Source organism: Curtobacterium luteum (assembly GCF_014646995.1).
GTDB lineage: Bacteria > Actinomycetota > Actinomycetes > Actinomycetales > Microbacteriaceae > Curtobacterium > Curtobacterium luteum.
The window spans coordinates 170252-227256 of the sequence record NZ_BMOI01000005.1; the positions used below are offsets into that span (position 1 = coordinate 170252).

Consider the following 57005-nt stretch of genomic DNA (forward strand, 5'->3'; position numbering starts at 1 on the left):
CCGACCGCGCACCGGTTCGCGACCCGGACGAGTGTCGAGGGTCCCGAACTCGTCGACGACCCGTTCGTGTTCTTCCCGGCGGAGGCGGGGGCGCTGGCGACGGAGCGCAACCTCGCGCCGGTGACCTCCGGCGGACGGCGGCCCCGGGTCGTGCAGGAGGCGACCACCTGGGCGACCGTGCTGCACCTCGTCGGCGCCGGGCTCGGCGTGACGGTGGTGCCGGAGAGCGCGGCCCTCGCGGCACCGGACACCGTGGCGCTCCTCCCGCTGGACGGGAGCGACCACCGCAGCGAGCTGTTCTGGGCCGCCCGGGCCGACGACGACCGGGAGATCCTGCGGAACTTCGTCGCGGCGACCGAGCGGTCGACGGCGCGGCCCACGGCGCGGCCGACGGATCGGTCGACGGAAGCGGGGCCGGAGCGGTCGCCCCAGGAGGGGTGGAGCGGCCACCGGGAGGGATGACGGAGCCCGGCACCTCGGCGCGGGAGCGCGGAGTCGGCGGCAGCACCGGTGCCCGCCGGTGCGCTGAGACGAGCCGCAGCACCGGTGCCCACCGGTGCGCTCAGGCGAGCGGCAGCACCGGTGCCCGGTGGTGGCCGAGCTCGTCGTCGTGCCAGGGGTGGGCTCCGGCGAGCTCCAGCCCGAGCTGCACGAGGACGAAGCGCACGTGCGGTTCGACGTCGGGTTCCCACGAGCCCTCGACCCCGAGCCCGATGGTGCCGAGCTCGTCGTCGGCCTCGTCGTGGACACCGAGTCGCCAGCGCCCGTCGCCCTGCTCGGAGACGACGGCCCAGCGGGCGGCAGCGAAGCGCGACGACATGCCCTCACGGTACCGACGACCACCGACGGTGCGCGGAGCGGGGTTCCGACGATCGGGGTCGCGCGACCTGCCCCGGAACACGAGAATCGCTCCGTGGAGATCGTCCGACCGCCCGAACGCAGTGCCCTGGCGAGCTTCCTCCGCGCCCGCCGCGCAGCACTGCGCCCGGAGGAGGTCGGTCTGCCCGTCGACCCACGGCGACGCGTCACCGGGCTCCGGCGTGAGGAGGTGGCTCGGCTCGCGGGGATCAGCGTCGAGTACTACCGGCGGGTGGAACAGGGGAGCGGGCACCGGATGTCGCTCCAGGTGTGTGCGTCGATCGCTCGGGCACTCCGGCTCGACCGTGCCGGTGCGGCGTACCTGCACCGGCTGGCGACGGCAGGGTCGGAGGTCACGTACGAGCTGCACCAGGACGAGGGGCCGTCACCGGAGCTGGTCGAGCTGATCACCCTCTGGGACCACACCGCCGCGTACATCATCGACCGCAACCAGGACGTCCTGGTCAGCAACGACCTGATGCGCGCGGTCGCCCCGGGGTACGTGGAGGTCGGGAACAACGTCGGCCTCATGCAGTTCGAAGCACCGCCCGAGCTCCGCGCGGCACCGTCCTGGCAGGAGGGAGCGCGCACCACGGTCTCGCGGCTCCGCTACCACGGCAGCCCGGCCGACGCACGGTGGCAGGAGGTCGTGGCGCTGCTCCTCGAGGACGAGGACTTCGCGGACCTGTGGCAGCGGCACGAGGCGCACCCGTTGACGTCGGGCCGGGCGCCGAACCACTTCGACGGGTACGGCTGGGTCGACCTCCGGTGGCAGGTGCTCGAGGCGCACCCCGGGCTGTACACGCTCATCTGCTACGGCACCCCCGGCAGCGTGGGGGAGCGTGCGCTCGCCGAGCTCGCGGCCGGCCTGCGGGAGGGACGGGTCAGCGTCCCGGACGGCGCCGTGGCGACACCGACGAGCGGGAGCCGGCTGTCCCGGTACCGGGGAACCGGACCCGGCGGACCGCGATCCGTGTACTCGCAGGGTCACGACAGCCCGGCGGCCGGGTCCTAGCGTGACGCTCGACCCCACCGTCGAGAGGAAGCGCCATGACATCGCCCACCATCGTGCTCGTCCACGGAGCGTTCGCCGACTCCGCCAGCTTCGCCCCGGTCACCCGGCTCCTGCTGGACCGGGGCTTCACCGTCCGGGTCCCCGCCGTGCCGAACCGGAGCCTGTCCGGTGACGCCGCGGTCATCCGTGCGCTCGTCGAACAGATCGACGGCCCCGTGCTCCTCGTCGGCCACAGCTACGGCGGCGCGGTGATCACCGTCGCCGGCGTGGCCGAGAACGTCGTCGGCCTCGTCTACGTCGCGGGCTACGCGCTCGAGGAGGGCGAGAGCCTGGCGCAGTTGCAGGGCGGCTTCCCCGACTCCGACCTCGCGCAGAACCTCGTGTACGCGCCGTACCCGGTCCCCGGCGCCGAGGACGGGACCGACGTGTCGGTCGTGGTGGAGTCCTTCCCGGACGTGTTCGCGGCCGGTGTCGACATGTCGACCGCCGAGGTCCTCGCCGTGTCGCAGCGACCGCTCTCCGCGGTGGCCTTCGGCGAGCCGGCATCGGTGGCGGCCTGGCGGACGAAGCCCGGCTGGGGGATCGTCTCCGCCGCGGACCACACCATCAACCCGGACGTCGAGCGGTTCGGGTACGAGCGCGCCGGCCTCCGCTCGGTGACCGAGCTCGACGCGCCGCACCTCGTGATGCACTCCCACCCCGCCGAGGTCACCGAGGTCATCACCGACGCGATCGCGCAGCTCGGCTGACCCCCTCGACGACCCCGAGACCACCACCGACCGACCGAACAGAGAGCGGAGACGCACATGCCCTTCATCACCACCGACGACGGCGCGGAGATCTACTACAAGGACTGGGGCGGCCACGACGCCCAGCCGATCGTGTTCCACCACGGATGGCCGCTGTCGTCCGACGACTGGGACGCGCAGATGCTGTTCTTCCTCGCCCAGGGTTTCCGCGTGGTGGCCAGCGACCGCCGCGGGCACGGTCGTTCCTCCCAGATCGACACCGGCCACGACATGGACCACTACGCCAGCGACGTCTCCGCGGTCGTCGAGCACCTCGACCTGCACGACGCGGTCCACGTCGGTCACTCCACGGGTGGCGGGCAGGTCGCGCGGTACGTCGCGCGGTACGGCGAGCCCCAGGGACGCGTGGCGAAGGCAGTGCTGGTCGCCGCGGTGCCGCCGCTCATGCTCAAGACCGACGAGAACCCCGAGGGCACGGACATCTCGGTCTTCGACGGCTTCCGCGAGGCCCTCGCCGCGAACCGGGCGGAGTTCTTCCAGGCCGTGGCGTCCGGCCCCTTCTACGGCTACAACCGCCCCGGCGCCACCCTGTCCGAGCCGGTCGTGGCCAACTGGTGGCGACAGGGCATGACGGGCAGCGCGCTCGCACACCTCGAGGGCATCACGGCGTTCTCGGAGACCGACCAGACCGAGGACCTCCGCGCGATCACCGTGCCCGTCCTCGTCCTGCAGGGCGACGACGACCAGGTCGTGCCGTACCGGGGTGCTTCGATCAAGCAGGCCGAGCTGCTGCAGGACGCGACGCTGAAGATCTACGAGGGGTACCCGCACGGCCTGCTCACCACGCACGCCGACGTCCTGAACCAGGACATCCTGGAGTTCATCCAGCAATGAGTCCGCCGCGTGGTCGGCGCAGCCCAGCGCTGTGCCGGCTACGCGGTCTTCGACACGTCCTCCGTGAAGCTGCGGACGCGTCGGAGCAGCGCCTCACCGCGCATCGCGATCGTCGCCGGCGGGTTGAGGTGCGGCGGTGCGGTGCGGATGAGCATCGAGCACCCGAGGTCTTCGCAGATGTAGGAGCCGATCGTGTTGCCGTTGCGGCCCGACTCGCCGGCGCGCGCGGCCGAGAAGAGGCGCACCTGCGTCGCGGGCTGCGGCGAGTGGCAGAAGGAGCACATCGCGGCGATGCCGGGCCGGAGCGACCCACCGGCCGAGCGGACGACGATGCCGACGGGCCGGTCGTCGATCCACGAGACGATGTAGCCCCGTCGTGCGGCCTGCGGGTCGCGCCAGCCGAGGAACTCGCGCTCGTCCCACAGCATCTCGTGCAGCCCCGGGATCGGGAGCTGCTCGAGTTCCTCGGGGGTGGCGTTGACGAACGACGAGCGGATGTCTGCTTCGGTCAGTGGCTTCACGGTCCGCCCACCCTAACGCTCCAGCCTGGAGGCCCGGATCACCCCGAGCGCGCTCGTCCCGTCCGCCACGAGCACGGCTCGACGGACCGCGTCGCGGCCGAGCCGCCTGGCGGCGGCGTCGTCCGCCGCGAACTCGACGAGCACGCGCGTCGAGCGCGCCATGGCACGCGCGCCGGGCACCCACGGGACCGCGCGTTCGATGGACTCGGCGATGCCGACCGCGACCGCGTGGTGCTGGGACAGGTGTGCGCGCTCGTGGGCGACCACGGCCTCCAGTTCGTCCGTCCGGAGCTGGTCCGCGAGCCCGGTGCTCACGAGCACGCCGCCGGAGCGACCGGGGACCGCGCACGCCAGTGCGTGGTCGGCCTCGACCACCGCGACCGGGACGCCCGCGATCTCGCGGTGGGGCGCCGCCCCGGACCGCATCGCCTCGCGCACGGCGTCGTGCTCCGGCCCGGGACGGACCCGGACCGCGACGGCGAAGGCGAGGACGGCGACGACCGCGACGCCGACGTTCAGCCCGTGCGACGCGGAGGTCCCGATGCCGAAGGGATCGGTCAGCGGGCGGTTCGCCAGGACGACGAGCGCGATGCCCGCGACGAGCCCGGCGACCCCGAGCAGGACGGCGACCGACCACGACACGAGTGCCGTGCGGGGACGGTCGATGGTCCACGCGGAGCGGGTCAGCACGCGCGGGGCGAGGACGACGACCGCGAGGGCGAGCACGATCAGGACCACTCCGGCGACGACCACGGGCGCTCCCGGTCAGCCCCGGGAGCGAGCGTCGAGGGCGCGGCGGAGGACGTCGAGGTCGTCCGAGGCGAGGGAGCCGGTGAACTGCAGGAGCGCGGCTTCGCGGTCGGCCGCGGCGGCGAGCGCGTTCGACATCAGCGACGCGGTCTGCTCCTCGCGGCTGTTCGTCGCGCGGAACGTCAGCGGTGCGTCGTCGTGCTGCTCGCGTTCGACCTGGCCCTTGCGACCGAGCCGGTCGAGGACCGTGAGGACCGTGGTGAGCGCCGGCCGCGGCTCGGGGAACGCGTCGAGCACCTGCCGGGCGCTGAGCCCGTCGGACGCGGACCAGAGCGCGTCGAGCACCGCCTGCTCGAGCTGCCCGCGGGGGCGCGATCGCTGTCCTGCCACCCGAGGATGTTACGACGGCGCTTCTCCGAGATGTCGAACGGGCGGCGACACCCGCCCGAAACACGGCGGCGGTATGCTCGTCCGCGACAACTGAAGCACGGCCGATCACCCGTCGCGGGAGACGTCGGACCCCGGGACACCGGCGTCCGGCACCGAAGGAGCAACGTCCCCGCCAATCTCTCAGGTCCAACACCGCGACGGACAGGCCACTCTGAAAAGCAGGCGCTCCCGGCCACCGGTCGGACCAGCGGCTCGCCCACGGTGAAAGCCGCCGGACCTCACGGGCCGCGGTGAAACTCTCAGGCCCATGACAGAGGGGGAGTTCCCACCCGACGACGGTCGTCGGGTGTCGTCGAGGACGAGAGAACTCCGCCATGCGTTCATCACCGCTCGAGGCCGCGCACGAGGCCGCCGGCGCCACCTTCACCGACTTCGCCGGGTACCGCATGCCCGTCCGGTACTCGTCCGACCTCGCCGAGCACCACGCGGTCCGCAGCGCGGCCGGCGTCTTCGACCTGTCGCACATGGCCGAGGTCGGCGTGACCGGGCCCGACGCGGTCGCGTTCCTCGACCACGCGCTCGCCGGGTCCTTCGGGGCGATGACCGTCGGCCGGGCCAAGTACTCCCTGCTCCTCGGCGAGGACGGCGGCATCCTCGACGACCTCGTCGTCTACCGGACCGAGGAGCACGTCTTCCTGGTGGTGGCGAACGCGTCGAACCGACAGGTGGCGGTCGACGCCCTGACCGCGCGCGCCGCGGGCTTCGACGTCGTGGTCTCGGACGACTCGGACACGACCGCGCTGGTCGCGATCCAGGGGCCGGCCGCTGCCGGCACGCTCGACGCGCTCGTCGTCGCGGACCGGCTGCAGCCCGAGACCCCCCTCGACGAGCTCCGCTACTACCGCGTCCTCCACGCGCTCTTCGACGGTGCCGAGGTGCTCGTCGCCCGCACCGGTTACACGGGCGAGGACGGCTTCGAGATCTACAGCGACCCGTCCGTCGCCGGGACGATCTGGGACGCACTCCTCGAGACCGGCGCCGACCGTGGCGTCGTCCCCGCCGGCCTGGCCGCCCGGGACACGCTCCGACTCGAGGCCGGCATGCCCCTGTACGGGCACGAGCTCGGCACCGACGTCCGTCCCGCGCAGGCCGGGCTCGGTCGGGTCGTCGCGACCTCCGGGTCGTTCGTGGGGGACTCCGGGGTGGAGCCCGCACCGGGCGCCCGCGTGCTGATCGGACTCGTCACCGAGGGCCGTCGGGCTCCCCGCGCGGGCTACGACGTCGTGCACGAGGGCCGGGTCGTCGGCACGGTGACCTCCGGTGCGCTCTCGCCCACCCTCGGGCACCCGGTCGCGATGGCGTTCGTCGACCCGGACCTCGCCACCGAGGGGCAACTCCTGCACATCGACGTCCGCGGCACGGCCATCCCCAGCACCGTGACCCCGTTCCCCTTCTACCGTCGCCCCGCACTGCGTCAATCAGAATCGAGCTAGGACCGTGACCGACCAGACCGCACTCCAGTACACCGCCGACCACGAGTGGCTGCTCGTCGAGGGCGACACCGTGACCGTCGGCATCACCGACCACGCCGCCGAACAGCTCGGTGACGTCGTCTTCGTCGAACTCCCGGCCGTCGGCACCGCGACCACCGCGGGCGAGCAGATCGGCGAGATCGAGTCGACCAAGAGCGTCGGCGAGCTCTTCGCCCCGATCGAGGGCGAGGTCGTCGAGGTCAACGACGCCGTCGTCGACGCCCCCGACACCGTCAACCACGACCCCTTCGGCGCCGGCTGGCTCGTCAAGATCAAGGTCGACGGCACCTCCTTCCCCGAGGACCTCATGGACCACGACGCGTACCGGGCGTCCCTCGCATGAGCGACGCGCAGCAGGACCCCCGGACGTCGCAGAACCTGCAGACGTCCTTCGCCGACCGCCACATCGGCACGACGAGCGCCGACCAGCAGGTCATGCTCGACGTCGTCGGCCAGCCGACGCTCGACGCCCTCGTCCGGACGGCGATCCCGGAGTCGATCCACGCCGCCCCCGTCACCGACTCCGTCATCCCGGCCGCGGTCGGCGAGACCGAGGCGCTCGCCGAGCTCCGCGCGAAGGCCGCGCGCAACACGGTCCGCCGCGCCATGATCGGTCTCGGCTACCACGGCACCCACACACCCGCGGTGATCCAGCGGAACGTGCTCGAGAACCCGAGCTGGTACACGGCCTACACGCCGTACCAGCCGGAGATCTCGCAGGGCCGCCTCGAGGCGCTCATCAACTTCCAGACGATGGTGTCCGACCTCACCGGCATGGCCACCGCCGGCGCGTCCATGCTCGACGAGGGCACCGCCGTGGTCGAGGGCATGCTGCTCGCCCGCCGCGCCTCGAAGGTGAAGGGCGACGCCTTCCTCGTCGACGCCGACCTCCTGCCTCAGACCCGTGCCCTGCTCGACCACCGTGCGGACGCGGTCGGCATCGCCCTGCGCGAGTTCGACGCCGCCGAGGGCCCGACCGACGACCAGCTCGACGGCGCCTTCGGGGTCATCGTCCAGTACCCGGGCGCCTCCGGCCGTGTCGTCGACCCCTCGTCGACGATCGAGCGCGTCCACGCAGGCGGTGGCATCGCGGTCGTGGCGGCCGACCTGCTCGCGATGACGCTCCTCGCTGCGCCCGGCGACCTCGGCGCGGACGTCGCCGTCGGCACGAGCCAGCGCTTCGGCGTCCCGCTCGGCTTCGGCGGCCCGCACGCCGGCTACCTCGCCGTCCGCGCCGGACTCGAACGGCAGCTGCCCGGTCGTCTCGTCGGGGTGTCCTTCGACGCCGACGGCCAGATGGCCTACCGGCTCAGCCTCCAGACCCGCGAGCAGCACATCCGCCGCGAGAAGGCCACGAGCAACATCTGCACCGCGCAGGTGCTCCTCGCCGTGATGGCGTCGATGTACGCCGTCTACCACGGGCCCGAGGGGCTCCGCTTCATCGCCGACCGGGTCGCCCGCACCACCTCCGCACTTGCCGACGCCGCACGCGGTGCCGGCCTCGAGGTCGTGTACGAGTCGTACTTCGACACCCTGACCCTCCGGGCGCCAGGCCGTGCCGAGGCGCTCGTCGACGCAGCGCGCGAGCGCGGGTACCTCCTGCACCTCGTCGACGCCGACGCCCTCCAGGTGTCGGTCGACGAGACGACCACGCCGGACGACGTGACGGCGCTCGCCGTCGTGTTCGGGGCGGTGGACCAGGCCGTCCCCGCGACGGAGACCGCCGTGCGGGACGCAGCCACGGGCCTTCCGGCCGGTCTGCTGCGCAGCAGCGAGTACCTCACCCACCCGGTCTTCAGCGCGCACCGCAGCGAGACCCGGATGATGCGGTACCTCAAGCACCTCTCCGACAAGGACTACGCGCTCGACCGCGGCATGATCCCGCTCGGCAGCTGCACGATGAAGCTCAACGCGGCGACCGAGATGGCGGCGGTGACCTGGCCGGAGTTCGCGAACGTGCACCCCTTCGCCCCCGCCGAGGACGTCGCCGGGTACCTCGACATGATCGGTGACCTCGAGTCGTGGCTCGCGGAGGTCACCGGGTACGACACCGTCTCCCTGCAGCCGAACGCCGGCAGCCAGGGCGAGCTCGCGGGCCTCCTCGCGATCCGCGGCTACCACCTCGCGAACGGCGACACCGACCGCACGGTCTGCCTCATCCCGTCGAGCGCGCACGGCACGAACGCCGCGTCCGCGGTCCTCGCGGGCATGCGGGTCGTCGTCGTGGCGTGCGACGAGGACGGCAACGTCGACCTCGACGACCTCCGCGCGAAGACCGCGCAGCACGGGGACCAGCTCGCGGCGCTGATGATCACGTACCCGTCGACCCACGGTGTCTACGAGCACGACATCACCGACATCACCGCCGCGGTGCACGACGCCGGCGGCCAGGTCTACGTCGACGGCGCGAACCTCAACGCGCTGCTCGGGCACGCCCGGTTCGGCGACTTCGGCGGCGACGTCTCGCACCTCAACCTGCACAAGACGTTCTGCATCCCGCACGGCGGCGGCGGCCCGGGCGTGGGGCCGGTCGCGGCGAAGGCGCACCTCGCGCCGTACCTGCCCGGTCACCCGATGGCGCAGCAGGCCGACCGACGGACGGGCGCCACCGCGGCGGACGCCGACGACCGGCTCGCGCACGCCGGCGGTCCCGTCTCGGCCGCACCGTACGGCAGCCCGAGCATCCTGCCGATCACGTGGACCTACGTCCGCATGATGGGGCTCGAGGGGCTCACCCGAGCGACCGAGACCGCCGTGCTCGGCGCGAACTACATCGCCGCACGCCTCCGTGACGCCTACCCGGTCCTCTACACGGGCCAGGACGGCCTCGTCGCGCACGAGTGCATCCTCGACCTGCGGCCGCTGCGGGACACCACGGGCATCACGGTCGACGACGTCGCCAAGCGCCTGGTCGACTACGGCTTCCACGCCCCGACGATGTCGTTCCCGGTCGCGGGGACGCTCATGGTCGAGCCGACCGAGAGCGAGGACCTCGCCGAGCTCGACCGGTTCGTCGACGCGATGCTCGCGATCCGTGCCGAGGCCGCCGCCGTCGAGCGCGGTGAGTGGCCGGCGGAGGACAACCCGCTCGTGCACGCGCCGCACACCGCCGCGTCGGTGATCTCGGGGGAGTGGGCGCACGCCTACACCCGCGAGCAGGCCGTCTACCCGCTGCCCGGCATCAGCGCGCGGAAGTACTGGCCGCCGGTGCGCCGCATCGACCAGGCCTACGGCGACCGCAACCTCGTGTGCGCCTGCCCGCCGGTGGAGGCGTTCGCGTAGCGAGCTACGTCGTCCGCGACACGCCAGTGAACACACGGGAGGCCCGTGGCGGATCCGCCACGGGCCTCCCGTCCGTCGTCAGGAGCGTCAGGCGACCGGCGCGACGGGCAGGTGCTGCGCCCACCAGGCCAGCACGTGCTCGAAGCGCTGCAGCCGGTGCCGCGGACGCCCCGAGCGAGAGAGCTCGTGGCCCTCACCCGGGAAGACCAGCAGCGACGCGTCGACCCCTGCGCGCTTCAGCGCGACGAACTGCCGGTGGCCCTGCTCGATCGGGCAGCGCCAGTCCTCCTCGGAGTGCGCGACCATGAACGGGATCGTCACCTGCGCGGCGTACGTCAGGGGGCTGCGGCGACGCTGCTCCTCCGGGTCGGCGCCGACGTAGGCGTCCGCGAAGAACCAGCCGATGTCCGAGCTGCCCGCGAACGAGTCCCAGGCGTTGACCGCGCGCTCGCTCCACGCCGCGACGAACCGCTCGCCGTGGTGCGCCGCGACCCAGCTCGTCATGAAGCCGCCGTACGAGCCGCCCATGATGCCGACGCGGGAGCCGTCGAGGTCCGGCCGCTCGAGCGCCGCGTCGAGCAGGGCGAGCACGTCGTCGACGTCGACGGTCCCCATCGCGCCGATCACCGCGCGCCCGTGGTCGAGCCCGTACCCGCCGGAGCCGCGTGGGTTCCCGATGACGACGGCGTAGCCAGCGCTCGCGTACACCTGCGCCTCGTCGAAGAACGCCCAGGTGTCCTGGCCGAACGGGCCGCCGTGCACGACACGGAGCACCGGGTGGGGGCCGTCGCCCTCGGGCAGCACCACCCAGCCGTGCACGGGCGTGCCGTCGGGGGAGGTGCCGGTGACCTCCTCGATGCGGCGGACGCCCGGGGCGGCCGCGTCGTCGCGGAGGGGAGCGGCGTAGTCCGTCAGGATGCTCGGCTCCGTGCTCGCACCGGTGGCGAGGTCGACGACGAGGACCTCGCCGGGGGAGTCCGTCGTGGCGGCAGTGGCGACGAGCACGTCGTCCGCGACGTCGAACCCGGACACGACCAGGCGTCCGCCGAGGACCACCGCGAGGTCCTCGAGCCCGATCGGCGCCGTGGTGTCCCCCGGGACCCGGCGGACGCCGACGGTCCCGCGGTCGAGCACGGTGACGAGGACGTCGTCGCCGTGCAGCACCGGCGTGCCGGTGACGTCCACCGTTTCCCGGGCGGTGAGCCGCACCGGGTCGGACCCGTGGTCGGCGCGCCACAACCCCTGCGGCTCCGCGACGAGCGTCCCGTCCGCGTGCGACGCCCCCGTGTAGAAGACGGTGCCACGGGGCGTGACGACGGTCTGGTCGACCGACCCCTCCGTGCGGATCGCGAGTGCGAGCGAACCGTCGGTCGCGTCGACGCGGTACAGGTCGTCGTCGTGCGTCTCCCGGTCTCCGAGGTCCCGCGGGGCGACGACGAGCAGCGCGCTGCCGTCCGGGTACCAGCGCGGCGCGGCGAGCGAGCACGGCGCGCTCGTCAGGGCGTGCTGCACCGGGGCGGCATCGCGGTCGGTGACGTCGACGACCACGACCTGCTGGAGCTTGTCGAGCAGGTACCCGGCGCCGTCGACGTGGAAGTCGAGCCGGGTCACGAGCCGCGGCGCCTCGGCGGACGGGGCCGGTCGGCGGTCGTCGTCGCCCGGGACGGCCGAGCCGTAGCGGCCGGGCTCCGGGAAGCGGGCGGTCACGGCGATGCGCGTCGAATCGGGCGACCAGACGGGGCGCCGGCGCCGAGCGGCAGCGTCGTGACGACCCGGGCCTCGCCGCCGTCGACCGGTGCGACGGCGACCTGGGGCCGCTCGGCGCCGTGCTCGTCCGCCACGACGCGGAGGAACGCGAGGGTCCGGCCGTCGGGGGAGAGGACGGGCGCCGAGTCCCGGTCACCGGCGGTCCAGCGGGTGGGCCCCGACCCGGTCACCTGCTCGACGGTGGTGCGGTAGCGGTCGGCGTCGAGGTCCGGGCGGGACACCGAGACGAAGGCCGAGCCACCGTTCCGCGGGTCACCGGAGACGGTCGGGGAGGAGGGGACGTGGAGGTGGTGGATGTCGTTGGCGAGCACCCTGCCACGCTACGACCCGGACGCCGGAGCATGCGGGCAACTGGCCGCCGAGCGTTCCCCGAGCGTTCATCGCTTCCGTGGCTGTTCGCAAGACTGTTCGGTAACGCGTGCGACGTCAAGCCTCCCTGTTGCGCATCGGGCCCGCAGGGCGCAAGTATCCGCAGTCTCACGCAACGATCCACTGCACACGTTTCCGGTGTGTAACAAGTTCTCCCGAGATTTTGAGGGGTCTCCGACGGCCACCTAGGGTTCTTGCGAACGCGGCGTGGAGCCTGCCTCCCTCGTGTTCGGTCACATTCCATCAGGAGGATCACAGAGTGAACATCACCAAGAAGCGAGGGCGCCAGCTGCTCGGCGCCGTCGCCCTGGCCGGGGCGGCTGCGATCGCCCTCGCCGGTTGCACCACTTCTCCCAGTGCCAATGAGTCGGGTTCGGCGTCGAACAAGACCATCACCGTCGCGCAGGTCAACGAAGTCACGTCGTTCAACTACAACACCCCCCAGGGCAACCTGGACATGAACGGCATGATCAACTACATGACCCAGCCGCAGTTCGTGACGCTGGGCTCGGACTACAAGATCACGCCGAACACCGACCTCGGCACCGTCGAGAAGCTCAGCGACGACCCCCTGACGGTCAAGTACACGCTGAACAAGGACGCGAAGTGGTCCGACGGCAAGTCCATCACCTCTGACGACCTCCTCCTGGGCTGGGCACAGGCGTCCGGCTACTACGACTCGGCCACGCAGGACGAGTCGACCGGCAAGGTCACGAGCGGGACGCAGTACTTCTCGCTCGCGTCGGCGTCCCCGTTCAAGACGGACTACCCGACGGACATCACCAAGGACTCCATCACCATCAAGTACAAGGAGCCCTACGTCGACTGGCAGCTGGTGAACCCCATCCAGTTCCCGGCGCACGTCGTGACGGAAGAGGCCGGCACCACGGTCGACGACCTCCTCACGGCGCTCAAGGACACCCCCGCCGGTGACCCCGCCAAGCCCGCCGCGGCGAACTCGGTCCTCAAGAAGGTCGCCGACTTCGTCAACACCGGCTACGACAAGACCAGCCTGCCGAGCGACAAGAAGCTCCTCGTCTCGGGTGGCCCGCTCATGGTCTCCGCCTGGACCCCGAAGCAGTCGATGACCCTCGTGCCGAACCCGGAGTACACCGGCGAGCACAAGGTCAAGTTCGGCAAGCTCGTCGTCCGCTTCATCGGTGACGCGAACGCTCAGGTGACCGCGCTCCAGAACGGCGAGGTCGACGCGATCCAGCCGCAGGCCTCGGCCGACACGGTGAAGGCGCTCGACGCCGCCTCCGGTGTGAAGACCATCGAGGGCTCGCAGGTCGCCTACGACCACCTCGACCTGAACTTCGGTTCGTCGGTCTTCAAGGACGAGAACGTCCGCAAGGCGTTCCTCCTCACCATCCCGCGTGAGCAGATCCTGAACTCGATCGTCACCCCGATCAACAAGGACGCCAAGGTCCTCGACTCGCAGCTCTACCTGCCGGGCCAGGACGGCTACGACGACACGGTCAAGAACAACGACTCGTCCGACTACAGCAAGGTCGACATCGCCGAGGCGAAGAAGCTCCTGAACGGCGCCACCCCGTCGATCAAGATCCTCTACAACACCGAGAACCCGAACCGCGTGGACACGTTCCAGGCGATCCAGGCCTCGGCCGCCAAGGCCGGCATCAAGGTCGTCGACGGCGGCTCGCCCGACTGGTCCTCGCTTCTCGCAGGTGGCGACTACGACGCCTCGATCTTCGGTTGGGTGAACCCGGGTGCCGGCAACGCCGCGATCCCGCAGCTCTTCCAGACGAACAACTCGGGCAACTACAACAAGTTCAACGACGCCACGGCCTCGAAGCTCGCTGTCGAGACCCAGAGCACGCTGGACGAGTCCAAGCTGAACGACATGAAGATGGAGATCGACAAGATCGCCTTCGACAAGGCGTACGGTCTGCCGCTGTTCCAGAGCCCCGGCCTCTTCGCCACCGGCTCGAACATCAAGGGCATCGAGTACTTCGGTGGCCAGACGGGCATCTTCTGGAACGTCTGGGACTGGACCAAGTGATCCTGACCGGTCGCTGATCAGCACCACGCACGAGGGGGCGCCGGACTCGACGAGTCCGGCGCCCTCCCGTGAGCCGGGACACCGACCGGCCTACACCCCCACGGCCGAGACCCGGCCCCACGCCGCTGAGCATGGTCGAAGACGACCCTGCCCGCGGGACCCAGTACCCTTGCTGCTCGGGCCGCCCGATCGGACGACCAGCAGCACGAACCACCACACCGGAGAGGCACCCATCGCCCATGGTGAGTTTCATCGCGAGACGGATCCTCGTCTCGGTCCTCATCCTCATCGCCGCGTCGTTCATCATGTACAACCTGGCGGCGATCGCGGGGAACCCCCCTGCAGGACCTCCAACAGAGCAACTCGCCGAACCGTGAGCAGCTCATCGCCGCACGAGTCGCAGCGCAGCACCTCGACCTGATCCCGCCGCTGCGCTGGGGTCTGTGGATCAGCGGCGTCGGCAAGTGCGTCATCGGTCAGTGCGACCTCGGCGTGACGTTCCAGAACCAGCCGGTCGCCCAGCTGCTCCCGCAGGCCGTCGGTTCGACGATCCAGCTGGTGACGTTCTCGTTCGTCCTGGCGATCATCTTCGGCATCGGTCTCGGCGTCGTGACCGCGCTGCGCGTCTACTCGGGCTTCGACTACTCGATCACCCTGGTCAGCTTCTTCCTCTACTCGCTGCCGTCCTTCCTGATGGCCGTGCTCCTGAAGTCGTTCATCGCGCTCGACTACAACAACTTCCTCGTCGACCCGAGGATCCCGCCGGTCAACCTCGTCGTGATCGCCGTCGTCGTCGGTCTCGTCATCCAGTTGATCGTCGGCGGCATCCTGAAGCGTCGCCTGATCGTCTTCGCGGTCAGCGCGGTCGTGACCGCTGGCATGCTCCTGCTCATGCAGGCCACCGGCTGGTTCACCGACCCGTCGCTCGGCCCGGTCTTCGTGATCCTCTTCACCGCCGGCATCGGCCTCGCGATGGTGACGCTCCTCGCCGGTACGAAGAACCGTCGTGCATGGCTCACCGCGGGCATCAACGTGCTCGCCGCGATCATCGCGTACTTCGCGATCCAGGGCCTGCTGAACGTGTCGTCCGTCGGCACGATCGTCATCCTCGCGATCGTCACCGTGCTCGTCGGCCTCGCGTCGGGCTACTTCGTCGGCGGACACGACCGCGGGCTGATGATGCGCATCGGTGCGCTGACGGCGTTCCTCAGCGCCGGGGTCATCCTGCTCGACCGCTTCATGCGCTCGTGGATCGACTACACGCAGAACTACGTGTCGCGTCCGATCGCGACGGTGGGCTCGCAGACCCCCGGCCTGACCGGCGACATCTGGATCACCGGCATCGACACGTACACGCACCTGCTGCTGCCGACGATCTCGCTCCTGCTCATCAGCTTCGCGAGCTACACGCGGTACTCGCGGTCGGGCATGCTCGAGGTCCTCGACCAGGACTACGTCCGCACCGCTCGGGCGAAGGGCCTGCCGGAGCGCACCGTCATCGTGCGCCACGCGCTGCGCAACATGCTCATCCCGATCGCGACGCTCGTGGCGACCGACATCGGCGCGCTGCTCGGTGGCGCGATCATCACGGAGCGCGTCTTCGCGATCTCCGGCATGGGCAGCTTGTTCAACAGCGGTCTGTCGATCACGGACGTGAACCCGGTGATGGGGTACTTCCTCGTCATCGCGATCACCGCGATCGCCTTCAACTTCCTCGCCGACCTGGCCTACTCGGCCCTCGACCCGCGGGTGCGCGTCCGATGACCGCCGCCACGACGACGACCGTCGCCACGACCGCGGTCACGGGACCCACCGACCAGGCGGACCTGCACCTCCAGGAGGACAACCGATGAGCACGATCCAGGGCGGCGCCCCGCTCGAACCCAACATCGGCGACGGCACGGACGTCGGCGAGACCCCCGGCTCGCACGAGAAGCGCGTCGGCGAGAGCCAGGGACGGATCATCCTCCGTCGCTTCCTCGCCAACAAGCTGGCCGTCATCGCACTGATCGTCTACCTGCTCGTGCTGGTGTTCGCCGTGTCAGCGGTCGGCCTCGGCCCGATCCCCGGCTGGTGGCACTACTCGTACAAGGCGCTCGAGGACCTGCAGAACGGCGGCGCGCCGACGGCGGACCACCCGTTCGGGCAGGACCGCATCGGCAAGGACTACTTCGCGCTGACCATGCGCGGCATCCAGAACTCCGTGCTCGTCATGATCGTGATCGGCCTGTTCGCCACGTTCATCGGCGTCGTGATCGGCGCCATCGCGGGCTACTTCCGCGGCACCGTGGACGCCGTCCTCATGCGCATCACCGACATCTTCATCGTCATCCCCGCGATCGTCATCGGCGCCGTGGTCGGCAAGACGGCGAACGGTCTCGGCGCGTGGGGCCTCGCGCTCCTGCTCGGCCTGGTCTCGTGGATGGTCATCGCCCGTCTCGTGCGTGCGGAGTTCCTCTCGCTCCGCGAGCGCGAGTTCGTCGAGGCGGCCCGGGTCGCCGGCGCGTCGGACGCCCGGATCATCTTCCGGCACATCCTCCCGAACGCCATCGGCGTCATCATCGTCTCCGCGACGCTGCTCATCGCCTCGGCGATCCTGCTCGAGACGGCGCTGAGCTACCTCGGCTACGGCATCAAGGCGCCGGACTCGTCGCTGGGTCTGCTCATCAGCCAGAACCAGTCCGCGTTCCAGACCCGCCCGTACCTGTTCTGGTGGCCCGCGACCTTCATCGTGCTGCTCGCGCTCTGCGTGAACTTCATCGGTGACGGCCTGCGCGACGCCTTCGACCCGCGCTCCAAGCGGTTCAGCCTCCGCAAGACGCGCGAGCCGCAGAACACCTCCGGCTCGGAGATGATCAGCGCGTGACGTCCGCCGCCCTCCTAGCGCGCCGCGATCGCGAACCAGCCGCCGACGGCGGTCGCCGCGAGCAGCACGATCGACGCCCAGTGCAGTGTGACCGGCACGCGCACGGCGTCGGCCGTGCCGAGCTCGATGGCGCCGCGTTCGCGCAGCTGGTCCCAGCGGTGGCGGACGAGGTAGGCGGCGTCGCCCGACGCGGTGGACAGCAGGTCCCCGGCCCGGCGTCCGCCGTCGCCGGTGTCCGGGACGCTGCGGCCGTGTCGCTGCTCCTGACGCCTCGCGAGTGCCACTCCGGCACGACCGGGCGCCGGGGCGGCCCAGACCGACACGCGCCGGCTCGGGGTGACCAGGCTCAGGGCGAAGCGCGTGTCGACGTGCACGAGCGCCGCCCAGGGCACGCGCACGGTGTGGAACACGTTGACGACCTCGACGCCGTCGTCGTCGACCGTCATGCGCGGACGCCAGAGCGCGACCCAGCCGAGCGCGACGCCGAACAGCGTCGGCACGACCGCCAATGCCCGGGCCGTCCAGGTCCGGTCGGTCAGGACGGTCGTGACGAACAGCAGGGCCACGATCAGCCAGAGCGCGACCGCGAGTCCGCGGTTGGACCTGGACACGAACACATCGCGCGTCGACGGGGAGGCAGGCATGCCTCCATCGTCGCAGGTCCGGGCCGTGCGGCCCGACGCCTGTCGCCCCGTCGTCGCCTCACCAACACCACCCACGCGGCCGCCACGAGCGGTCGGGAAAGGACCGGACGTCGTTGAGCACGCCCGCCTCCGCGGCCACCACCCCGGCCGCCACCAGCACCCCCGTCGTCAAGGTCTCCGGACTCGACGTCGACTTCGCGGTCGACGACGTCTGGACCCCCGCGGTCAAGCACCTCTCGTACGAGATCCACTCCGGTGAGGTCCTCGCGCTCGTGGGCGAGTCCGGCTCGGGCAAGTCCGTGAGCTCGATGTCGATCCTCGGCCTCCTGCCCCGCAACGCCCGCGTGAACGGCTCGATCGAGTTCAACGGCAAGGAGCTCCTCGGGCTCCGGTCGGCGCAGCTCCGGGAGTACCGCGGCAAGGAGATCGCGGTGATCTTCCAGGAGCCGATGACGGCCCTGAACCCGGTCTTCACCGTCGGGTCCCAGATCGTCGAGACGCTCCGCATCCACTACGGCATCTCGCCGAACGAGGCCAAGGACCGCGCCATCGAGCTGCTCACGCTCGTGGAGATGCCGGACCCGCAGAAGGCGTTCAACTCGTACCCGCACCAGCTCTCGGGCGGTCAGCGGCAGCGCGCGATGATCGCGCAGTCGATCTCCTGCGACCCGAAGCTCCTCATCGCGGACGAGCCGACCACCGCCCTCGACGTCACCGTCCAGGCGGAGATCCTCGACCTCATCCGCGACCTCGCCGGCAAGCTCGGCAGCGCGGTCCTCCTGATCACGCACGACATGGGCGTCGTCGCCGACCTCGCGGACCGCATCGTCGTCATGCAGCAGGGCGTGGCGGTCGAGACCGGCACGGTCCGCGACGTCTTCGCGGCGCCGCAGGACGAGTACACGCGCACGCTGCTCGACGCCGTGCCTCGCCTCGGTCAGGCCGGCGACACCGTGATCGACCTCACCGAGACCCTCGAGTCGGTGGTCGAGAGCGACGCACCCGTGCACGTGGGGGAGACCCTCACCCACACGGACGTCGTGCAGACGCTCGGGCCGGCGGTGCTCGAGTTCTCGAACGTCGTGATCGAGTACCCGGGCCGCGGCCGCGTCAAGGCGTTCCGGGCCATCGACGGCGTCGACCTGTCCGTGCACGAGGGTGAGGTCGTCGGCCTCGTGGGCGAGTCCGGTTCCGGCAAGTCCACGCTCGGACGTGCCGCGATCGGCCTGCTGCCGATCACGTCGGGCGGGCTCGAGGTCACCGGCATCGACCTCTCGAAGCCGACCCGATCGCTCGTCCGCCAGGTGCACCAGAACGCCGGCATCGTCTTCCAGGACCCGTCGTCGTCGCTGAACCCGCGCATGACGATCGGACAGTCGATCGGGGAGCCGCTGCTCCTCGGCAAGGGGATGAAGGGACGCGAGCTCGAGCGGGAGGTCGAGTCGCTGCTCGAGGCGGTCCGGCTCCCCACGTCGTACTCGACGCGCTTCCCGCACGAGCTCTCCGGCGGCCAGAAGCAGCGCATCGGCATCGCCCGCGCGCTCGCCCTCCGGCCGAAGCTGCTCATCGCGGACGAGCCGACCTCGGCGCTCGACGTCTCGGTGCAGGCGACGGTGCTCGAGCTGCTCAAGGACCTGCAGCGCGAGTTCCGGTTCGCGTGCCTCTTCGTCACGCACGACCTCGCGGTCATCGACGTGCTGGCCGACCGCATCGCGGTGCTCCACCACGGCCACCTGGCCGAGGTCGGCACGCGTGACCAGATCCTCCGCGACCCGCAGGATCCGTACACGCAGCGCCTCATCGCCGCCGTGCCGCTGCCGGACCCCGACGTCCAGCGCGAGCGTCGCGAGCTGCGGCGGCAGATCCTCGCCGCCGGCTCGGACGAGTAGGCCTGCAGGGCGACACGACCGACCGCGCCCCTCGACACCCTCCGGTGTCGAGGGGCGCGGTCCGTCCGGGCCCCGGCACCGGTCGCACTCGGTGCGTGCCGGGTCGGCCTGGAGGCACGGTGTGCGCCCGCCTCGCCGGGCCCGCCCGGCTCGGGGACGCGCCGAGCGCTGCGTCGCCGCGAGCGCTGCGTGGCCGCGAGCGCTGCGTGGCCGCGAGCGCTGCGCGACCGCTAGAGCTGCGCGGCCGCCATCGCCCCGACGAACCCGAGCACGACCAGCGCGAGGACGGACCAGCCGTGCGCCCGGTGCACGATCGGCGCAGCGGTGACGCTCGCCGGGGGCGGGCCGTCCTGCTCGGCGACCGCGGGGACCATCGCGCGCACCTCGTCGGCCGCAGCCTCGACGCTGAGCCGGACCGTGCCTCCAGGCCGGAGGGAACCGAGCCGGGCCGTCGGCCGCGTCGCGATCCAGGTGCGGCGCACGCCCTCGCTCGAGACGACCTCGAGCCCGTACTTGGTCCGGACGTCGGTGACGCGCCGCCAGGCGTAGGTGCTCTCGCGACGGACGTCGACGATGCGGAGCGCCTCATGGGTGAGCACGATGCGCGGGCGCCAGAGCACGGCCCAAGCGAAGAACATGATGAAGAGGCTCGGGAGGGGCGCCAGCCAGGGGGAGCCGTCGCCGACGACCGCGAGGGGGACGAGCGCGACGGACACGGCCCACAGCGCGACGGCGAGGACGCGCATCCCGGGCGCGACGATGATGGTCACGCACACAGCGTAGGAGAGTGTTCCGAGAGCGCCTCCCCGGAGACATCCGGGGAGCGGGTGTGACACACCGGCGCGTATCTCCGGATGACCCGATTCTCCGGGGAGGCAAGTCCAACGTGGACCTCTCGTTGCGCCAATCGTCCCCGCACCCCCGTTCGGGTGTCAATACCCCAAGCTGGGAGATTCCGGAGACCGACACGCCGTCAGCCGACGAGTTGCTCGATCTGCTCGCGGATGACCTGCGCCTTCGGGAAGCGCAGGCCGACCATGCCGACGTGCCGCCAGCGCACGATCCCGTCGGGTCCGATGACGAACACCGAGCGCCGGAGGCCGATGCCCGGTGCACGGACCCCGTAGGATCGGACGACCGCGCCGGACGGGTCACTCAGGAGCGGGAAGGTCAGCGACGAGCCCCGCGCGAAGGACTCGTGGGAGTCGAGCGCCTGGGGGCTGATCCCCCACACGACGGCGCCGAGTTCGTCGAAGTCGTCGAGCTCCTCCTGGTAGCTGCACAGCTGTGCGCTGCACACGGGGGTCGCGTCGCCCGGGTAGAAGGCGAGCACGACGGTGCGGCCGATCTGCGCGGACAGGTCGTAGACGCCGTCGGTCCGACTGCCGTCGCGCACGACGGTGCCGGCCAGGCTGAAGACCGGCGCTGGTTCGCCGACCTCGGGGATGCTCATGTGCTCACGGTACGGCCGTGGATCGGCGACCTGGCCGCGGATCGCTGTGGATCCGCTGTGTGCGCCCAGAAGTGGGGTGCACGTGGTCGGTGAGGACGCTGACGCTCGAACGGGGGAGTCCGCGCCCGGGAACGGTTCCGAGGACGAGCGTCGACGGTCCGGTCGTCAGCGGAAGAGCTGCGGGAACGCCGCTGCCACCCACGGGTAGCCGACGAACACCACTGCGTCGAGCAGGCAGTGTGTGATGACGAGGGGGAGGAGCCGACCCCACTTCGTGTAGATCCACCCGAACACGATGCCCATGACGGCGTTCCCGACGAACGCGCCGAAGCCCTGGTAGAGGTGGTAGCTGCCGCGCAGCACCGCGGTGGACAGGATGACCTGCCACCGCCCCCAGCCGAGCCCGCCGAGCCGTTCGTAGAGGTACCCGATGACGATGACCTCCTCCTGCAGGCCCGACCGCACCGCCGAGAGCAGCAGGACCGGGATCGTCCACCAGTACGAGTCGAGTGCCGCCGGGTCGACGTTCACCGTGAAGCCGAGTGCGCGTCCGGTGAAGTAGAGCGCGAGCCCGGGGATGCCGATGCACAGCGCGATGAGGGCCGCGCCGCCGAGGTCCGGCCGCACCCGGAACCGGTCGATGCCGAGCCGGCCCAGGTGCGGGCGGGTCGTGCTCCACAGGAGGTAGCAGACGAGCGCCACCGGGGCGAGGTCGACCGCGATGCCGACGAGCTGTCGGGCGAGGTCGACGTACTGGACGGTCGTTGTCGACTGGTTGAGGGCCGTGGACTGCTGTCCGAGGGGTGTGGTCTGCGACAGGTCGTCGATGATCTGCAGGATCGAGTACAGCGCGCTGCCGCCGAGCGACAGCAGCAGGACGATCGTGATCTCGGTCCACGTTCGCCGTCGGCTCATGGTCTGTACTCCTGCTGGTTGCGAACTACCGGTAGACTGGCGTGTCGGGCGTTCTGCCCACCTCCGGGCAGTGCCACCACGGCGCACGCGCCGCCGTCGGCCGCCCGATCTTCTTCCGAACACCAAAGGATGTTCTGTATGGCGCTCGCCACCCGGTCCGACCTGCGCAACGTCGCCATCGTGGCACACGTCGACCACGGCAAGACCACCCTCGTCGACGCGATGCTCACGCAGACCAACTCGTTCGACGCCCACTTCGAGGGCGAAGACCGGATGATGGACTCGAACGACCTCGAGCGCGAGAAGGGCATCACCATCCTCGCGAAGAACACCTCGGTGCTCTACAACGGGAAGCACGCCGAGGAGTTCAACCCGGGCGGCCGCATCACGATCAACGTGATCGACACCCCCGGCCACGCCGACTTCGGTGGTGAGGTCGAGCGCGGCCTCTCCATGGTCGACGGCGTCGTGCTGCTCGTCGACGCGTCCGAGGGCCCGCTGCCCCAGACCCGCTTCGTGCTGCGCAAGGCCCTCGCCGCGAAGCTCCCGGTGATCCTGCTCGTCAACAAGACGGACCGCCCGGACTCCCGCATCGACGAGGTCGTCTCCGAGTCGCAGGACCTCCTGCTCGGCCTGGCCTCCGACCTGTCGGACGAGGTCGACGACCTCGACCTCGACGCCATCCTCGACGTCCCGGTGGTCTACGCCTCCGGTCGCGCCGGTGCCGCGTCGCGCACCAAGCCCGCCGACGGCAGCCTGCCGGACAACGAGGACCTCGAGCCGCTGTTCGAGGCGATCCTCCAGCACGTGCCGGCCCCGACGTACGACGACGAGCACCCGCTCCAGGCACACGTCACGAACCTCGACGCCTCGCCGTTCCTCGGCCGCCTCGCGCTGCTGCGCATCTTCCACGGCACGATGAAGAAGGGGCAGACGGTCGCGTGGGTCAAGCACGACGGCTCCGTCCAGAACGCCCGCATCACCGAGCTGCTCATCACGAAGGCCCTCGACCGCTACCCGGCCGAGTCCGCGGGCCCCGGTGACATCGTCGCCGTCGCCGGCTTCGAGGACATCACCATCGGCGAGACGCTGACCGACCCCGAGGACGTCCGCCCGCTGCCGACCATCACGGTCGACGACCCGGCGATCTCGATGACGATCGGCACGAACACCAGCCCGCTCGTCGGCAAGGTCAAGGGCCACAAGCTCACCGCGCGCATGGTGAAGGACCGCCTCGACCGCGAGCTCGTCGGCAACGTCTCGCTCAAGGTCCAGGACATCGGCCGCCCGGATGCGTGGGAGGTCCAGGGCCGCGGTGAGCTGGCGCTCGCCATCCTCGTCGAGCAGATGCGTCGTGAGGGCTACGAGCTCACGGTCGGCAAGCCGCAGGTCGTCACCAAGCGCGACGAGAACGGCAAGCTCCTCGAGCCGTACGAGCACATGACGATCGACACGCCGGAAGAGCACCTCGGTGCCATCACCCAGCTCATGGCCGCCCGCAAGGGCCGCATGGAGAACATGGTGAACCACGGCACCGGGTGGATCCGCATGGAGTTCATCGTGCCGTCGCGCGGCCTCATCGGCTTCCGCACCTCGTTCCTCACCGAGACCCGCGGCACCGGCATCGCGAACGCGATCTCGCACGGCTACGGCGAGTGGGCCGGCCCGATCCAGACCCGTATCAACGGCTCCATCGTGTCCGACCGTTCCGGTGTCGTCACGCCGTTCGCCATCACGAACCTCCAGGAGCGGATGACGTTCTTCGTCAACCCGACGGAGGAGGTCTACGAGGGCATGGTCATCGGCGAGAACTCGCGCGCCGACGACATGGACGTGAACATCACGAAGGAGAAGAAGCTGACGAACATGCGTTCGTCGACGGCCGACACCTTCGAGTCCATGACCCCGTCGCGGCAGCTGTCGCTCGAGGAGTGCCTCGAGTTCGCCCGCGAGGACGAGTGCGTCGAGGTCACGCCGGACGCCGTCCGCATCCGCAAGGTCGAGCTGGACGCGCAGGCCCGCCAGCGCGCGTACGCCCGCCTCAAGCGCCAGGATGCGTAGGCACGTCGCGTAGGAGCGTCGCGTCAGCATCAGCCTGGAGGCCCGTCCTCCGTCCGTCGGCCCGGTCACCTCGTCGAGGTGGCCGGGCCGTCGGCGTCCCACGGCTCGGTTGTACGGTGGACGGGTGACGTTCGATCTGCTTGCCATCTACCAGGACCTGCACGCACACCCGGAGCTCGGCTTCCAGGAGACCCGGACGGCGGGGGTGATCGCCGAGCGGCTCGCGGAGCTGTCCGGTGTCGAGGTCACGACGGGCGTCGGCGGCACGGGCGTCGTCGCGGTCCTGACGAACGGCGAGGGACCGACCATCTGGCTCCGCGCCGACATGGACGGGCTGCCCGTGCAGGAGCGCACCGGGCTGCCGTACGCGAGCGAGCACACCGGCCAGGACGAGTCGGGCGCCACCGTGGCGACGATGCACGCCTGCGGCCACGACATCCACGTCACGTGGCTGCTCGGCACGCTCGAACGCCTCGTCGCGACGACCGACGAGTGGCACGGCACGGTCGTCGCGGTGTTCCAGCCGGCGGAGGAGGTCATCTCCGGAGCCCGCGCGATGATCGACGACGGGCTCGTCGAGCGCTTCCCGCAGCCCGACGTCGTCCTCGGTCAGCACTCCGCACCCGCACCGGTCGGCACCGTCGCGGTCGGCTCCGGGCCGGTCATGGCGTCGAGCGACCGGCTGACCGTGACGTTCACCGGCCGCGGGGCGCACGGCTCGGCACCGCAGGCGTCCCTCGACCCGATCGTCACCGCCGCATCCGCGGTGGTGCGGCTGCAGACGGTCGTCGCGCGCGAGGTCGCACCGAGCGACGCCGGCGTCGTCACCGTGGGCTCGTTCCACTCCGGGACCCGCGCCAACATCATCCCGGACCAGGCGGTCATCGAGATCTCGACGCGCGCCCGGAACGAGGAGACCCGCGCCCGGATCATCAGCTCGATCGAGCGGATCGTCCGCGCCGAGAGCGAGGCGGGCGGCCTCCCGGCGCCGACCATCGAGCGCTCGCCGGGAGCGGACGTGCTCGTGAACGACCCGGAGCAGGCGGCGAAGGTCCTCGCGGCCGTCGGTGCCGCGGTGCCGAACGCGATCGACCTCGAGTCCGGCCTCGCCATGGCGTCCGAGGACGTCGGCCAGCTGGCCACCGCTGCGGGCGTGCCGATCGTCTACTGGTTCACCGGCATCACCGACCCGGAGCTGTTCCGCACCGGCCGGGACATCCCGAGCAACCACTCGCCGTTCTACGCACCCCAGGCCGAGACGGCGATCCCGGTCGGCGTCGACGCGGCGGTGGCCGCGGCGCGCGCGTACCTGGCCTGACCGCCGCCGGACGGGAGGTTCACAGCGAACACGCGCCGGGCCTCCCGTCGGACCATCTATGGTGCTGCGCATGCGTACCCCGACCCGCACCCTGATCGCCGCCGTCGCCGCCGGCATCGCCCTCGCCGGGCTGAGCGGCTGCTCGTCCGAGTCCGTCAAGCAGGCCACCGACTTCGGGTCGAGCGTCGCGTCGGGCGTGTCCGAGACCGTCAAGGGCATCGACGGCAAGGCGATCCAGGATGGCATGGCCTCGGTCGCCGGGGGCATCGACGGCGCGCTGGACACGGCGCTCAAGGGAGCGAAGGTGACCTCGGACGGGCAACTCCCGGACGGGTTCCCGACGGCGGACGTCCCGCTCGTCGACGGCACGGTCCTCGGCGGAGGAGCGGGCCCGGACGGCTCCGGCTGGGTCGCCCAGGTCCGGGTCGGGTCGGTCGACGGGTTCCAGGCCGCGGCCGACGCCCTGACCGGTGCCGGGTACACCGAGTCAGTGCAGCGGGCGGACTCGACGAGCGCGTTCGGCCTGTTCCGGAGCGACGGGTACCGCGTCGTCCTGACCGTCGCGAAGACCGACGCCGGGGTCGCCGCGACCTACATCGTGACCCCGCGCTAGGGCGTTCCCGTACGCTGGTCCCCGATGTCCGAGGCCCCCGTCACCCGCCCAGAGCGCGTCCTGTTCGTGCGCGCCCACCCCGACGACGAGACCCTCGTGTCGGGCGGGACGATCGCCACCCTGCTCGAGCTCGGCGCCGAGGTCACCGTCCTCACGGCGACCCGCGGCGAGCGGGGCGCGATGCTCACTCCCGAGCTCGCGCCGCTCGAAGGCGACGGCCCCCGCGTCGCCGCCCACCGCGAGGGCGAGATCGCAGCGGCCCTGGCCGCGCTCGGCTCTCCGGCGCACCTCTGGCTCGGGGGACCGGGAGCGCGCCCGACCGACCTGCCCGAGCGTCGGTACGCCGACTCGGGGATGCAGTGGGGACCGGACGGTCGTGCGACGGCCGCCGACGACGCCCCGGCGGACTCGCTCACGATGGCCGACCTCGGCGAGGTCGTGGACGACGTCCGCGCCGCGATCCGTTCGACGATGGCGGACGCCGTGGTCAGCTACGCGGACGACGGCGGCTACGGGCACCCGGACCACGTGCGGGTGCACCACGCGGCCCGGTACGCCGCGAAGGCCGAGGAGGTCCCGTTCTCGATGATCGTCGACCCGGACTCCGGGCTCGCCGACCTCACCGTCGACGTCGCGCCGGTCCGGGCCAGGGTCCGCGCCGCCCTCGAGCAGTACCGGTCGCAGCTGACGGTCGACCCGGTCGACCCCGCCGACCCGACCGCGCTGTCGTGGGTGATGCCGCACGGTGAGCGGCAGGTCGCCCCGGCGGTCGAGGCCTTCCGACACGACGCGGACCCGGTGCCGCCGACGCCGCAGACCTTCGCGGAGTTCACCCCGCAGGGCAAGGCCACCGCGGTCGTCGTGTCGTTCGTGCTCGGACTCGTCGCGGGAGGCCTCGGCTCCGTCACGCACCAGCAGACCATCGGCACGTTCCCGATCGGGGCGTTCCTGCCGACGCTCGTCGTGGTCGGGCTGCTCGCCGGACTCCGACTGCTGTCCCGGTCGCGGGTGCTCGTCGTGGCGGCCTGGCTCGGCATCGCGATCGCCACGACGTTCCTCCTCCAGCTCGTCCTCGCGAACACCGCGGGCTACGTGTGGATGATCGCGCCGACCGCGGTGGCGTTCGTCGTCCTCGTCTGGCCGGACTTCGGCGACACCCGTCGTCCCACTCGCGGCGACGCCCGGCTGTCCGGACCTGCCCAGGGCCGTGAGTAGACTCGACCCGTGACGTACGTGATCGCTCAGCCCTGTGTGGACGTCAAGGACCGCGCCTGCATCGACGAGTGCCCGGTCGACTGCATCTACGAGGGCGACCGCTCGCTGTACATCCACCCCGACGAATGCGTCGACTGCGGAGCGTGCGAGCCGGTCTGCCCGGTGGAGGCGATCTACTACGAGGACGACCTCCCCGAGGAGTGGGCCGACTACTACAAGGCCAACGTCGAGTTCTTCGAAGAGGTCGGCTCGCCCGGTGGCGCCGCGAAGGTCGGCGTGATCCACAAGGACCACCCGGTCGTCCTGGCCGAGCCCCCGCGCGGCTGACCCCGGTCCCGCACGTGGCGCTCGACCTCCCCGACTTCCCCTGGGACCAGCTCGTCCCGTACAAGCAGCGCGCGGCCGCGCACGAGGGCGGCATCGTCGACCTCAGCGTCGGCTCGCCCGTCGACCCGACGCCCGAACTCGTCCGTCGCGCGCTCGCCGAGGCCACCGACGCGCACGCCTACCCGCAGGTCGCCGGGACGCCCGCCCTGCGCGAAGCCATCGCCGCCTGGTACGGCCGCCGGCAGGGCGTGACGCTGACCGCGGACCAGGTGCTGCCGACCATCGGGTCGAAGGAGTTCATCGCGGGCCTCGCGCTCTGGCTCGGCATCGGCCGCGGCGACACCGTCGTGTTCCCCGAGGCCGCGTACCCGACGTACGAGCTCGGTGCCGCGCTCGTCGGTGCCACTGCGTTCGCCTCCGACGACCCTGCCGCGTGGCCCGCCACGACGAAGCTCGTCTGGCTGAACTCCCCGGGGAACCCCGACGGCCGCGTGCTCTCGGTCGAGCAGCTCCGGGCCGCGGTCGAGCGTGCACGGGAGCTCGGTGCGGTCATCGTCGGCGACGAGTGCTACGCCGAGCTCGGGTGGGAGCCGCCGTACGACGCCGCTCCGACGCCGACCATCCTCGACCCCCGGGTCGTGGGCGACTCGCTCGCGGGTGTCCTCAGCGTCTACTCGCTCTCGAAGCAGTCGAACCTCGCCGGGTACCGGGCGGCGTTCGTGGCCGGCGACGCCGACCTGCTCGCGGACGTCCTCGCCGTCCGCAAGCACACCGGCATGATGCCGCCGCTGCCCGTGCAGCAGGCGATGATCGTCGCGCTCGAGGACGAGTCCCACGTGCAGCAGCAGAAGGCGCGCTACCGCACCCGGCGGAACATGCTCCGACGGGCACTCGACGGCGCCGGCTTCCGGATCGACCACAGCGAGGCCGGGCTCTACCTCTGGGTGACGCGGGGCGAACCCGCGCTCGACACCGTCGCCTGGCTGGCCGACCACGGTATCCTCGTCGCTCCCGGCACCTTCTACGGCGCTGCCGGGGCCGAGCACGTCCGGGTGGCGCTCACCGCCACCGACGACCGGATCGCCGCGGCCGCGCAGCGGCTCGCGAGCGGCCGACGTGTGGGCCGGGTGGACGCGGACTGAACGGGGTCCGTCGGGCGGGTGTCGTGCCTCCCGTCCGGCGCGCACCACGTGGTGCGCTGCCAGCGCAATCCGTGGTTCCCACCAATCCCGGAGCACGGGGGTGTGCACGACCGACAGTGCGCGCGATTAGGCTGTCACCGTGACTGACACTGCCAACGACGCTCAGAAGACGGCCACACCGCCCACCACGCCCGTCCCCGTGAGCCCGGCTGCCGAGCAGCAGACCGCGACCGCGACGCTGACGTACCCGGGTGGCTCGGCGGAGTTCCCGATCCTGCCGAGCGTCGACGGTGCGTCCACGGTGGACATCTCGACCTTCAAGAAGCAGACGGGGATGAACACCCTCGACTACGGCTTCGTGAACACCGGCTCGACGAAGAGCGCGATCACGTACATCGACGGCGACCAGGGGATCCTGCGCTACCGCGGCTACCCGATCGACCAGGTGGCGTCGAACTGCACCTTCCTCGAGGTCGCCTGGCTCCTCATCTACGGCGAGTTGCCCACCGCGGCCGAGCTGGAGTCCTTCGACGCGCGGATCCGGCGGCACACGCTGCTGCACGAGGACCTCCGTCGCCTGTTCGACGCCCTCCCGCACTCGGCGCACCCGATGTCGGTCCTCTCCAGCGCGGTGAGCGCCCTGTCGACGTACTACGAGGCCGACATGGAAGTCGACGACCCCGAGAAGGTCGAGCTCCAGACCGTCCGGCTCCTCGCGAAGCTCCCGGTCATCGCCGCCTACGCGCACAAGAAGGCGATCGGCCAGGCGTTCCTCTACCCGGACAACTCGCTGTCGTTCGTCGACAACTTCCTCCGACTGAACTTCGGCACCATGGCCGAGACGTACGTGCCGAACCCGGTGCTGTCGAAGGCGCTCGAGCGGCTGCTCATCCTGCACGAGGACCACGAGCAGAACGCCTCGACCGCGACGGTGCGCCTGGTCGGGTCGACGAAGGCGAACATGTTCGCCTCGATCTCGGCGGGCATCAACGCCCTGTACGGGCCGCTCCACGGCGGTGCGAACGAGGCCGTGCTCGAGATGCTCCAGCAGATCAAGGACTCCGGCGAGCCGGTGTCGCGGTTCGTCGAGCGGGTGAAGAACAAGGAGCGCGGCGTGAAGCTCATGGGCTTCGGGCACCGCGTGTACAAGAACTACGATCCGCGCGCGAAGCTCGTGAAGGAGTCCGCGCACGAGGTGCTCGAGGCGCTCGGCGTGCAGGACGACCTGCTCGACATCGCGATGGAGCTCGAGCAGATCGCGCTCGAGGACGAGTACTTCGTCAGCCGCAAGCTCTACCCGAACGTCGACTTCTACACGGGCATCATCTACAAGGCGATGGGCTTCCCGCCGCGGATGTTCACGGTGCTGTTCGCGATCGGGCGGCTGCCCGGCTGGATCGCGCAGTGGCGGGAGCTGAACAACGACCCGCTGAACAAGATCGGGCGTCCGCAGCAGCTGTACGTGGGGCACCCCGAGCGGGACCTGCCGGCGCGGTAGGCGTCGGGTGCGGTCCGGGGTCCGGGGTCGGTCGCGACACCCCGCTCAAGTCCGCCGAGCGGTCACGATCTGTCGGGTGGCGGCGCCGAGGACGACAGTTCTTGACCGTCCGGCGAACGTGAGCGGGGCGTCGTGACCGCTCGCACCGGCCGGCACAGGCGCACGGGTGCGTGCAGTCCGGCGCGCGGTGGGCGTGTTCACTGACGATCGCGACCGCCACCGCCTGGAGGCCCGGTGCCGGTCGCGTGGACCGGCACCGGGCCTCCGATCGGGTGCGCGTGCGCGTGGCGCTACGCGTGCAGCGCGGTGTTGAGCTGGATGCCCTGCCCCTGGCGCTGCAGGGCCTCGACCGCGCCGGTCACGGAGTTGCGGCGGAACAGGATGTTCGGCGTGCCCGACAGCTCGGCGGCCTTGACGGTCTTCGCCGTTCCGTCCGGGTTCGGGGCGGCACCGACGAGGACGACCTTCGTGCCGGCCGTCACGTAGAGACCGGCCTCGACCACGGAGTCGTCGCCGAGGGAGATGCCGAGCCCCGCGTTCGCCCCGAGGAGTGCCCGCGCGCCGAGGGAGACGCGGTGGGTCCCGCCGCCGGAGAGCGTGCCCATGATGGACGCGCCGCCGCCGATGTCGGTGCCGTCGCCGACGACGACACCCTGCGAGACACGTCCCTCGATCATGGCGTCGCCGAGGGTGCCGGCGTTGAAGTTCACGAAGCCCTCGTGCATGACGGTGGTCCCGGGGGCGAGGTGTGCACCGAGGCGCACGCGGTTGGCGTCGCCGATGCGCACGCGGTCCGGCACGACGTAGTCGACCAGGCGCGGGAACTTGTCGATCGCGTGCACCGCGATCCCGGCCCGCTGGAGCGCCGGACGGAGGCGGGTGAGGTCCGCCGGGGCGACGGGGCCCGCGTTGGTCCACGCGACGATCGGCAGGTGCGCGAACACGCCGTCGAGGTTCACCTCGTTCGGGCGGACGTGCAGGTGGCTGAGCAGGTGCAGGCGGAGGTACGCGTCAGGCGTGCTCGCAGGGGCGGCGTCGATCGTGACCTCGGTCGTGACGGCCTCGATCGTGACGGCGCGGCGCGGGTCGTCGCCGACGTGCGCCTGCAGCTCGGCGGGGAACGCGGCGTCGGCGGGCACCGGGCCGAGGTGCGTCTCGGGGTACCAGGTGTCGAGCGTCGTGCCGTCGGCGGCGATCGTCGCGAGGCCGTGGCCCCAGGCGGTGGTCGGGCGGTCGGTGGCGGTCGTGTCGGTCACGGGACCAAGGGTACCGAGGTGCCGGAGCCGACCACCGTCCGGCTGGACGGCCTGTGGATGACCCGTCGCGGGCCTCCAGGACGGCGCACACGCAGGCGCCCTGTCCCGGTGGGCCGGCCGGGAGGCACGCCCACCTGTGGACGAGCGGCCGACGTTCCACAGGTGGTCGGCTCGGTGGGGGTGGCAAGGGTCGGCCGGTAGGCTGCCCGCATGCCGGAGCCGCTCGACCTCACCGCCTCGTCCATCGACATCACGCGTGCCATCTGCGACATCGAGTCGGTGTCGGGCAACGAAGGCGCCCTCGCCGACGCGATCGAGGCGGCCCTCGCGCCGCTGCCGCACCTCGAGGTCACGCGCGACGGCGACGCGATCGTCGCGCGGACGACCCTCGGCCGCGACCGCCGGGTGGTCATCGCCGGGCACATCGACACCGTGCCGCTCAACGACAACCTGCCGACCGAGTTCCGCACGGCGGAGGACGGCACCGAGATCCTCTGGGGCCGCGGCACCGTCGACATGAAGGCCGGCGTCGCCGTGCAGCTGAAGCTCGCGTACGACCTCGCCGAGCCGACGAACGACGTGACGTGGGTCTTCTACGACCACGAAGAGGTGAGCGACGCGCTGAACGGCCTCGGTCGCCTGGCGCGGACCCGGCCGGAGCTCCTCGCCGGCGACTTCGCCATCCTCGGCGAGCCGTCCGGAGCGCAGATCGAGGGCGGGTGCAACGGCAACCTCCGCGCCGAGGTCCGTGCGTACGGCAAGCGCTCGCACAGTGCCCGGAGCTGGATCGGCGACAACGCGATCCACAAGGCTGCTCCGGTCCTCGCGACGCTCGCGGCGTACGAGCCGCGCACGGTCACGGTCGACGGGCTCGAGTACCGCGAGGGCCTGAACGCCGTGGGCATCACGGGCGGCATCGCCGGCAACGTGATCCCGGACGAGGTCATGGTCCACGTGAACTACCGGTTCGCCCCGTCGCGTAGCGCGGACGAGGCCGTCGCGCACATCCGCGAGCTGTTCGACGGGTACGACGTGCAGATCGTCGACCTCGCCGCCGGCGCCCGCCCCGGGCCGGACGCGCCGCTCGCCCAGGAGTTCGTCGCCGCGGTCGGCGGTCCCGCGCCCCGGCCGAAGTACGGCTGGACCGACGTCGCCCGCTTCTCCGCCCTCGGGGTCCCCGCGGTCAACTACGGCCCGGGCGAGCCGGTCTTCGCGCACCACGACGACGAGCAGGTCCCGCTCGCGCAGATCACCTCGGTCGAGGACGGCCTCCGTCGGTGGCTGACCGCCTGACGACCGGCGGGACGCTCCGCGCACGGTCCCGTTCGGCCGTCCGGTGGCGAGCTCGCTACCGTGCGGTGCCGTGGTGGGCGCGGATCACCGTGGTCTACGTCCTCGCCCGCACCGTCACCACCGTGATGATGCAGGGCTTCGCGGCGGTGCAGTCGGCGAACTCGTTCACGGCCGAGCACCCGTCCTACCTGGCCTTCGCATCGATCTGGGACGGCGCCTGGTACCGCGTCATCGCCACCGGGGGCTACCCCTCCACACTGCCGGTGGACGCAGCCGGGCACGTCACCGAGAACGCGTGGGCCTTCATGCCGGCGTACCCGTTCCTCGTGCGCGGGCTGATGCTCCTCACCGGAGCGTCGTTCGAGGCGGTGGCGGTCACGGTGTCCCTCGTGGCGGGCTGGGGTGCGGCGCTCGTGTTCCGTCGGCTCGTCGGCCGCTTCCTCGATGCGCCGCGTGCGACGTTCGCCACCGTGCTGCTGTGCGTCGCGCCGACCTCGGTCATGTTCCAGGTCGCGTACGCGGAGGCGATGGGCCTGTTCCTCCTGCTGGTGGCGCTGCTCCTCGCGGTCGACCGCCGCTGGTGGACGATGCTCCCCGTGGTGCTGCTGCTCGGCATGACCCGTCCCACCGGCCTGGCGTTCGCGTTCTTCCTCGTGCTGTTCCTCGCGGTCTGGTGGTTCCGACCGGCATGGGTCCGTGAACCCGCCCGACCCACGCTGCGGTCCGCGCTGCCGCCGGCGCTCGTCGCGGTCGTCTCCGGGGCCGTCGGCCTCGCCTGGCCGGCGATCGCGTGGGCGGTGACCGGTGTGCCGAAGGCGTACACCGACACCGAGCTCGCGTGGCGCTCGTCGTACGTCGGGTGGGGCGAACTCGTGCCCTTCTCCCCGTGGGTCGAGGGGTTCGCCTGGTGGCTGGGCTGGCCGGGCGGCTGGGTCGCCGCGCTGGCGATCCCGATCGGACTCGCCGCGGTCGGAGTGCTCCTGTTCGTGCCGGCGGCGCGTCGGGTCGGACTCGAGCTGCGGCTCTGGGCGGTCGCCTACCTGGTCTACCTGCTCGCGGTGTTCTTCCCGCAGTCGAGCACGTGGCGGATCCTGCTGCCCATCGCGCCGCTGCTCGCCGTGGTGGCGCTGCCGCGGTCCAAGACCTACCGGGTGCTGTTGGTCGTCGTCGCGCTCGTGCTGCAGTGGGTGTGGCTGTACGCGAACTGGTGGGTCGACGGCTACGACTGGACGCCGCCGTGATCGGTGCGGCGCAGTCGCACGAGGCTGCTCAGCACGGCTGACCGCGCGGAGCGGCTGCCGCGACGGGAGGCGCTCCCGCCGACGCCGTCCGTCAGCGCCGTCCGCTAGTCCTCGGCCGGTTCGTGCCGCTCGATGCGCTCGATGTCGGACAGCGGCACACCGTCCTCCGGGCGCCACGCGGCCGCGGCGTTCACCATCGCGTTCACCGTGGCGATGAACGGCACGGCGAAGAACGCGCCGACGACTCCGGCGATCGTCGTGCCGGCGGTGACGCCGAGGACGACGCCGAGCGGGTGCACCTTCACGGCGCTGCCGGTCAGGAACGGGTGCAGGACGTGGCTCTCGAGCTGCTGCACGAGGACGATGATGCCGAGCATGATGAGCGCCGGCACCCAGCCGTTGAACACGAGCGCGATCACCACGGCGACGATGCCGGCGACGATCGCGCCGACGACGGGCACGAACGCGCCGAAGAACACGATGACGCCGATCGGGATCGCGAGCGGGATCTGCAGGATGAGCGCGCCGATGACCACGCCGAGCGCGTCGGTGATCGCCACGACGAGCTGCACGCGGATGAAGCTCGTGAGCGTCTTCCATCCGGCGTGACCGGCGACGTCGATGCGGGCGCGGGCACGTCGGGGGAAGATGCGGACGACCCACTGCCAGATGCGTGGCCCGTCGATGAGCACGAACAGCGTCGTGAAGACGATGATGAACAGCCCCTCGAAGACGTGGATCGCGCCGGAGCCCGCGGCGAGGAAGCCCGAGAAGATCGACGAGGCGTGCGACTGCAGGTAGTCGGAGCCGTCCGAGATCCAGCGGTTGACCTGGCTGGCGGTGATGCCGAACGGCTCCGAGGCGAGCAGCGTCTGCAGGGAGGAGATGCTGTTGTGCAGGCGCTTCTCGAGCGACGGCAGATCGTACCGGATCTGCGCGGTGACGATGAGCCCGAGGCCGCCGATCGCGACGAGCACCGAGACCAGGCTGGTGAGGATCGCGGTCCACTTCGGCCAGTGGTGCCGTCGGAGGAACGACGACATCGGGACGAGCAACGCGCAGAGCAGCAGCCCGATGAGGAACGGGACGACGATGTCCTGCAGGAGCACCACGAGGAGGACGACGACGGCGAGGGCCGCGCCGACGACGAGCATGCGCCACGAGAACGCCGCGGCGATGCGCATGCCCGCGGGTACGGAGTCCTCGGCGGTTGCGGATTCGGCTCCGCGGAGCATTGAGCGGATGTTCGGCATCCGCCAAGGTTAGGGAGGAAGGCCGCGAGAACGTCGCGTTTCGCGACCCCCAACCTGGGCGGTTTCGCAGTTGCCCCTCCGATACGGGATAATGGGACGGCATGTACTGCACGAAAGGGGACATCTGATGGCAGCCATGAAGCCGAGGACCGGTGACGGGCCGATGGAGGCTGTTAAGGAGGGTCGACTCATCGTCGTGCGGGTTCCGCTCGAGGGTGGAGGCCGCCTGGTCGTCTCGGTCAACGATGCCGAGGCCAAGGAACTCCACGACGCACTCGCCGAGGTCGTCTCGGCCTAGTCCGTCGAAGCACTGAACGACGGAGCCCGGAGCGCGTACGCTCCGGGCTCCGTCGCGTCCGGACCGGGGCCGTCGGTGGCGCCGGGCAGGATGTCCTCGTGCGCAGGTCCCACATGCCGATCACCCGGGTCGAGGAGTTCAACGACCCGGGTCCGATGCCCCGCGACGTCTGGCCGGCGACGCTGCCGCCCGTCCGGCAGCTGCTCGACGAGGGGCTCGACCTCGACCCCGTGACCGTGTTCGTCGGCGACAACGGCGTCGGCAAGTCGACGATCGTCGAGGCGATCGCGCTGCAGTTCGGGATGGGGCCGGAGGGCGGCGGCACGGGCTCGCGGCACTCCACGAGACCGTCGGAGTCGATGCTGTGCGAGCACATCCGCCTCCGTCGCGACTTCGGTGCTCCCCGGGGCGGGTTCTTCCTCCGCGCCGAGACCATGCACGGGTTCTTCACCCACCTCGAGGAGCACCCGAACCTGAGCCGACCCGAGCCGGTGTTCCACGAGCGCAGCCACGGCGAGTCCTTCCTCGACTTCGTCATCGACCGTGCGCGGTGGCCCGGGCTCTGGATCCTCGACGAGCCGGAGTCGGCGCTGTCGTTCTCCGGGTGCCTGGCCCTGATCGGCCTCCTGCAGTCCATCGTGGAGAGCGGTGTGGGCCAGGTCATCCTCTCGACGCACTCACCGGTGCTGGCCGCGTTCCCCGGCGCGACGATCCACGAGGTGGGGGAGTGGGGGCTCCGCCGCACGGCATGGGAGGACCTGGACCTCGTCCGGCACCAGCGGTCGTTCCTCGAGTCCCCGGAACGCTACCTGCGCCACCTCCGTGACGAGGACGACTGACCCTGACGAGCCCGACGACGTGACCCGAGGAGCCCGACTACGCCGTGAGCTTGGTGAGCTGCAGCAGCCCGTCGCCGGCGGGCGACAGCGCACTCCGGACCGCACCGGAGGTCGACACCTCGGTGAGGAGCAGTCGGAAGTCGGTCGTCGCGCGGTCCCGCTTCACCGGGTCCGCCACGCGTCCCCGCCAGAGCGCGTGCGGCACCAGCACGGTCCCGCCGAGGCGTGCGAGCCGCAGTCCGTGCTCGACGTACTCGATCACGTGCTCCGGGTCGGCGTCGACGAGCACGACGTCGTACGAGGCCTCGTTCATCCGGGGGAGCACCTGGTTCGCCCGCCCGGGGATGAGCCGGATGCGCGCGGGAGCGGTGCCGGCGGCGAGGAACGCGTCCCGGGCCGCCTGCTGGTGGTCGACCTCGACGTCGATCGTGGTCAGGGTCGCCTCGGGTGCGCCGGCGAGCAGGTACAACCCGGAGACGCCGAGCCCGGTGCCGATCTCGATGATGCTCGTCGCCCGCGACGCCGCGGCGATCACGCTGATCTGCGCACCGATGGCAGGGGAGATCGCCTCGGCCCCGAGCTCCAGCGAGTGCTCACGCGCGCGGGCGATCGTCTCGGGTTCGGCGACGATGTCCTCGGCGAACTTCCAGTTCGACTCTTTCTCTGACACGCACACTCCGTTCGGAGGACAACTCTACGGGTGATGCGCGGGGCGGACCGGTTACGCTCGTACCGTGTTCGACGGCTTCGAGAAGTTCCTGGTCATCGGGATCATCGCTGTCCTGATCGTCGGGCCGCAGCGCTTGCCCACGTACGCCGCGAAGCTCGCCGACTTCGTCAAGGCCGTCCGCCGGTTCGCCGACACCGCGAAGGAGCGGATGCGCGACGAGATGGGCCCCGAGTTCGACGATATCGAGTGGCAGAAGCTCGATCCCCGGCAGTACGACCCCCGTCGCATCATCCGTGACGCGCTGCTCGACAGCGGTGGCAGCGTCGCTGCCGTCGAGACGGCGCAGGTCACGGCGTCGAAGGTCCGCGCGACGGCACCCGTGGTGCCGCTCGCGGCCGGCGAGGCGGCCCCCTTCGACAACGAAGCCACCTGACGACGCGGGCCGACGGTCCGGCAGGTGACCGGACGACGGCCTGGAGGCCCGGTGCCAGCCGGCACCGGGCCTCCAGGCCGTCACGTGGTGGCGTCTACTGCAGGTCGGCGAGGAACCGGTCGGTCCACGCGAGTGCCGGTGCGCTCGGGACCGAGCTGCACGTCGCCATCGCCGTCGTCGAGGAGCACGGCGTGTCACGGTCGAGCGACCACACGTGGATGCCGGCCAGGCCGTTCGCCTTCGCGTAGGACGTCAGCGTGTCCACGTCGGCGAGGGTGAAGACCTCGTCCGAGGCGTCGTTCACGCCGAGCATCGGGGTGACCTCGATCTTCGACGGGGCGATGCCGTAGGTGTGCTCGAGGTTCGTGACGGCCTGGATCGCCGACCGTCCCATCGCGCACGTCGATCCGGAGAGGACGCAGTTCGCGGTGGTGGCCCGCCCGAAGTCCATCGTCATGAGGTTGACCGTGTAGTGGGTCAGCGTCGACGCCTTGATGGCCTTGACGACGGCGTCACCGGTGCTGTTCAGGCCGCCGTACGACCCGTCGGACGCAGCGAGGGTCGCGAGCGTGAACGAGAACCGCATGCCCGGGTACTTCGCTTGCGCGAGTGCCGCGGCGTTCACGAGGTTCTGCACGTCGGCGGTCGACTGTCCGCTCTCGATGTCGAAGTCGACGCCGATCATGTGCGAGGTCGCGTACCGGGCGATGAAGGACTGCAGTGCCGTCCCCGAGCACGTGAAGGACCCAGCAGCGCCGCCGGTGCTGACGATGTAGTTCACCCCCGCGGCGTCGAGCTTCGGGATGTTGGCGCTCGCGAACGCATCGGCGGCGACGCCGCCCCAGTTCTCGCTACCGCAGGTGCCCGTCGCGAACGCGAGGGTGATGGCCTTCAGTCCCGGCTCGCGGGTCGACACGAGGCTGTTCGACGATCCGACGACGGGGATGCGCGTCCCGGTGATCGCCGTGTTCATGACGTTCGTGTTCCAGTCGAGGTTCACCGTGACGTCCTTGTACGGGCTGAAGACCAGTCCGCTCGCGGTGCCGCCGCTGCCGCCGGTCCCGGTGCCGCCGCCGGTCCCCGTGCCGCCACCGGTACCCGTCCCGCCACCGGTGCCGGTCCCGCCTCCGGTGCTCGTCCCGCTGCAGGCACCGGTCGAGCTCCACGGGTGCCCGCTCCCGGTCGCTCCCGAGTGCGTCGCCGGATCATCGCCCTGCGTCCACCAGTTCGCGGTGTAGTTGGTGCCGTTCTCGCTCACGGTGGCGCCGCCGGAGTACGCGGTGCCCGCGCTCCACGCGGTCGCGCACGCCGGTGTGGCGGCGGTCGCCGGGGCTGCGACGACGGCGCCGCCCGCGAGCGCTGCCGCCACCACCGCGACGATGCCGATCCTGGTCCTGGTCCTGGTCCTGCTGATCACACGGTTCTCCTGTCCTCGGCCCGGCATCGTCGCCGGGCGGGCTGGAACCCCTGCGGATCCGATTCCGCAGGAGCATTGTGGAATACCCCTGCACAATGCACCTGCGTGGAACGACCTGTCCATGAAAGGACGTACAGGTCTCGGGATCAGTCCTTCGTCGCGACGACGGTGAAGGTGGTCGGGACCCGGTCGCGATCGGAGCCCGGCCAGGCGAACTCGCCGTCACCGGTGTCCTCCATGCGCTGGCTGAACCGCCACGGCAACGTCCGGCCCTCGTCGAGGAGGCGCAGCCGCAGCCCGGCCCCGAGGAGGGCGTCCACGATCTCGGACAGCGGGTGCGGCCACTCGTACGTCCGGGTGTTCGCGACGGTCCCGTCACCCGCGTACGTGCCCGAGTCGTCCCACTGCTGCGCGGTGCCGTCGGCGAAGTACCGGTGACGGGCGACGAGTTCGTCGGCGGCTTCATCGAGGGCGTAGAGCGCCGGGTGTCCGTCACGGATGAAGAACACGCCACCGGGGCGGAGCAGTGCGGCGACCTGCGCGGCCCAACGCTCGAGGTCGTCGAGCCAGCAGATCGTGCCGATGCTCGTGTAGACCACGTCGAAGTCGCCGGGGACCGCCGCTCGTGCGTCCAGGACGTCCGTCTCGACCCAGGTGACGTCGAGTCCGAGTCGGTCGGCGAGGGCACGGGCGGATGCGAGCGCGGCGGGGGAGAAGTCCACGCCGGTCACCCGTGCACCCTCCCGCGCGAGCGACACCGTGTCGGTGCCGATGTGGCACTGGAGGTGGCAGAGGTCGAGCCCGTCGAGCGAGCCGCCGGGCAGCCAGCGCGCCAGGACGGGGAGGTCCGCGCGGACGACTCCCGACCGGTGCGCCGGGTCGTCCAGCGCGTCGATCTCGTAGGCGCCCTCGTGGATCGGGACGCGGTCGTCCCAGTTCGCGCGGTTCGTGTCGCGGGCCTGCTCCCAGTCGACGCTGACGTGATCAGTGCTCATGCCGTCGACCCTACCGAGCGGACCGCTCGACCCCGGTGCGCGCAGCACGACCCCGGGCGCGGTTCAGCCGACCGACAGCCCGAGCTTCCGCCCCGCCAGCCCGCGGCCCATCGTGGTCAACCGCTCCGCGATCGCCGTGAGGGCCACGGCAGCGTGGTCGTCGGGCGCGCCGAGCACCACGGGCACACCGGAGTCCCCGCCCTCCCGCAACGGCACCGACAGCGGCACCCGGCCGAGGACCGGCACCGGAGCGTCCTGGCCGCGGGACAGCCGGGCCGCGGTCTCGTCGCCACCGCCCTCGCCGAACAGGTGCAGCACCGAACCGTCCGGCTGCACGAGTCCGGCCATGTTCTCGACCACGCCGATCACCCGCTGCCCGGTCTGCCGCGCGACGATCCCGCTGCGCTCGGCGACGTCGGCCGCCGCGGCCTGCGGGGTGGTCACGACCAGGACCTCGGCGTGGGGGAGCAGCTGACCGACCGAGATCGCCACGTCGCCCGTACCCGGCGGGAGGTCGAGCAGCAGCACGTCGAGGTCGCCGAAGAACACGTCGGTGAGGAACTGCGACACCGTCCGGTGCAGCATCGGCCCGCGCCACGACACGGCGGTCGAGACGTCGTCGACGAACATGCCGATCGAGACGACCTTCACGTCGTGTGCCACGGGCGGCAGGATCATGCTGTCCACCCGGGTCGGACGGGGAGCCACGCCGTGCTCGTCCGTCAGGCCCATGAGTCCCGGGATGCTGAAGCCGTGCACGTCGACGTCGACGATGCCCACACGCTGTCCCCGTGCTGCGAGCGCGACCGCGAGGTTCGCGGCGACCGTCGACTTGCCGACGCCGCCCTTCCCGCTCGTCACGGCGACCACCCGGGTCAGCGAGTCGGGCGTGAACTGCACGCCGCGCGGGCGACCCGCCCTGAGCCGGTCGGTGAGGGCGGCGCGGGTCGCCGGGGACATCACGGAGACGTCGACGTCGACCGCGGTGACGCCGTCCACGGACCCGGCGGCGGCGCGCACGTCGCGCTCGATCGTGTCGGCGGCCGGGCACCCGGTGATCGTGAGTTGCAGGTCGACGCGCACCGTGCCTCCCGGCTGGACGTCGACCCCACGGATCATGTCGAGCTCCGTGACGGGCCGGCGGATCTCGGGGTCGATCACCCGGCTGAGGGCCGCGAGGACCGCGCCGCCCAGCTGCTCGTCGTCAGCCACGTGCGCCGGAACCGGCCTCGTCGGCGAACCCGGCGAGGCCGGCACCGTCGGCGTCGCGCCGGTCGAGCTCCTCGAGCAGCGACCGGAGCTCGGCCCGGATGAAGTCCTTCGACGCCATGTCCCGCATCGCGAGGCGCAGCGCGACGACCTCGCGGGCGAGGTACTCGGTGTCCGCGAGGTTCCGTTCCGCGCGCTGCCGGTCCTGCTCGAACTGCACGCGGTCACGGTCGTCCTGCCGGTTCTGCGCGAGCAGGATGAGCGGCGCGGCGTAGGACGCCTGGAGCGACAGCACGAGGGTCAGCGCGGTGAAACCGATCGCGGCGGAGTCGAACTGCCACGACTTCGGCGCGAGGGCGTTGTAGCCCATCCAGACCGCGCAGAAGAGGGTCAGGCCGACCAGGAACCAGGGCGTGCCCATGGCTCGGGCGATGCCCTCGGTGGCGCGACCGAAGGTGTCGCCACGGCCGCGACGGCGCGTCGGCAGCACGCGGGTGCGCATGCCCTTCGGGGAGTCCAGGCGCTCCTGGCGGGTGTCATCCGTTCGGGCCAAGGGTGGTCCTCCTTCCCGTGGTCACGGGCGTCTTGCGCGAGCGTTGGCGTGGCAGTGGTGAGGGTTCCCCCTCGCCCTGACTTCGCCAGTCGTCCGGCAGGACGTGGTCGAGGACGTCGTCGATCGTCACCACCCCGACGAGTCGGTGGGCGTCGTCGACCACGGGGACGGACAGCAGGTTGTAGGTCGCCATGATGCGCGTGACCTCCGCGGCGCTCGCGTCGACCCGGACCGGCTCGGTCTGCTGGTCGATGAGCGTGCCGAGCCGCTCGTTCGGCGGGTAGCGCAGCATCCGTTGGAAGTGCACGAGGCCGAGGAACCGGCCGGTCGGCGGCTCGTACGGCGGGAGCACGACGCACACGCTCGCACCGAGGGCCGGGGCGAGTTCGTGCCGACGCACCAGCGCGAGCCCCTCCGCCACGGTCGCGTCCGCCGAGACGATCACCGGCTCGGTCGTCATGAGACCACCGGCCGTGTCGGGCTCGTACTCGAGGAGCATGCGGACGTCCTGGGCCTCCTCCGGCTCCATGAGCTGGAGGAGGGCCTCGCTGCGGTCGTCCGGGAACTGGGCGAGGACGTCGGCGGCGTCGTCGGGCTGCATCTGGTCGAGGACGTCGGCGGCGCGGGCGTCCTCGAGGCGGCTGAGGATCTCGATGCGCTCCTGGTCGGGCATCTCCTCGAGGACGTCGGCGAGCCGGTCGTCCGGGAGTTCCTCGGCGACCTCGAAGCGACGCTCCTCGGGGAGGTCGAGCAGGGTCGACGCGAGGTCGGCCGGCAGCAGGTCGGAGTAGGCGGCGATGACGTGCTCGGCGGACTGGGCCTCGCCGGGGAGTTCGTCCTCGGTGACCTCGTTCCAGGACGCGAAGGTCGTCGGACCCTTGCCGAACGGGGACGGTGTCGTCTTCGGCTTGCGGAGGAAGAGCTGCGAGACCTCCCAGTCGCCCTGCCCGCGGTCCTCGATCGCGACGTCCTCGATCGTCGCCCGGATGCGCTGGTTCTTGATGAGCACCTTGCGGCCGAGCATCTCCGCGATCACCCGGACCTCGCCGCCGCGCTGCTCGAAGCGGCGCATGTTGACGAGCCCGGTCGTGATCACCTGCCCGGCTCCGATCGAGGTGATGCGGCCGACCGAGACGAAGATGCGGCGCTTGCCGGGGACCTCGACGATGAGCCCCACGACCCGCGGGGCATCGACCCGTCTGTAGACCACGAGGACGTCCCGGACGCGGCCGACGCGGTCGCCCGCGGGGTCGAAGACGGAGCACCCGGCGAGGCGGGCGACGAAGACCTTCGTGGCGCTCACTCGACCAGCGTAGTCGGTCGGTGGGCCCGGGTCGGTGGAGCCCCGGTCGTCGGGGCGCCGGTCGGCGGCCTCCCTGGGAGTGCACGTGCGATTGCAAGGTGTCCGGTGGATGATGGCTGTGTGAGCAATCAGAGCCCCTTCGGCGGCCGGACGGCCCAGGCATTCCCGACACTGCCGCGCGGCGACGTCCTCGGCACCTACGACAGCTACCCGGAGGCGCAGCGCGTCGTCGCGAAGCTCGCCGAGTCGGACTTCCCGGTCGCGAAGATCGCCATCGTCGGCAACGACCTCAAGACCGTCGAGCGCGTCACCGGCAAGATGACCTACGGGCGCGCCGCCATCGCGGGAGCGCTGTCCGGCCTCTGGCTCGGGTTCTTCTTCGGCATCGTGCTCACCCTGTTCTCGCCGCAGGCCGGTGGCCTCTTCTTCGCCGCAGCCCTGATCGGTGCCGCGTTCGGCATGCTCTACGGCATCGTCTCGTTCGCGATCACGAAGCGGCAGCGCGACTTCACGAGCGTGCACCAGGTGCTCGCCACGAACTACCAGATCGTGGTCGACCCGCAGCTGACCGGGCAGGCGCAGCAGATCCTCGGGCAGTTCGGCGCCACCCCCTCGACCCACTGGACCTCGGCGTCGTCGCCGTCCTCGTCGCAGGGCGCGCCGGTGCCGCGGCAAGAGCCGTGGCGCCCCGAGCCGCGTCAGCAGCCGTCCCCGTACGGCGGGCACGCGACGCCGCACCAGCAGCCTGGAGGCACGCAGCAGCCCGGCACGTCGGCCGGCGGCCCGCAGCAGGGCGCGCCGCGCTACGGAACGAACGACGGTCCGCGCTACGGGGAGACCCCGTCCACCGGCGCCGGAGGGTCGCAGGCCGGGTCGTCGGGTCCCGGTGCCGCCGGTGGAGCGCCGGAAGCGCCCTCGGGGCCGCCGCGGTACGGCACGAACGACGGGCCCCGGTACGACCCGGCGGCGTCGGGCCCGGCTGGCGGTGCTCCGGCAGCGCGACCGGATGCGCCGCCGCAGTTCGGCGAGCGGGTGACCCCCGCGTCGGCACCGGAGTCGGGTCGAACCTCGGACGACGAGCGCCGTACGGGTGACGAGGAGTCGCCGCGGTCCTGAGTTCGGTTCGTCGATGACGGCGGCCTGCGGTCGGCGGAGCGGCGCTGTCGCGTCGGTCGCACGACGTGCCGTGTCCGGCGCGCGTTGGTCGCACGACGTGCCGTGCCCGGTGCGCGTTGGTCGCGATGGATGTCGCCGGGCGCGGACGTGAGCGGCATGTCGTGCGACCAACCGAACGCAGAGCCGCACGCGCGCTGCCGGAGACGGACCCGCGGACCCACGGACGCGCGGACCCGCGGGTCAGAGGACCTTCGAGTAGCAGATCGAGGTCGCCACGCCCGCGTAGGGGCCGAAGTTGGCGATCCGCGTGAAGCCCTCGCGCTCGTAGAACCCGATCGCCCGCTTCTGCTCCGTGCCCGTCTCGAGGACGAGCGCCGGTGACCCGAGGTCGAGCGCGGCTTCCTCCAGCCGCCGCAGGATCGCCATCGACACCCCGGCGCCGCGCGACTCCGGCCGCACGTACATGCGCTTGATCTCGGTGATGCCGTCCTCCACGATCCGCAGCCCGCCGCAGCCGAGCGGCGTACCGGAGGCGTCACGAGCGAGGAAGAACACCGCGATCGAGTCCGCCGTGGGCTTCTCGCCCGGCTCGGTGTCCTGCCCGTACGCACGGTCGATCTCCACACGCTGTGCTGCGCGGAGTCGCTGGGCGTCCGGGGAGTCGAAGTGCTCGACCTCGATGTCGAGGTCGTCCGTCGTCGGCGTGTGCTCGGGCATGGTCACCCGCTCAGGCTAACGGCCGGAGCGGGCGATCCACCCCTCCACTTCCGAGGGGGTCCGGGGGATGCCGACCGACAGGTTCTCGGCGCCGTCCTCGGTCACGAGGATGTCGTCCTCGATGCGGACACCGATGCCGCGGAACTCCTCGGGCACCGTGAGGTCGTCCTGCTGGAAGTACAGGCCCGGCTCGATCGTGAACACCATCCCCGGCTGCACGATCCCGTCGATGTACATCTCGCGGCGGGCCTTCGCGCAGTCGTGCACGTCGAGGCCGAGGTGGTGGCTCGTTCCGTGGACCATGTAGCGGCGGTGGAACTGGTTGTCCTGCTGCAGGGACTCCTCCGCCGTGCCGGGCAGGAAGCCCCACTCCGCGGTCTTGCGGGCGATGACCTCCATCGCGGTGGCGTGCACCTGACGGAAGGTGATGCCCGGCTTGACGATCGCGAACGCTGCGTCGGCTGCCTCGAGCACGGCCTCGTAGACCATCCGCTGGACGTCCGTGAAGGTGCCGCTGACCGGGAGCGTCCGGGTGATGTCGGCCGTGTAGAACGAGTCCACCTCGACGCCGGCGTCGATGAGGATGAGGTCGCCCGGCTGCACGGCGCCGTCGTTCCGGGTCCAGTGCAGGATGCACGCATGGTGCCCCGACGCCGCGATCGTGTCGTAGCCCACCGTGTTGCCGTCGGCGCGGGCACGGCGGTTGAAGGTGCCCTCGACGATGCGCTCGCCGCGGGGGTGCGCGAGCACTGCGTCGAAGTCGGCGATCACGTCGTCGAACCCGGCCTTGGTCGCGGCGACCGCCTGGCGGAGCTCGTGCACCTCGTACGCGTCCTTCACGAGCCGGAGCTCGGAGAGGTCGCGCGCGAGGACGTCGTCCGTGGCGGGGGCGCCGTCCTGCTCCGGGGCGCCGCCGACGACGCTGCCGAAGCGGTCGTCGAACGAGCGGGTCAGCTCGGTGTCGGCGTCGCGGACCACGAGCACGGTGGCGTCGAGGCCGTCGACGACCGCGTCCAGATCGCCCAGGTCGGCCGTGTCGAGCCCGAGGTCTGCGGCGACCTCCGCGAGGGAGGGGCGCGGCCCGACCCAGAACTCGCCGATCTCGGGGTTGGCGTAGAACTCCTCGGAGTCACGGCCCGCCGTCGCCCGGAAGTACAGTGTGGCGTCGTGTCCGGAGCCGTTCGGCGTCATCACGAGGACGGACCCGACGACCGTGTCGGTGCCCCAGCCGGTGAGGTGCGCGAACGCGGAGTGCGGCCGGAACGGGTAGTCGCAGTCGTTCGAGCGGACCTTCGCCTGCCCGGCGGGCACGACGATCGTGCGGCCAGGGTGCAGCTCGGAGATCCGGGCGCGGCGCGCGGCGGCGTACGCGGCCTGCTCCCGCGGCTCCGGGAGCGGGCGCTCCCGCTCGGCCCACTGCGACCCGATGTAGTCCTTGAAGGTCGAGGACCCGGGAGTCGTGGAACGGTTGCTCGTCGCGCGGGGAGTGGTGTCGGCCATGGCTCCATCCTCGCACCGTCCCGGGGTCCGTGGCCTGTGCGCGCGTTCACCTGTGGATAGCATTGAGGAGTGCCCGATCCGTTCATCGACCTGCACACGCACTCGAGCGTGTCCGACGGCACCGAGCGCCCCTGCCGAACTCGTGCGGGCCGCGGCGGCCGCCGGGTTGGACGGCGTCGCCCTCACCGACCACGACACGACGGCGGGCTGGGACGAGGCGATCGCGACCGCCCGGCAGCTGCCGCTCACACTGCTCCCGGGGCTGGAGCTCAGCACGCGCGTCGGCTACCGCAGCGTGCACGTGCTCGGCTACCTCGTCGACCCGACGGACCCGGGCCTCGTCGCCGAGACGACGCGGATCCGCGACGGTCGGCTGGAGCGCGCCCGACGCATGGTCGAGCGCATCGGCGAGGACCACCCGCTCACCTGGGACGACGTGCTCGCGCAGGCGAGCGACGGCGCGACCATCGGGCGGCCCCACATCGCCGACGCGCTGGTCGCCCGCGGTCTCGAGTCGGACCGCAGTGCCGCCTTCCGCGGCATCCTGCACCCCGCGTCGGGCTACTACGAGCCGCACGAGGCCCCCTCGCCCCTGCGCGGCGTCGAGCTCATCCGCGCTGCCGGTGGCGTGCCGGTGATCGCGCACCCCGCGGCGTCCTCGCGCGGCATCGTCATCGACGAGGACGCGCTCCGGACCCTCGTCGACGCCGGACTCGGCGGGCTCGAGGTCGACCACCGCGAGAACGTGTCCCACGGCAAGCGCACGCTGCTCGACTGGGCCACACGGTACGGCCTGTTCGTCACGGGGTCGAGCGACTACCACGGCACGGGCAAGCCGAACCGGCTCGGCGAGCACCGCACCGCCCTGGTCGCGTTCGACGCGATCGTCGGCGAGGCCACCGGTTCCGCGCCGGTGTCCGGCCCGGACGCGCGCCTGTCCTGACCCGCGCCGCCTCGCAGCCCACCTCCGCGCCGGCTGCTCCGGCGGGCGGGGACGACGAAGGGCCCGTCGCGTGTGCGACGGACCCTTCGGCCTGGAGGCGCTACTCGCCCTCGCCGGCTGCCTGCGGTGCCGAGGCGGTCGCCTCGGACGAACCGCCACCGCTGCGGCGACGGCGGCGACGACGGCGCTTGGCGGCGCCGTCACCGGTCGCGGACTCGTCAGCGCCACCCTCGGCCGGTGCGGCCGCGGGAGCCTGCGCGTCCGACTGCTCGCTGCGGGCCGGCGCCGAGCCTCCAGACCGGGTCCGGCTGCGCGAACGCGAACGCGACGCGCCCTGCCGCCCGCCGCCCTTGGTCTCGGCGGTGCCGGCGGACGCGGCGTGCGCCGACGCGCCGGGGAGGCGACCCTTCGTCCCGGCGGGGATGTCGAGGTCGGAGAAGAGGTGCGGGGACGACGAGTAGGTCTCGATGGGCTCGGGGATGCCGAACTCGAGCGCCTTGTCGATGAGCGTCCACTTGTGCAGGTCGTCCCAGTCGACGAACGTCACCGCGATGCCGGTCTTGCCCGCTCGGCCCGTGCGGCCGGCGCGGTGCAGGTACGTGTCCGGGTCGTCCGGGATCGTGTGGTTGATGACGTGCGTGACGTCGTCCACGTCGATGCCGCGGGCGGCGACGTCGGTCGCGATCAGCACGTCGCGCTTGCCTGCCTTGAAGGCGGCCATGGCGCGCTCGCGCTGTTCCTGGTTGAGGTCGCCGTGCACGGCCGCGGCGTTGAACCCGCGGTCCTTGAGCTCCTCGACGAGCTTCGCGGCGGCGCGCTTCGTGCGGGTGAAGATCACGGTCTTGCCGCGCCCCTCGGCCTGCAGGATCCGGGCGATGACCTCGTCCTTGTCGAGCGAGTGCGCGCGGTAGATGACGTGCTTGATGTTCGCCTGCATCAGACCCTCGTCGGGGTCCGTGGCGCGGATGTGCACCGGGCGGCTCATGAAGCGGCGGGCCAGTGCGACGATCGGCGCCGGCATCGTCGCCGAGAACAGCATCGTGTGCCGGACGTCGGGGACGGCCTGGAAGATCCGCTCGATGTCGGACAGGAAGCCGAGGTCGAGCATGCGGTCGGCCTCGTCGAGGACGACCTCCTGCACGTGGGAGAGGTCGAGCAGTCGCTGGCGCTGCAGGTCGATGAGTCGACCCGGGGTGCCGACGACGATCTGCGCGCCGGCCTTGAGCTGCTCGATCTGGCCCTCGTACGCCTTGCCGCCGTAGATCGACACGATCGTGGTCGACCGGTTCGACGTGGCGAGCTCGAGGTCCTCGGTCACCTGCACGGCGAGTTCGCGCGTGGGGACGACGACGAGCGCCTTGACGCCGTGCTCCGGGTCGGTGCCGAGGCGCTGGATGAGGGGCAGGCCGAAGCCGAAGGTCTTGCCGGTACCGGTCTTGGCCTGACCGATGATGTCCTGCCCGGTCAGGGCGAGCGGGATCGTCTGCTGCTGGATCGGGAAGGGCTCGATGATGCCCTTCGTCGCGAGCGCGTCGACGATGTCCTGCTCGATGTTGAGGTCTGCGAAAGTCAAAGAATCACCTTAGTCCTGGTGGAAGTCCCGCCCAGTCTACCGACGCCGACCGGGGTCCCGGGTCCGGCCCCCTATGCTGCTGGCGTGGTGTCTTGGTGGAACCGGAAACGCGCCGCGCAGCTCGCAGCTGCGTGGCTCGCGTCGCGCAACCCGAAGAACGCGTCCGGGGAGCGGCTCCAGCTCGACGACGTCAGCCCCGAGCTCGACGTCTACCTCGGCCAGGCCGCGTACCTGCAGCTGTCGATGTACGAGACCATGGGGCGGGCCGGTGCCGCGGCGCCGACGCTCTCGGGTCGCCTGGTGACCGGCGTCCTGGCGACGACCGCCCTCGAGCGACACCGCACGATCGTCGCGGAGATCGAGCGCATCGGGCAGGACCCGGCCGAGCTCATGGCGCCGCACCGCGAGGCGATCGACCGGTTCCTCGAGCGGACGAGCGGCGCGGACTGGTACGAGTCGATGCTCACCGGCTACGTCACCGCCGGCATCCTCAACGACCTCTTCGACAGCCTGCTCCGCTCGCTCCCGATCGACGTCCGGCAGCGGCTCCGCACCGTGTTCGACGCGCGCGAAGAGGCGGCGGTCGTCGAGGAGCTCACGGCGCACATCGAGGACGACCCGCGCGTCGGCTCCCGGCTCGCGATGTGGGGCCGGCGGCTCGTCGGCGACACCCTGCTCGTGGCGCGGTCGGCGCTCGCGTCGCACGCCCGCGAGGACCAGTCACGACTCGAGCCGGTCTGGACCGAGCTCATCGCGGCCCACAGCCGGCGGAAGGACGCGCTCGGACTCACGGCCTGACGGGGGCGGACGCACTCGGGCTCACGGCCTGACGGGGGCGGACGCACGGTGACCGTGCGTCGCGGTTCGTGCGGAGCCGTTCGGTGCGGGTTCGGGCGTGGTTCGTGCGAAGCCGTTCGTGCGGGTTCGGCCGCGGTTCGTGCGGGGCCGTTCGTGCGGGCTCAGGCGCCGTTCGCGCGGACCCGCTCGTAGAAGGCCTCGTCAGCGGCCCGCCGGCGACGGCCGAGCACCCATGCCACCACGGCGGCCACGACCCCGGAGCCGAGGAGCGCGACGACCCAGATCCACCCGCCGTCGTACGGCCAGCCCGCCCAGGTCAGGGCCTCCCAGAGCACCGCGGCGGCGACTCCGCCGACGACGGGCCCGACCAGCGCGCCCCGGCTCGTCCGCCAGGGCAGCACGACGTGCACGACGGCGCCCACGAGGAGGCCGCCGAGCACGGCGAAGAGGAGCTCCACGTCAGGCGACGAAGCCGATGCGACGAGACTCCTCCGCGCCGACCTCGACGTAGGCGAGCGACGCGACCGGCACGATGAACCGACGGCCCTTCTCGTCCTGGAGGGACAGGTGCGTGGCCTTCGCCGTGAGGGCCTCCGACACCGCCTGCTCGATCTGGTCAGCGGTCTGCGCGCTCTCGAACGCGATCTCGCGCGGGCTGTTCGTGATGCCGATCTTGATGTCCACGACCTCAGCGTAGCGGGGTGCTCCCGGGTTGCTCCGGGCGTTCGCCGCGAGCGCACGGCAGCCTTGCGTGCACGAGCGTCCGCGGCCCCGCACCGGCTTGCCGGACGCGCTCCCCGGCCGTCCGTGTCGGGGGACGCGGGTGTCGGTCGTCGTGGGTACCGTACGAGCGTGCCCCGGACGACGCTCACGCCCACCACCGACGACGCGGCCGTCGCGCGCGCGTTGACCTCGGACCCGGCGCAGGCGGCCGTGCTGGCGCTGCCCGTCGGTCGGCACGCGGCCGTGATCGGTGCGCCGGGGACCGGCAAGACCACGACCCTCGCGCGGTTCGTCGCCGGCCGGATGGACGGTGCAGACGCCGTCTCGCCGGACGGGCACGCGACCGTGCTCGCGCTCACCTCCGCACGCACCGCAGCGACGGCGCTCCGTGACCGTCTGGCGGCCGCGGTGGACCGTGTGGTCCCGGGGGCCCTCGCCCGCACCGTGAACTCGCTCGCGTTCCAGGTGGTCGCCCACGCCGCGGTGGCCCAGGGCCAGGACGTCCCGACCCTCCTCACCGGTGGCGAGCAGGACCGCATCATCGCGGACCTCCTCGCCGGGCACGAGACCGACGGCACCGGTCCGGACTGGCCCGAGCCGATCACGGCCGTGGTGCGCGAGCGCGCCGGGTTCCGCACGGCGCTGCGTGACGTGATGATGCGCGCCGTGGCCGCCGGCATCGAACCGGACGACATGCGCGAGCTCGGCGACGACACCGGCCGTCCGGAGTGGCGTGCTGTCGGGGACTTCGTCGACGGCTACCGCGCTGCGCTGACCGCCTTCCGCGCGACCGCCCTCGACGCGGCCGAGCTCGTCGCCTACGCCACCGCCGCGGTGCTCCGGGGCGAGGTGCCGCCGGCCGTGGCAGCCCTCCGCACGGTCGTCGTCGACGATGCGCAGGAGCTCGTCGAGGGCGAGATCGCGCTGCTCGGCGCCCTCGCGCGGTCCGGCGTGCAGGTCGTCGCGTTCGGCGACCCGGACATCGCCGCGTCGGCCTTCCGCGGCGCGGTGCCCGACGTGCTCGGTCGTCTCGGCGCGCGGCTCGGGGTCGCCGACGTCGAGCAGGTCGTCCTCGGGACGGTGCACCGCCACGCCGAGCCGGTCCGCGCACTCGTCTCCGGCATCACGGCGCGGATCGGCACCGCGGCCGCCGGACGGCAGCGCACCGCCGTCGCCACGGTCGCGGATGCCCGCCCGGACGCGGTCGTGCACGTGCAGGGGAGCAGCCGGGCGGCCCTCGTCGTCGCGATCGCCCGTCGGCTCCGCGAACACCGGCTCCTCGACGGCGTCCCGTGGCACCGGATGGTCGTCGTCACGCGCAGCGGAGCGGCCATCCCCGAGCTCGTCCGAGCGCTCTCCGTGGCCGAAGTCCCCGCCACCGCGGGTGCCGCGCCGGTGCGGGTCCGTGACGACTCGGCAGCGCGTGCGCTCCTCGACGCGGCCGCCGTCGCCCTGGGCGTGCTCCCGCTCGACGCCGACCTGGCGACCGCGTTCGCCACGGGGCCGCTCGGTGGCCTCGACACGCTCGCGATGCGTCGGCTGCGGCTCGCCCTGCGCCGTGAGGAACTGGCCGGTGGTGGTGCCCGCTCCGCCGATGAACTGCTGGTCGAGGCGCTGGGTGCACCGGAACGCCTCGCCACGATCGACGCGGGGTTCGCCCGGCGCGCGACGCGGTTGGCCCGCAGCCTCGTCCAGGCACGGGCCGACGCCGCGGCGGACGCCAGCATCGAGGAGATCCTCTGGGGGCTGTGGGAACGCAGTGGGCTCGCGGGGGTCTGGCGGTCCCAGTCCGAGGCCGGCGGGGTCGGCGCCGGTGAAGCGGACCGGCACCTCGACGCCGTGGTCGGGCTCTTCACCGCCGCGAAGCGCTTCGTCGAGCGGACCCCGGACGCCCCCGCCCGTGTGTTCGTCGACGACCTGCTCGACGCCGACCTGCCGGAGGACTCCATCGGCCCGGACCGCACGGCCGGCCGGGTCCGGGTCCTCACTCCGTCGGCCACGGTCGGGCTCGAGTGCGACGTCGTCGTGGTCTTCGGACTGCAGGACGGCGTCTGGCCGAACACCCGGGTCCGCGGCAGTCTGCTCGACCCCGACGGACTCGTCCGTGCGGCCGAGGGCAGCGAACGGACCGCGGTGGACGACCGGGCGGCCGTGATCGCCGACGAGCTCCGGCTGTTCGCCCGCGCCGTGTCCCGCGCGACGACACAGGTGGTCATCGGCACGGTCGCGAACGACGACGAATCGCCCTCGCCGTTCGTCCGGCTCGTCCCCGTGCCGCCGGACCGGGCCGCGTCCGTCCACCCCCTGTCGCTCCGCGGACTCGCCGGGTCGCTGCGTCGGCGCGTCGTGGCCTCCGGGGACCACGAGGCCGCCTCAGCCCTCGCCCGGCTCGCCGCCGCCGAGGTGCCCGGTGCGGCTCCCGACGACTGGTACGGCCTGGCCGAGCCGACGACCGACGCCCCCCTCGTCGACCTCGACGCGGAGCCGGCTCCCGAGTACGAGGGCGGTCCCGTGGTCCCGCCGACCGTGGCCGTCTCCCCGTCGCGCATCGGCACGTTCGAGGAGTGCCCGGTGCACTGGTTCGTGCAGACCTTCGGCGGATCGGCGCCGAGCCCGGCGATGGGCATCGGCACGATCGTCCACGACGCGATGGAGCACGCCACGAGCGTCGACGTCGAGTCGCTCTGGGCGCACGTCGACGCCCGGTGGGACGAGCTCACCTTCGAGTCGCCGTGGGTGGCCGACCGTGAGCGCGCCCGGACCCGCCGGATGATCGAGGGGCTCAGCGACTACCTCCGGACGTTCGCCGCGGCCGGACGCCGACTCCTCGGCGCCGAGACCTCGTTCTCCCTGGTGACCGGTCCGGCGCGGATGCGGGGGAGCATCGACCGGATCGAGGTCGACACGGAGGGACGGATCAGCGTCGTCGACCTGAAGACGGGCCGGTCGATGCCGAGCGAGAAGAACGACATGCCCGAGCACCCGCAGCTCGGCGCCTACCAGCTCGCGGTCGAGGACGGCGCGGTCGAGGGCATCCCGGCCGGGTCCCCGATGGCGGACGCCCGGCTGGTGTTCGTGCAGAACGCCAGGAGCGACCACGCCTGCTCGGAGCGGACACAGCACGCGTTCGACCCGCAGGGCCGAGCGGCCTACCGGGAACGCCTGCACGCCGTGGCGCGGGGGATGGCCGGCCGCACGTTCCTCGCGAACGTCGACGACCACTGCGAGCAGTCCCGGACCGGGGCCGAGTGCCGGATCCACGTCGTCGGAGAGGTCACCTGGTGAGCACCGAACGAGCCGACACCGACCGGGCCGGCGCCGAGGCTGCCGTCACCGACCGGGCCGGCACCGAGCCGGCCTGCACCGACCAGGACAGCACCCAGCAGATCGGTGCCGTGCAGCCGCCAGCCGACGCCCCCGTGGTGCCCCGCAGCGCCGACGAGATCGCCGACGCCCTCGGCCGTCCTCGCCCGACCGCGCAGCAGCGCGCCGTCATCGAGTCGCCCCTCGCCCCGGCCCTCGTCGTGGCCGGTGCCGGGAGCGGCAAGACCGAGACGATGGCGTCCCGGGTCGTCTGGCTCCTCGCGAACGGGATGGTCCGCCCCGACGAGGTCCTCGGCCTGACGTTCACCCGCAAGGCCGCCGGCGAGTTGTCGGTCCGCATCAACGACCGCATCCGGGCGCTCGAGGAGGTCGGCCTCATCACCCCGGGCGACGCCTTCGAAGCGCCCACGGTGTCGACCTACAACGCCTTCGCGAACGCCGTGTTCCGCGAGAACGCGCTCCTCGTGGGTCGCGACGGCGAATCGCAGGTGCTCACCGAGCCCTCGGCGTGGCAGCTCGCCCGCCGGGTGGTGGTGGACGCCCGCGACGACCGGCTGGCCGGGCTCGACCGTGACGTCGACACGATCACGGCGGCGGTCGTCGCGCTCGCCGGGGCCGCGTCGGAGCACCTCGTCGAGCCCGAGCAGCTCCGCCGGTTCGCGATCGAGTTCGCCGGGGTGCTCGAGCTGCCGGGCAACCGCGGCAAGCCGTACGCCGACGTCGTCAAGGCCGTCGCCGCGGTCGGCGGGCTCGAGCCCCTGGCAGACCTCGTCGAGCGGTTCCGTCGGCAGAAGGTCGACCGTGGCTTCGTCGAGTTCTCCGACCAGATCGCACTGGCGCTCGCCGCGGCGGAGTCGGCTCCGCGGGTGGTCGACGACCTCCGTCGGCGCTTCGGGGTCGTGCTCCTCGACGAGTACCAGGACACCTCGGTCGTGCAGACCCGGTTCCTCGCTCGGCTGTTCCAGGGGCACCCGGTCATGGCGGTCGGCGACCCGCACCAGTCGATCTACGGCTTCCGCGGGGCGAGCGCGGCGAACCTCGGACGCTTCCCCCGCGACTTCGGCTCCGCCGGCTCCGAGCCGCCGGTGACGTTCCCGCTGTCGACGAGCTGGCGCAACCCGGTGGACGTGCTCGCCGCGGCCAACGCCGTCGTCGCGCCGCCGTCCGAGGCGTCGGAGGTCGCGGTCGAACGGCTCACAGCCCGTCCGGGTGCCGACGACGGGTCGGTCGAGGTCGTGTTCGCGGAGACCCTGCCGGAGGAGGCAGCAGCGGTGGCGGCGTGGTTCCGGGCACACCGTCAGCGGGACCCGCGGGCGTCGATGGCGCTCCTGCTGCGCGCACGGAAGGACCTCGCCGCCTTCACCGGGGCGCTCGGCGACCTCGGGGTGCCGTTCCACGTCCTCGGGACCGGCGGGCTGCTGCAGCGGCCGGAGATCGTCGACCTCGTGGCGTGCCTGCGCGTGCTCCACGACCCGGCCGCGGGGAACGACCTCATCCGGCTGCTCGCCGGAGCCCGGTGGCGGGTCGGCGCGGCGGACATCGCGGCGCTGCACGACCTCGCGAAGTGGCTGTTCGGCCGCGACCACACCCAGCAGCGCCTCGACGACGACCTGACGGCGGCGTTCCGGGCCTCGGTCGCGGCGGGCGAGCACGGGTCCGTCGTCGACGCGCTCGACTTCGTGGCGACGGCCCCCGACGAGCACGGCGCGCTCGACCGCATCACCCCGGCCGGGCGGCAGCGCATGCGCGCCCTCGGGCAGCAGCTACAGGCGCTCCGGCAGCGGGCACGCGGCGACCTGGTCGACTTCGTGACGCTGGTCGTGCAGGAGATGCGGCTCGACATCGAGGTCGCGGCGCACGAGCAGGGGAGCCAGGCGTTCCTCGACGCCTTCCTCGACGAGCTCGCCGGCTTCGTCGCGACCGACGACCGCGCGGACCTCGGAGCCTTCCTCGGGTGGATCGACGCGGCGGCACGCCGGGACGACATGGGCCCGCGTTCCGAGGAGCCGGAGGCCGGGACGGTCCAGATCCTGACCATCCACGGCTCGAAGGGGCTCGAGTGGGACGCCGTCGCGGTGCCGCGGATGGTCGAGGGCGGCCTCCCGGCGCGGCCCCAAGAGGGCTCCTCGGGGTGGATCGGCTTCGGCCGGCTGCCCTACGAGTTCCGTGGGGACGCCGACGAGCTCCCGCGGCTCGCGTGGCGCGGACAGGAGACCCAGAAGGACGTCCGTGACGCCATCGACGCGTTCAAGGGCGAGGTGCAGTCCCGGAACGAGGACGAGGAGCGGCGGCTCACCTACGTCGCGCTGACCCGTGCGCGGCACGACCTCCTCGTGTCGGGGTCGTTCTGGTCCGGCGGCGTCAAGCCCACCGCACCGAGCCGGTACCTCGCCGACCTCACGGACGCCGGCGTCCTGCCGGCCGGTGCCGTGCCCGAGCAGTCGCACCACGAGCACGACCCGCTGGGGGAGTCGGGCGCCACCCAGTCGTGGCCGCACCTGCCGTTCGGGCACCGCGAGGCCCGCGTGCTGGCGGCAGCCGAGCGTGTGCGGAACGCGAACCCGGGCGCTGCCGGTCGGTTCGCGGCCGACATCGATCTGCTCCTCGCCGAACGTGATGCGGTCCGCAGCGCGCGACACACCGTCATCGTGCCGCACCGAGTGCCCGCGTCCGGCTTCAAGGACTACCTCGCCGAGCCGGACACGGTGGCGGAGCGGCTCCGCCGACCGATGCCGGAGCGGCCGTACCGGGCGACACGCCTCGGCACGCTGTTCCACCAGTGGGTGGAACAGCGGGCGAGGTCCGGGGGTTCGCTCGAGACCCTCGGCGGCGACGTGCTGGACCTCTGGGACGGCGAGGCCGACCTCGACGCCGACGACCTGCCCGACGCCTCGGTCGCAGCACCCGTCACCGACGACGACGCCCGCCGGCTCGCCGCCTTCCAGGAGACCTTCGCACGGTCACGGTGGGCCGACCGGACGCCGATCGAGGTCGAGCGCGAGATCCACATCCCCTTCCTCGGCCACAGCATCATCTGCAAGCTCGACGCCGTCTACGAGATCGACGGTCGGGCGGAGGTCGTCGACTGGAAGACGGGCAAGGCGCCCACCGGGCAGGACGACCTCGCGGCGCGGCAACTGCAGCTCGCGCTCTACCGTGTGGCCTACGCCGAGTTCACCGGCCGCCCGCTGGACGAGGTCGACGCGGTGTTCTACTTCGTCGCGGACGACCTCGAGGTGCGGCCGACGGAACTGCTCGACCGGGTAGGCCTCGAGCGGGCGTGGCGCGAGGCGATCGGCTGAGGCCCGCCTGCGGCGAGCCGCGGTGCGGCTCCCTGCACGCGTCGGTACCGCCTGGAGGCCCGGTGCCGGCCCCGGGACCGGCACCGTGCCTCCAGGCGGTCGCGCCGTGCAGTGCGCGGGTCGCCGCGCGGTCACGACGTGCCGTGCGCAGGTCGCCG

General features: G+C 71.8%; 51 protein-coding genes, 1 pseudogene and 1 riboswitch (1 of these 53 cut by a window edge). Of the genes and pseudogenes, 29 read left to right on the plus strand and 23 right to left on the minus strand.

Annotation, left to right across the window (positions count from 1 at the left end; all coding sequences use genetic code 11):
• Positions 1–462 carry the 3' portion of a LysR substrate-binding domain-containing protein gene (locus tag IEY20_RS07710; RefSeq protein ID WP_175328522.1) on the plus strand. 513 nt of this gene lie to the left of the window's left edge, so only the last 462 of its 975 coding nucleotides appear in the window; its start codon lies beyond the left edge, outside the window; its stop codon occupies positions 460–462.
• Positions 463–562: 100 nt separating this feature from the next.
• Here IEY20_RS07710 and IEY20_RS07715 read toward each other — a convergent pair whose 3' ends face one another.
• The gene (locus IEY20_RS07715; protein ID WP_175328523.1) at positions 563–820 is read right to left on the minus strand and encodes a hypothetical protein; all 258 of its coding nucleotides are present in this window, start codon (positions 818–820) and stop codon (positions 563–565) included.
• A 93-nt stretch (positions 821–913) separates the two neighbouring features.
• On the opposite strand from IEY20_RS07715, the gene IEY20_RS07720 reads away from it, so the two are divergent.
• From IEY20_RS07720 to IEY20_RS07730, 3 genes are read left to right on the plus strand one after another with little or no spacing between them, the layout of a single operon-like run.
• Positions 914–1873 (plus strand): helix-turn-helix transcriptional regulator, encoded by a 960-nt coding sequence (locus IEY20_RS07720; protein WP_175328524.1) that lies wholly within the window; start codon positions 914–916, stop codon positions 1871–1873.
• A gap of 35 nt (positions 1874–1908) precedes the next feature.
• Entirely contained in the window at positions 1909–2622 is a 714-nt protein-coding gene (locus IEY20_RS07725) for an alpha/beta fold hydrolase (protein ID WP_175328525.1), read from the plus strand.
• A 57-nt stretch (positions 2623–2679) separates the two neighbouring features.
• Positions 2680–3516 (plus strand): alpha/beta fold hydrolase, encoded by an 837-nt coding sequence (locus IEY20_RS07730; protein ID WP_175328526.1) that lies wholly within the window; start codon positions 2680–2682, stop codon positions 3514–3516.
• 38 nt (positions 3517–3554) lie between these two features.
• On the opposite strand, the gene IEY20_RS07735 is transcribed toward IEY20_RS07730, so the two are convergent.
• Genes IEY20_RS07735 through IEY20_RS07745 form a run of 3 tightly spaced genes read right to left on the minus strand, consistent with a single transcriptional unit; the run spans position 3555 to position 5177 of the window.
• Positions 3555–4037, minus strand: a complete 483-nt coding sequence (locus tag IEY20_RS07735) for an FBP domain-containing protein (protein ID WP_022904899.1) — start codon at positions 4035–4037, stop codon at positions 3555–3557.
• Between the two features lie 12 nt (positions 4038–4049).
• The gene (locus IEY20_RS07740) at positions 4050–4790 is read right to left on the minus strand and encodes a M56 family metallopeptidase (RefSeq protein WP_175328527.1); all 741 of its coding nucleotides are present in this window, start codon (positions 4788–4790) and stop codon (positions 4050–4052) included.
• A 12-nt stretch (positions 4791–4802) separates the two neighbouring features.
• Complete coding sequence (locus tag IEY20_RS07745; RefSeq protein ID WP_022904768.1) at positions 4803–5177, minus strand: BlaI/MecI/CopY family transcriptional regulator; 375 nt, start codon at positions 5175–5177, stop codon at positions 4803–4805.
• Between the two features lie 105 nt (positions 5178–5282).
• Positions 5283–5382: riboswitch (glycine riboswitch) on the plus strand.
• 169 nt (positions 5383–5551) lie between these two features.
• On the opposite strand from IEY20_RS07745, the gene gcvT reads away from it, so the two are divergent.
• From gcvT to gcvP, 3 genes are read left to right on the plus strand one after another with little or no spacing between them, the layout of a single operon-like run.
• Positions 5552–6670: a glycine cleavage system aminomethyltransferase GcvT gene (gene gcvT / locus IEY20_RS07750; protein WP_175328528.1), complete on the plus strand. Its 1119-nt coding sequence runs from the start codon at positions 5552–5554 to the stop codon at positions 6668–6670.
• A gap of 4 nt (positions 6671–6674) precedes the next feature.
• The gene (gcvH, locus tag IEY20_RS07755) at positions 6675–7052 is read left to right on the plus strand and encodes a glycine cleavage system protein GcvH (RefSeq protein ID WP_175328529.1); all 378 of its coding nucleotides are present in this window, start codon (positions 6675–6677) and stop codon (positions 7050–7052) included.
• On the plus strand, positions 7049–9991 hold the full coding sequence (gcvP, locus tag IEY20_RS07760; RefSeq protein WP_229727942.1) for an aminomethyl-transferring glycine dehydrogenase: 2943 nt from the start codon (positions 7049–7051) through the stop codon (positions 9989–9991). Before gcvH ends, gcvP begins: the two co-directional genes overlap by 4 nt.
• An 87-nt stretch (positions 9992–10078) precedes the next feature.
• On the opposite strand, the gene IEY20_RS07765 is transcribed toward gcvP, so the two are convergent.
• Positions 10079–11698, minus strand: a complete 1620-nt coding sequence (locus tag IEY20_RS07765) for an alpha/beta hydrolase family protein (protein ID WP_204620472.1) — start codon at positions 11696–11698, stop codon at positions 10079–10081.
• Positions 11695–12069: a TolB-like translocation protein gene (locus tag IEY20_RS17080; protein ID WP_204620473.1), complete on the minus strand. Its 375-nt coding sequence runs from the start codon at positions 12067–12069 to the stop codon at positions 11695–11697. Before IEY20_RS17080 ends, IEY20_RS07765 begins: the two co-directional genes overlap by 4 nt.
• A 317-nt stretch (positions 12070–12386) precedes the next feature.
• On the opposite strand from IEY20_RS17080, the gene IEY20_RS07770 reads away from it, so the two are divergent.
• The 4 genes from IEY20_RS07770 (at position 12387) to IEY20_RS07780 (ending at position 17016) form a co-directional block, all read left to right on the plus strand.
• Complete coding sequence (locus tag IEY20_RS07770) at positions 12387–14150, plus strand: ABC transporter family substrate-binding protein (protein ID WP_022904762.1); 1764 nt, start codon at positions 12387–12389, stop codon at positions 14148–14150.
• Positions 14151–14389: 239 nt separating this feature from the next.
• Positions 14390–14527 (plus strand): hypothetical protein, encoded by a 138-nt coding sequence (locus tag IEY20_RS17360; protein WP_308424190.1) that lies wholly within the window; start codon positions 14390–14392, stop codon positions 14525–14527.
• A gap of 115 nt (positions 14528–14642) precedes the next feature.
• A complete protein-coding gene (locus IEY20_RS07775; RefSeq protein WP_308424191.1) occupies positions 14643–15914 on the plus strand; it encodes an ABC transporter permease in 1272 nt (423 codons plus the stop codon).
• Between the two features lie 85 nt (positions 15915–15999).
• Positions 16000–17016, plus strand: coding sequence for an ABC transporter permease (locus IEY20_RS07780; protein WP_022904759.1), 1017 nt, complete (start codon positions 16000–16002; stop codon positions 17014–17016).
• A 14-nt stretch (positions 17017–17030) separates the two neighbouring features.
• Here the strand turns inward: IEY20_RS07780 and IEY20_RS07785 are convergent, their stop codons facing one another.
• Entirely contained in the window at positions 17031–17627 is a 597-nt protein-coding gene (locus IEY20_RS07785; protein WP_175328530.1) for a PH domain-containing protein, read from the minus strand.
• Between the two features lie 146 nt (positions 17628–17773).
• On the opposite strand from IEY20_RS07785, the gene IEY20_RS07790 reads away from it, so the two are divergent.
• Complete coding sequence (locus IEY20_RS07790) at positions 17774–19549, plus strand: ABC transporter ATP-binding protein (RefSeq protein WP_175328531.1); 1776 nt, start codon at positions 17774–17776, stop codon at positions 19547–19549.
• Between the two features lie 230 nt (positions 19550–19779).
• Here the strand turns inward: IEY20_RS07790 and IEY20_RS07795 are convergent, their stop codons facing one another.
• From IEY20_RS07795 to IEY20_RS07805, 3 genes are all read right to left on the minus strand, one after another.
• Positions 19780–20319, minus strand: coding sequence for a PH domain-containing protein (locus IEY20_RS07795; protein WP_148286284.1), 540 nt, complete (start codon positions 20317–20319; stop codon positions 19780–19782).
• 203 nt (positions 20320–20522) lie between these two features.
• Positions 20523–21002: a peroxiredoxin gene (locus IEY20_RS07800; protein ID WP_031274151.1), complete on the minus strand. Its 480-nt coding sequence runs from the start codon at positions 21000–21002 to the stop codon at positions 20523–20525.
• A 165-nt stretch (positions 21003–21167) separates the two neighbouring features.
• Positions 21168–21917 (minus strand): CPBP family intramembrane glutamic endopeptidase, encoded by a 750-nt coding sequence (locus IEY20_RS07805; protein WP_175328532.1) that lies wholly within the window; start codon positions 21915–21917, stop codon positions 21168–21170.
• Positions 21918–22055: 138 nt separating this feature from the next.
• On the opposite strand from IEY20_RS07805, the gene typA reads away from it, so the two are divergent.
• From typA to IEY20_RS07840, 7 genes are all read left to right on the plus strand, one after another.
• The gene (typA, locus tag IEY20_RS07810) at positions 22056–23978 is read left to right on the plus strand and encodes a translational GTPase TypA (RefSeq protein ID WP_175328533.1); all 1923 of its coding nucleotides are present in this window, start codon (positions 22056–22058) and stop codon (positions 23976–23978) included.
• Between the two features lie 124 nt (positions 23979–24102).
• A complete protein-coding gene (locus IEY20_RS07815; RefSeq protein ID WP_175328534.1) occupies positions 24103–25296 on the plus strand; it encodes an amidohydrolase in 1194 nt (397 codons plus the stop codon).
• A gap of 70 nt (positions 25297–25366) precedes the next feature.
• On the plus strand, positions 25367–25909 hold the full coding sequence (locus IEY20_RS07820) for a hypothetical protein (RefSeq protein WP_175328535.1): 543 nt from the start codon (positions 25367–25369) through the stop codon (positions 25907–25909).
• Positions 25910–25933: 24 nt separating this feature from the next.
• Positions 25934–27124, plus strand: coding sequence for a PIG-L family deacetylase (locus IEY20_RS17465; RefSeq protein ID WP_175328536.1), 1191 nt, complete (start codon positions 25934–25936; stop codon positions 27122–27124).
• A 9-nt stretch (positions 27125–27133) separates the two neighbouring features.
• Positions 27134–27451 (plus strand): ferredoxin, encoded by a 318-nt coding sequence (fdxA, locus tag IEY20_RS07830; protein ID WP_071292706.1) that lies wholly within the window; start codon positions 27134–27136, stop codon positions 27449–27451.
• Positions 27452–27465: 14 nt separating this feature from the next.
• On the plus strand, positions 27466–28593 hold the full coding sequence (gene dapC / locus IEY20_RS07835) for a succinyldiaminopimelate transaminase (protein WP_188889034.1): 1128 nt from the start codon (positions 27466–27468) through the stop codon (positions 28591–28593).
• Positions 28594–28792: 199 nt separating this feature from the next.
• On the plus strand, positions 28793–30091 hold the full coding sequence (locus IEY20_RS07840) for a citrate synthase (protein WP_022905038.1): 1299 nt from the start codon (positions 28793–28795) through the stop codon (positions 30089–30091).
• A gap of 290 nt (positions 30092–30381) precedes the next feature.
• On the opposite strand, the gene dapD is transcribed toward IEY20_RS07840, so the two are convergent.
• Positions 30382–31347 carry a 2,3,4,5-tetrahydropyridine-2,6-dicarboxylate N-succinyltransferase gene (dapD, locus tag IEY20_RS07845; RefSeq protein WP_175328538.1) on the minus strand — a complete coding sequence of 322 codons (966 nt, stop codon included), beginning with the start codon at positions 31345–31347 and terminating at the stop codon, positions 30382–30384.
• 210 nt (positions 31348–31557) lie between these two features.
• Here dapD and dapE point away from each other — a divergent pair, with 210 nt between their 5' ends.
• Both dapE and IEY20_RS07855 read left to right on the plus strand, forming a co-directional pair.
• Positions 31558–32640, plus strand: coding sequence for a succinyl-diaminopimelate desuccinylase (gene dapE, locus IEY20_RS07850; RefSeq protein ID WP_175328539.1), 1083 nt, complete (start codon positions 31558–31560; stop codon positions 32638–32640).
• Entirely contained in the window at positions 32625–33881 is a 1257-nt protein-coding gene (locus IEY20_RS07855; protein WP_175328540.1) for a hypothetical protein, read from the plus strand. Before dapE ends, IEY20_RS07855 begins: the two co-directional genes overlap by 16 nt.
• Positions 33882–33985: 104 nt before the next feature.
• On the opposite strand, the gene IEY20_RS07860 is transcribed toward IEY20_RS07855, so the two are convergent.
• Entirely contained in the window at positions 33986–35134 is a 1149-nt protein-coding gene (locus IEY20_RS07860; RefSeq protein ID WP_042726901.1) for an AI-2E family transporter, read from the minus strand.
• Positions 35135–35261: 127 nt separating this feature from the next.
• Here IEY20_RS07860 and IEY20_RS07865 point away from each other — a divergent pair, with 127 nt between their 5' ends.
• Complete coding sequence (locus tag IEY20_RS07865; RefSeq protein WP_022905043.1) at positions 35262–35432, plus strand: DUF3117 domain-containing protein; 171 nt, start codon at positions 35262–35264, stop codon at positions 35430–35432.
• Positions 35433–35530: 98 nt separating this feature from the next.
• Positions 35531–36271 (plus strand): AAA family ATPase, encoded by a 741-nt coding sequence (locus IEY20_RS07870; protein ID WP_229727943.1) that lies wholly within the window; start codon positions 35531–35533, stop codon positions 36269–36271.
• Between the two features lie 37 nt (positions 36272–36308).
• On the opposite strand, the gene IEY20_RS07875 is transcribed toward IEY20_RS07870, so the two are convergent.
• On the minus strand, positions 36309–36941 hold the full coding sequence (locus IEY20_RS07875) for an O-methyltransferase (RefSeq protein ID WP_175328541.1): 633 nt from the start codon (positions 36939–36941) through the stop codon (positions 36309–36311).
• A gap of 64 nt (positions 36942–37005) precedes the next feature.
• Between IEY20_RS07875 and IEY20_RS07880 the strand changes: the two genes are divergently transcribed.
• Positions 37006–37374: a twin-arginine translocase TatA/TatE family subunit gene (locus IEY20_RS07880; RefSeq protein ID WP_022905046.1), complete on the plus strand. Its 369-nt coding sequence runs from the start codon at positions 37006–37008 to the stop codon at positions 37372–37374.
• 94 nt (positions 37375–37468) lie between these two features.
• On the opposite strand, the gene IEY20_RS17365 is transcribed toward IEY20_RS07880, so the two are convergent.
• The 5 genes from IEY20_RS17365 to IEY20_RS07905 all read right to left on the minus strand — a co-directional run bounded on the left by IEY20_RS17365 (position 37469) and on the right by IEY20_RS07905 (position 42851).
• Positions 37469–38791 carry a carbohydrate-binding protein gene (locus IEY20_RS17365; protein ID WP_204620476.1) on the minus strand — a complete coding sequence of 441 codons (1323 nt, stop codon included), beginning with the start codon at positions 38789–38791 and terminating at the stop codon, positions 37469–37471.
• Between the two features lie 146 nt (positions 38792–38937).
• Positions 38938–39786 (minus strand): class I SAM-dependent methyltransferase, encoded by an 849-nt coding sequence (locus tag IEY20_RS07890; RefSeq protein ID WP_175328542.1) that lies wholly within the window; start codon positions 39784–39786, stop codon positions 38938–38940.
• Positions 39787–39849: 63 nt separating this feature from the next.
• A complete protein-coding gene (locus tag IEY20_RS07895) occupies positions 39850–40998 on the minus strand; it encodes a P-loop NTPase (protein ID WP_175328543.1) in 1149 nt (382 codons plus the stop codon).
• Positions 40991–41497 (minus strand): DUF1003 domain-containing protein, encoded by a 507-nt coding sequence (locus tag IEY20_RS07900; protein ID WP_175328602.1) that lies wholly within the window; start codon positions 41495–41497, stop codon positions 40991–40993. Before IEY20_RS07900 ends, IEY20_RS07895 begins: the two co-directional genes overlap by 8 nt.
• A 34-nt stretch (positions 41498–41531) precedes the next feature.
• On the minus strand, positions 41532–42851 hold the full coding sequence (locus tag IEY20_RS07905) for a magnesium transporter MgtE N-terminal domain-containing protein (protein WP_022905049.1): 1320 nt from the start codon (positions 42849–42851) through the stop codon (positions 41532–41534).
• A gap of 120 nt (positions 42852–42971) precedes the next feature.
• Between IEY20_RS07905 and IEY20_RS07910 the strand changes: the two genes are divergently transcribed.
• Positions 42972–43967, plus strand: coding sequence for a general stress protein (locus IEY20_RS07910; protein ID WP_022905050.1), 996 nt, complete (start codon positions 42972–42974; stop codon positions 43965–43967).
• A gap of 240 nt (positions 43968–44207) precedes the next feature.
• Here the strand turns inward: IEY20_RS07910 and IEY20_RS07915 are convergent, their stop codons facing one another.
• Together IEY20_RS07915 and IEY20_RS07920 are read right to left on the minus strand one after the other, a co-directional pair.
• The gene (locus tag IEY20_RS07915) at positions 44208–44684 is read right to left on the minus strand and encodes a GNAT family N-acetyltransferase (RefSeq protein WP_175328603.1); all 477 of its coding nucleotides are present in this window, start codon (positions 44682–44684) and stop codon (positions 44208–44210) included.
• A gap of 15 nt (positions 44685–44699) precedes the next feature.
• The gene (locus tag IEY20_RS07920) at positions 44700–46184 is read right to left on the minus strand and encodes an aminopeptidase P family protein (RefSeq protein WP_175328545.1); all 1485 of its coding nucleotides are present in this window, start codon (positions 46182–46184) and stop codon (positions 44700–44702) included.
• Positions 46185–46253: 69 nt separating this feature from the next.
• Here IEY20_RS07920 and IEY20_RS07925 point away from each other — a divergent pair.
• A pseudogene (locus IEY20_RS07925) lies at positions 46254–47127 on the plus strand (PHP domain-containing protein).
• Positions 47128–47227: 100 nt separating this feature from the next.
• Here the strand turns inward: IEY20_RS07925 and IEY20_RS07930 are convergent.
• Positions 47228–48700, minus strand: a complete 1473-nt coding sequence (locus IEY20_RS07930) for a DEAD/DEAH box helicase (RefSeq protein ID WP_175328546.1) — start codon at positions 48698–48700, stop codon at positions 47228–47230.
• An 84-nt stretch (positions 48701–48784) separates the two neighbouring features.
• Between IEY20_RS07930 and IEY20_RS07935 the strand changes: the two genes are divergently transcribed.
• Positions 48785–49498 carry a ferritin-like fold-containing protein gene (locus tag IEY20_RS07935; RefSeq protein WP_229727944.1) on the plus strand — a complete coding sequence of 238 codons (714 nt, stop codon included), beginning with the start codon at positions 48785–48787 and terminating at the stop codon, positions 49496–49498.
• 161 nt (positions 49499–49659) lie between these two features.
• Here the strand turns inward: IEY20_RS07935 and IEY20_RS07940 are convergent, their stop codons facing one another.
• On the minus strand, positions 49660–49956 hold the full coding sequence (locus IEY20_RS07940; protein ID WP_022905056.1) for a hypothetical protein: 297 nt from the start codon (positions 49954–49956) through the stop codon (positions 49660–49662).
• A 1-nt stretch (position 49957) separates the two neighbouring features.
• A complete protein-coding gene (locus IEY20_RS07945; RefSeq protein ID WP_031274521.1) occupies positions 49958–50182 on the minus strand; it encodes a DUF3107 domain-containing protein in 225 nt (74 codons plus the stop codon).
• Between the two features lie 168 nt (positions 50183–50350).
• Here IEY20_RS07945 and IEY20_RS07950 point away from each other — a divergent pair, with 168 nt between their 5' ends.
• A complete protein-coding gene (locus IEY20_RS07950) occupies positions 50351–53506 on the plus strand; it encodes an ATP-dependent helicase (protein WP_175328547.1) in 3156 nt (1051 codons plus the stop codon).
• Between the two features lie 110 nt (positions 53507–53616).
• Positions 53617–56847: an ATP-dependent DNA helicase gene (locus IEY20_RS07955; protein ID WP_175328605.1), complete on the plus strand. Its 3231-nt coding sequence runs from the start codon at positions 53617–53619 to the stop codon at positions 56845–56847.
• The last annotated feature ends 158 nt before the right edge of the window (positions 56848–57005 follow it).

Excerpts from the sequence above, each read along its gene's own strand:
- dapE (WP_175328539.1), top strand. The coding sequence starts at position 31,558 with ATGCCGGAGCCGCTCGACCTCACCGCCTCGTCCATCGACATCACGCGT.
- IEY20_RS07800 (WP_031274151.1), bottom strand. The coding sequence starts at position 21,002 with ATGAGCATCCCCGAGGTCGGCGAACCAGCGCCGGTCTTCAGCCTGGCC.
- IEY20_RS07915 (WP_175328603.1), bottom strand. The coding sequence starts at position 44,684 with ATGCCCGAGCACACGCCGACGACGGACGACCTCGACATCGAGGTCGAG.
- IEY20_RS07805 (WP_175328532.1), bottom strand. The coding sequence starts at position 21,917 with ATGAGCCGACGGCGAACGTGGACCGAGATCACGATCGTCCTGCTGCTG.
- typA (WP_175328533.1), top strand. The coding sequence starts at position 22,056 with ATGGCGCTCGCCACCCGGTCCGACCTGCGCAACGTCGCCATCGTGGCA.
- IEY20_RS07865 (WP_022905043.1), top strand. The coding sequence starts at position 35,262 with ATGGCAGCCATGAAGCCGAGGACCGGTGACGGGCCGATGGAGGCTGTT.
- IEY20_RS07820 (WP_175328535.1), top strand. The coding sequence starts at position 25,367 with ATGCGTACCCCGACCCGCACCCTGATCGCCGCCGTCGCCGCCGGCATC.
- IEY20_RS17465 (WP_175328536.1), top strand. The coding sequence starts at position 25,934 with ATGTCCGAGGCCCCCGTCACCCGCCCAGAGCGCGTCCTGTTCGTGCGC.
- IEY20_RS07860 (WP_042726901.1), bottom strand. The coding sequence starts at position 35,134 with ATGCCGAACATCCGCTCAATGCTCCGCGGAGCCGAATCCGCAACCGCC.
- IEY20_RS07920 (WP_175328545.1), bottom strand. The coding sequence starts at position 46,184 with ATGGCCGACACCACTCCCCGCGCGACGAGCAACCGTTCCACGACTCCC.
- IEY20_RS17360 (WP_308424190.1), top strand. The coding sequence starts at position 14,390 with ATGGTGAGTTTCATCGCGAGACGGATCCTCGTCTCGGTCCTCATCCTC.
- IEY20_RS07725 (WP_175328525.1), top strand. The coding sequence starts at position 1,909 with ATGACATCGCCCACCATCGTGCTCGTCCACGGAGCGTTCGCCGACTCC.
- IEY20_RS07900 (WP_175328602.1), bottom strand. The coding sequence starts at position 41,497 with ATGCGCACCCGCGTGCTGCCGACGCGCCGTCGCGGCCGTGGCGACACC.
- IEY20_RS07730 (WP_175328526.1), top strand. The coding sequence starts at position 2,680 with ATGCCCTTCATCACCACCGACGACGGCGCGGAGATCTACTACAAGGAC.
- gcvP (WP_229727942.1), top strand. The coding sequence starts at position 7,049 with ATGAGCGACGCGCAGCAGGACCCCCGGACGTCGCAGAACCTGCAGACG.
- gcvT (WP_175328528.1), top strand. The coding sequence starts at position 5,552 with ATGCGTTCATCACCGCTCGAGGCCGCGCACGAGGCCGCCGGCGCCACC.
- IEY20_RS07780 (WP_022904759.1), top strand. The coding sequence starts at position 16,000 with ATGAGCACGATCCAGGGCGGCGCCCCGCTCGAACCCAACATCGGCGAC.
- IEY20_RS07715 (WP_175328523.1), bottom strand. The coding sequence starts at position 820 with ATGTCGTCGCGCTTCGCTGCCGCCCGCTGGGCCGTCGTCTCCGAGCAG.
- IEY20_RS07890 (WP_175328542.1), bottom strand. The coding sequence starts at position 39,786 with ATGAGCACTGATCACGTCAGCGTCGACTGGGAGCAGGCCCGCGACACG.